At 65.1% G+C, this 57,671-nt stretch carries 51 protein-coding genes (1 of these 51 running past the window's edge); 19 read left to right on the forward strand and 32 right to left on the reverse strand.

All coding sequences use genetic code 11. The annotated features are described in order from the left end of the window. Positions 1–554: 554 nt before the first annotated feature. On the forward strand, positions 555–5,228 hold the full coding sequence (gltB, locus tag AC1DJT_RS09655) for a glutamate synthase large subunit (protein ID WP_476833983.1): 4,674 nt from the start codon (positions 555–557) through the stop codon (positions 5,226–5,228). A 23-nt stretch (positions 5,229–5,251) separates the two neighbouring features. Continuing rightward, complete coding sequence (locus AC1DJT_RS09660) at positions 5,252–6,673, forward strand: glutamate synthase subunit beta (RefSeq protein ID WP_069879097.1); 1,422 nt, start codon at positions 5,252–5,254, stop codon at positions 6,671–6,673. Between the two features lie 146 nt (positions 6,674–6,819). Here the strand turns inward: AC1DJT_RS09660 and AC1DJT_RS09665 are convergent, their stop codons facing one another. The 3 genes from AC1DJT_RS09665 to galE form a co-directional block, all read right to left on the reverse strand. Continuing rightward, positions 6,820–8,052 (reverse strand): SGNH/GDSL hydrolase family protein, encoded by a 1,233-nt coding sequence (locus AC1DJT_RS09665; protein ID WP_476833964.1) that lies wholly within the window; start codon positions 8,050–8,052, stop codon positions 6,820–6,822. A 65-nt stretch (positions 8,053–8,117) separates the two neighbouring features. Next, complete coding sequence (locus AC1DJT_RS09670; protein ID WP_476833965.1) at positions 8,118–9,359, reverse strand: lytic murein transglycosylase; 1,242 nt, start codon at positions 9,357–9,359, stop codon at positions 8,118–8,120. A gap of 88 nt (positions 9,360–9,447) precedes the next feature. Continuing rightward, the gene (gene galE, locus AC1DJT_RS09675; protein ID WP_441487908.1) at positions 9,448–10,437 is read right to left on the reverse strand and encodes a UDP-glucose 4-epimerase GalE; all 990 of its coding nucleotides are present in this window, start codon (positions 10,435–10,437) and stop codon (positions 9,448–9,450) included. Between the two features lie 219 nt (positions 10,438–10,656). Between galE and galU the strand changes: the two genes are divergently transcribed. Further along, positions 10,657–11,535 carry a UTP--glucose-1-phosphate uridylyltransferase GalU gene (galU, locus tag AC1DJT_RS09680; RefSeq protein ID WP_441504334.1) on the forward strand — a complete coding sequence of 293 codons (879 nt, stop codon included), beginning with the start codon at positions 10,657–10,659 and terminating at the stop codon, positions 11,533–11,535. Between the two features lie 98 nt (positions 11,536–11,633). Here galU and AC1DJT_RS09685 read toward each other — a convergent pair whose 3' ends face one another. Continuing rightward, positions 11,634–13,178 (reverse strand): outer membrane beta-barrel protein, encoded by a 1,545-nt coding sequence (locus AC1DJT_RS09685; protein WP_476833966.1) that lies wholly within the window; start codon positions 13,176–13,178, stop codon positions 11,634–11,636. 196 nt (positions 13,179–13,374) lie between these two features. Here AC1DJT_RS09685 and AC1DJT_RS09690 point away from each other — a divergent pair, with 196 nt between their 5' ends. After that, entirely contained in the window at positions 13,375–14,349 is a 975-nt protein-coding gene (locus AC1DJT_RS09690; RefSeq protein ID WP_113511054.1) for a KpsF/GutQ family sugar-phosphate isomerase, read from the forward strand. A 4-nt stretch (positions 14,350–14,353) separates the two neighbouring features. On the opposite strand, the gene AC1DJT_RS09695 is transcribed toward AC1DJT_RS09690, so the two are convergent. Next, positions 14,354–15,160 (reverse strand): LysR family transcriptional regulator, encoded by an 807-nt coding sequence (locus AC1DJT_RS09695; protein WP_476833967.1) that lies wholly within the window; start codon positions 15,158–15,160, stop codon positions 14,354–14,356. Between AC1DJT_RS09695 and AC1DJT_RS09700 the strand changes: the two genes are divergently transcribed. Together AC1DJT_RS09700 and AC1DJT_RS09705 are read left to right on the forward strand one after the other, a co-directional pair. Then, complete coding sequence (locus tag AC1DJT_RS09700) at positions 15,154–15,828, forward strand: FMN-dependent NADH-azoreductase (RefSeq protein ID WP_441504331.1); 675 nt, start codon at positions 15,154–15,156, stop codon at positions 15,826–15,828. The two genes, AC1DJT_RS09695 and AC1DJT_RS09700, sit on opposite strands and share 7 nt — an antisense overlap. Next, positions 15,825–16,151, forward strand: coding sequence for a DMT family transporter (locus AC1DJT_RS09705; RefSeq protein WP_441504330.1), 327 nt, complete (start codon positions 15,825–15,827; stop codon positions 16,149–16,151). The genes AC1DJT_RS09700 and AC1DJT_RS09705 overlap by 4 nt, the downstream gene beginning before the upstream one ends. 13 nt (positions 16,152–16,164) lie before the next feature. Here AC1DJT_RS09705 and serA read toward each other — a convergent pair whose 3' ends face one another. The 4 genes from serA to AC1DJT_RS09725 form a co-directional block, all read right to left on the reverse strand. Next, positions 16,165–17,421 carry a phosphoglycerate dehydrogenase gene (serA, locus tag AC1DJT_RS09710; RefSeq protein WP_476833968.1) on the reverse strand — a complete coding sequence of 419 codons (1,257 nt, stop codon included), beginning with the start codon at positions 17,419–17,421 and terminating at the stop codon, positions 16,165–16,167. Between the two features lie 97 nt (positions 17,422–17,518). After that, positions 17,519–17,965: an NfeD family protein gene (locus AC1DJT_RS09715; RefSeq protein ID WP_441487900.1), complete on the reverse strand. Its 447-nt coding sequence runs from the start codon at positions 17,963–17,965 to the stop codon at positions 17,519–17,521. 10 nt (positions 17,966–17,975) lie between these two features. Further along, positions 17,976–18,956 carry an SPFH domain-containing protein gene (locus AC1DJT_RS09720; RefSeq protein WP_476833969.1) on the reverse strand — a complete coding sequence of 327 codons (981 nt, stop codon included), beginning with the start codon at positions 18,954–18,956 and terminating at the stop codon, positions 17,976–17,978. A gap of 124 nt (positions 18,957–19,080) precedes the next feature. Further along, positions 19,081–19,539: a MarR family winged helix-turn-helix transcriptional regulator gene (locus AC1DJT_RS09725; protein ID WP_441487898.1), complete on the reverse strand. Its 459-nt coding sequence runs from the start codon at positions 19,537–19,539 to the stop codon at positions 19,081–19,083. An 84-nt stretch (positions 19,540–19,623) separates the two neighbouring features. Here AC1DJT_RS09725 and AC1DJT_RS09730 point away from each other — a divergent pair, with 84 nt between their 5' ends. Next, positions 19,624–20,520 carry an alpha/beta fold hydrolase gene (locus AC1DJT_RS09730; RefSeq protein WP_476833970.1) on the forward strand — a complete coding sequence of 299 codons (897 nt, stop codon included), beginning with the start codon at positions 19,624–19,626 and terminating at the stop codon, positions 20,518–20,520. 49 nt (positions 20,521–20,569) lie between these two features. On the opposite strand, the gene hemH is transcribed toward AC1DJT_RS09730, so the two are convergent. Next, the gene (hemH, locus tag AC1DJT_RS09735; protein WP_441487896.1) at positions 20,570–21,634 is read right to left on the reverse strand and encodes a ferrochelatase; all 1,065 of its coding nucleotides are present in this window, start codon (positions 21,632–21,634) and stop codon (positions 20,570–20,572) included. Between the two features lie 168 nt (positions 21,635–21,802). Here hemH and AC1DJT_RS09740 point away from each other — a divergent pair, with 168 nt between their 5' ends. Further along, positions 21,803–23,323 carry a bifunctional metallophosphatase/5'-nucleotidase gene (locus AC1DJT_RS09740; protein WP_441487895.1) on the forward strand — a complete coding sequence of 507 codons (1,521 nt, stop codon included), beginning with the start codon at positions 21,803–21,805 and terminating at the stop codon, positions 23,321–23,323. Further along, complete coding sequence (gene ung, locus AC1DJT_RS09745) at positions 23,320–24,021, forward strand: uracil-DNA glycosylase (protein ID WP_441504327.1); 702 nt, start codon at positions 23,320–23,322, stop codon at positions 24,019–24,021. Before AC1DJT_RS09740 ends, ung begins: the two co-directional genes overlap by 4 nt. Before the next feature lie 143 nt (positions 24,022–24,164). Here the strand turns inward: ung and AC1DJT_RS09750 are convergent, their stop codons facing one another. The 8 genes from AC1DJT_RS09750 to AC1DJT_RS09785 all read right to left on the reverse strand — a co-directional run bounded on the left by AC1DJT_RS09750 (position 24,165) and on the right by AC1DJT_RS09785 (position 33,673). Continuing rightward, complete coding sequence (locus tag AC1DJT_RS09750; RefSeq protein WP_476833971.1) at positions 24,165–25,397, reverse strand: phenylacetate--CoA ligase family protein; 1,233 nt, start codon at positions 25,395–25,397, stop codon at positions 24,165–24,167. Positions 25,398–25,423: 26 nt separating this feature from the next. After that, positions 25,424–26,104: a zinc metallopeptidase gene (locus AC1DJT_RS09755; RefSeq protein ID WP_441504325.1), complete on the reverse strand. Its 681-nt coding sequence runs from the start codon at positions 26,102–26,104 to the stop codon at positions 25,424–25,426. Between the two features lie 24 nt (positions 26,105–26,128). Beyond that, on the reverse strand, positions 26,129–26,974 hold the full coding sequence (locus AC1DJT_RS09760) for an ABC transporter ATP-binding protein (RefSeq protein ID WP_069879081.1): 846 nt from the start codon (positions 26,972–26,974) through the stop codon (positions 26,129–26,131). A 150-nt stretch (positions 26,975–27,124) separates the two neighbouring features. Continuing rightward, a complete protein-coding gene (locus AC1DJT_RS09765; protein WP_441487891.1) occupies positions 27,125–28,456 on the reverse strand; it encodes an ABC transporter substrate-binding protein in 1,332 nt (443 codons plus the stop codon). A gap of 118 nt (positions 28,457–28,574) precedes the next feature. Next, positions 28,575–29,654, reverse strand: coding sequence for a branched-chain amino acid ABC transporter permease (locus tag AC1DJT_RS09770; protein ID WP_441504324.1), 1,080 nt, complete (start codon positions 29,652–29,654; stop codon positions 28,575–28,577). A gap of 12 nt (positions 29,655–29,666) precedes the next feature. Continuing rightward, on the reverse strand, positions 29,667–30,581 hold the full coding sequence (locus tag AC1DJT_RS09775) for a branched-chain amino acid ABC transporter permease (RefSeq protein WP_441488332.1): 915 nt from the start codon (positions 30,579–30,581) through the stop codon (positions 29,667–29,669). A 339-nt stretch (positions 30,582–30,920) separates the two neighbouring features. Further along, the gene (locus AC1DJT_RS09780) at positions 30,921–31,739 is read right to left on the reverse strand and encodes an ABC transporter ATP-binding protein (RefSeq protein ID WP_441504323.1); all 819 of its coding nucleotides are present in this window, start codon (positions 31,737–31,739) and stop codon (positions 30,921–30,923) included. Continuing rightward, positions 31,736–33,673: an AMP-dependent synthetase/ligase gene (locus tag AC1DJT_RS09785; protein ID WP_476833984.1), complete on the reverse strand. Its 1,938-nt coding sequence runs from the start codon at positions 33,671–33,673 to the stop codon at positions 31,736–31,738. Before AC1DJT_RS09785 ends, AC1DJT_RS09780 begins: the two co-directional genes overlap by 4 nt. A gap of 381 nt (positions 33,674–34,054) precedes the next feature. Between AC1DJT_RS09785 and AC1DJT_RS09790 the strand changes: the two genes are divergently transcribed. Next, positions 34,055–34,795, forward strand: coding sequence for a bestrophin-like domain (locus tag AC1DJT_RS09790; RefSeq protein ID WP_441504322.1), 741 nt, complete (start codon positions 34,055–34,057; stop codon positions 34,793–34,795). Positions 34,796–34,822: 27 nt separating this feature from the next. Here AC1DJT_RS09790 and AC1DJT_RS09795 read toward each other — a convergent pair whose 3' ends face one another. Together AC1DJT_RS09795 and AC1DJT_RS09800 are read right to left on the reverse strand one after the other, a co-directional pair. Next, positions 34,823–35,497, reverse strand: coding sequence for a Crp/Fnr family transcriptional regulator (locus tag AC1DJT_RS09795; RefSeq protein WP_441504321.1), 675 nt, complete (start codon positions 35,495–35,497; stop codon positions 34,823–34,825). Between the two features lie 119 nt (positions 35,498–35,616). Continuing rightward, positions 35,617–36,894 carry an MFS transporter gene (locus tag AC1DJT_RS09800; protein ID WP_476833972.1) on the reverse strand — a complete coding sequence of 426 codons (1,278 nt, stop codon included), beginning with the start codon at positions 36,892–36,894 and terminating at the stop codon, positions 35,617–35,619. Here AC1DJT_RS09800 and AC1DJT_RS09805 point away from each other — a divergent pair. Then, positions 36,863–37,321, forward strand: a complete 459-nt coding sequence (locus AC1DJT_RS09805) for a winged helix-turn-helix transcriptional regulator (protein WP_476833973.1) — start codon at positions 36,863–36,865, stop codon at positions 37,319–37,321. The two genes, AC1DJT_RS09800 and AC1DJT_RS09805, sit on opposite strands and share 32 nt — an antisense overlap. Before the next feature lie 39 nt (positions 37,322–37,360). Here AC1DJT_RS09805 and AC1DJT_RS09810 read toward each other — a convergent pair whose 3' ends face one another. Both AC1DJT_RS09810 and AC1DJT_RS09815 read right to left on the reverse strand, forming a co-directional pair. Beyond that, positions 37,361–37,954: a LysE family translocator gene (locus tag AC1DJT_RS09810; RefSeq protein WP_441504318.1), complete on the reverse strand. Its 594-nt coding sequence runs from the start codon at positions 37,952–37,954 to the stop codon at positions 37,361–37,363. A 126-nt stretch (positions 37,955–38,080) separates the two neighbouring features. Continuing rightward, a complete protein-coding gene (locus tag AC1DJT_RS09815) occupies positions 38,081–41,638 on the reverse strand; it encodes an indolepyruvate ferredoxin oxidoreductase family protein (RefSeq protein ID WP_476833974.1) in 3,558 nt (1,185 codons plus the stop codon). A 255-nt stretch (positions 41,639–41,893) separates the two neighbouring features. Between AC1DJT_RS09815 and AC1DJT_RS09820 the strand changes: the two genes are divergently transcribed. Then, entirely contained in the window at positions 41,894–42,544 is a 651-nt protein-coding gene (locus tag AC1DJT_RS09820; protein ID WP_476833975.1) for a DUF1007 family protein, read from the forward strand. Further along, a complete protein-coding gene (locus tag AC1DJT_RS09825) occupies positions 42,535–43,554 on the forward strand; it encodes a nickel/cobalt transporter (protein ID WP_476833976.1) in 1,020 nt (339 codons plus the stop codon). The genes AC1DJT_RS09820 and AC1DJT_RS09825 overlap by 10 nt, the downstream gene beginning before the upstream one ends. Positions 43,555–43,598: 44 nt before the next feature. Here AC1DJT_RS09825 and AC1DJT_RS09830 read toward each other — a convergent pair whose 3' ends face one another. From AC1DJT_RS09830 to AC1DJT_RS09855, 6 genes are all read right to left on the reverse strand, one after another. Next, a complete protein-coding gene (locus AC1DJT_RS09830; protein WP_441504314.1) occupies positions 43,599–44,540 on the reverse strand; it encodes a DUF6454 family protein in 942 nt (313 codons plus the stop codon). 130 nt (positions 44,541–44,670) lie between these two features. Then, the gene (locus tag AC1DJT_RS09835) at positions 44,671–45,060 is read right to left on the reverse strand and encodes a nitrile hydratase accessory protein (RefSeq protein ID WP_441504313.1); all 390 of its coding nucleotides are present in this window, start codon (positions 45,058–45,060) and stop codon (positions 44,671–44,673) included. Then, positions 45,047–45,706, reverse strand: a complete 660-nt coding sequence (nthB, locus tag AC1DJT_RS09840; protein ID WP_441504312.1) for a nitrile hydratase subunit beta — start codon at positions 45,704–45,706, stop codon at positions 45,047–45,049. The genes AC1DJT_RS09835 and nthB overlap by 14 nt, the downstream gene beginning before the upstream one ends. Then, complete coding sequence (gene nthA / locus AC1DJT_RS09845; RefSeq protein ID WP_441487877.1) at positions 45,703–46,332, reverse strand: nitrile hydratase subunit alpha; 630 nt, start codon at positions 46,330–46,332, stop codon at positions 45,703–45,705. The genes nthB and nthA overlap by 4 nt, the downstream gene beginning before the upstream one ends. Before the next feature lie 10 nt (positions 46,333–46,342). Next, on the reverse strand, positions 46,343–47,539 hold the full coding sequence (locus tag AC1DJT_RS09850; protein ID WP_441504311.1) for an amidase: 1,197 nt from the start codon (positions 47,537–47,539) through the stop codon (positions 46,343–46,345). 5 nt (positions 47,540–47,544) lie between these two features. Continuing rightward, complete coding sequence (locus AC1DJT_RS09855; RefSeq protein WP_476833977.1) at positions 47,545–49,134, reverse strand: gamma-glutamyltransferase family protein; 1,590 nt, start codon at positions 49,132–49,134, stop codon at positions 47,545–47,547. Between the two features lie 113 nt (positions 49,135–49,247). On the opposite strand from AC1DJT_RS09855, the gene AC1DJT_RS09860 reads away from it, so the two are divergent. After that, complete coding sequence (locus AC1DJT_RS09860; protein ID WP_441487874.1) at positions 49,248–49,487, forward strand: hypothetical protein; 240 nt, start codon at positions 49,248–49,250, stop codon at positions 49,485–49,487. A 16-nt stretch (positions 49,488–49,503) separates the two neighbouring features. Here AC1DJT_RS09860 and AC1DJT_RS09865 read toward each other — a convergent pair whose 3' ends face one another. The 3 genes from AC1DJT_RS09865 to AC1DJT_RS09875 all read right to left on the reverse strand — a co-directional run bounded on the left by AC1DJT_RS09865 (position 49,504) and on the right by AC1DJT_RS09875 (position 53,059). Next, positions 49,504–49,869 carry a DUF1850 domain-containing protein gene (locus AC1DJT_RS09865; RefSeq protein WP_441487873.1) on the reverse strand — a complete coding sequence of 122 codons (366 nt, stop codon included), beginning with the start codon at positions 49,867–49,869 and terminating at the stop codon, positions 49,504–49,506. Further along, on the reverse strand, positions 49,866–52,004 hold the full coding sequence (locus AC1DJT_RS09870; protein ID WP_441487872.1) for a TRAP transporter permease: 2,139 nt from the start codon (positions 52,002–52,004) through the stop codon (positions 49,866–49,868). Before AC1DJT_RS09870 ends, AC1DJT_RS09865 begins: the two co-directional genes overlap by 4 nt. 86 nt (positions 52,005–52,090) lie before the next feature. After that, entirely contained in the window at positions 52,091–53,059 is a 969-nt protein-coding gene (locus AC1DJT_RS09875) for a TAXI family TRAP transporter solute-binding subunit (protein WP_441504310.1), read from the reverse strand. A 240-nt stretch (positions 53,060–53,299) separates the two neighbouring features. Here AC1DJT_RS09875 and AC1DJT_RS09880 point away from each other — a divergent pair, with 240 nt between their 5' ends. Continuing rightward, positions 53,300–54,919, forward strand: coding sequence for an OpgD/OpgG family glucan biosynthesis protein (locus tag AC1DJT_RS09880; protein WP_476833978.1), 1,620 nt, complete (start codon positions 53,300–53,302; stop codon positions 54,917–54,919). A 12-nt stretch (positions 54,920–54,931) separates the two neighbouring features. Here AC1DJT_RS09880 and AC1DJT_RS09885 read toward each other — a convergent pair whose 3' ends face one another. Then, positions 54,932–55,195, reverse strand: coding sequence for a hypothetical protein (locus tag AC1DJT_RS09885; protein ID WP_141740062.1), 264 nt, complete (start codon positions 55,193–55,195; stop codon positions 54,932–54,934). A 115-nt stretch (positions 55,196–55,310) separates the two neighbouring features. Between AC1DJT_RS09885 and AC1DJT_RS09890 the strand changes: the two genes are divergently transcribed. The 4 genes in view from AC1DJT_RS09890 to AC1DJT_RS09905 are tightly spaced (at most 37 nt apart) and all read left to right on the forward strand, a layout consistent with a single transcriptional unit that may run on beyond the window. Further along, positions 55,311–55,457, forward strand: a complete 147-nt coding sequence (locus AC1DJT_RS09890) for a hypothetical protein (RefSeq protein WP_441504308.1) — start codon at positions 55,311–55,313, stop codon at positions 55,455–55,457. Positions 55,458–55,472: 15 nt separating this feature from the next. Next, positions 55,473–56,207 carry a zinc ABC transporter ATP-binding protein AztA gene (gene aztA, locus AC1DJT_RS09895; protein WP_441504307.1) on the forward strand — a complete coding sequence of 245 codons (735 nt, stop codon included), beginning with the start codon at positions 55,473–55,475 and terminating at the stop codon, positions 56,205–56,207. Positions 56,208–56,231: 24 nt separating this feature from the next. Beyond that, positions 56,232–57,107 (forward strand): metal ABC transporter permease, encoded by an 876-nt coding sequence (locus tag AC1DJT_RS09900; RefSeq protein WP_441487868.1) that lies wholly within the window; start codon positions 56,232–56,234, stop codon positions 57,105–57,107. 37 nt (positions 57,108–57,144) lie between these two features. After that, positions 57,145–57,671: the 5' portion of a metal ABC transporter substrate-binding protein gene (locus tag AC1DJT_RS09905; protein WP_441504306.1), read on the forward strand. Its footprint extends 415 nt past the window's final position; 527 of the gene's 942 nt are visible here — the first part of the coding sequence; its start codon is at positions 57,145–57,147; its stop codon lies beyond the right edge, outside the window.

A 57,671-nucleotide genomic window follows, 5' to 3' on the forward strand; every position in this document is an offset into this window, starting at 1 on the left:
GACAAGAAGCGTGCGACCCAACTGTGCCTTTCATCCCGGAAATGTCGCCATCGAAACGCATATCGCAACAATATTTCCAATCCGCCCAAAATTCACGCTTGTGCCGACATTAGAATTCTGGCAAATTCGTCTCAATAGGACAGTGTTACTGTCCCATTTTTCACCGCGCTGACATGAGGCCGCGAGCCTGATGTCGGACGATCGCAACGGAGCGGAGCAATGACGAGGGGCCCGGCCACGACCGCCACAGCCAACCGTAAACGCGCCGCCCGTAAAACGGCGGCGTAAACAGGCGCGACAGGGCTCTGGGAAGCCCGAGGCGCCTGCGGAGGACGCGGGCGCGGGATTAAAACAGCGCAAGCCCCCCTCTGACAGACGAACCTGGCCGGACTGGCTCCATCCTTGCTGCCTTGAAGGCTAGCAGGGGCCGGTGCGGACGGCGATGTAGACTGATGCGGGTCTCTCGGCGGAAGCGCGAGGGGTATGGCAAGCGGGGTTTGACGATGAGCGGAACCAGCAAGTCGGGTGTCTTCAGCAGCAAAGCTGTGACGACCATGACGGCCACCGAGCCGGTCCTGACKGTGCGCGATCCGGCCATGCCCGAGCGCCAGGGCCTCTACGATCCGTCCTTCGAGAAGGATTCCTGCGGCGTCGGCTTCATCGCCGACATGAAGAACCGCAAGACCCATGCGATCGTCGAGCAGGGCCTGCAGATCCTGCACAATATCGACCATCGCGGCGCTGTCGGCGCCGACCCCAAGCTAGGCGATGGTTGCGGTATCCTCACCCAGATTCCGCATCGCTTCTTCCAAGAGGAATGCGCGAAGCTCGGCATCGCCCTGCCCGAGCCCGGCCACTACGCCATCGGCCAGTTCTTCATGCCGCAGGATGCCGGCGACCGCGCCGTCTGCGAGGAGATCGTCGCACAGACGGTCGAGGAGGAAGGCCTGGTCTTCCTCGGCTGGCGCGACGTACCGGTCGATAACAGCGACCTCGGCGAAGCGGTGAAGGAAACCGAGCCGACCCATCGCCAGCTTTTCGTTGGCCGTCCGGTCGAGATCACCGACGAGGATGATTTCGAGCGCAAGGTCTATGTCCTGCGCAAGTCTGTTTCGAATAAGGTCTACAAGCGCCAGGACCGCGCCACCGCGACCTATTACCCGGTCTCGATGTCGGCCCGCACCATCGTCTACAAGGGCATGGTGCTCGTCACGCAGCTCGGCTCCTATTTCAAGGACCTGACCGATCCGCGCTTCGAGAGCGCGATTGCGCTCGTCCACCAGCGCTTCGCCACCAACACGTTCCCGTCCTGGCGCCTTGCCCACCCCTACCGGATGGTGGCGCATAATGGCGAGATCAACACGCTGCGCGGCAACGTCAACTGGATGGCTGCTCGTCAGGCCTCGGTCGATTCCGAGCTGTTTGGCGCGGATATCTCGAAGCTCTGGCCGATTTCCTACGAGGGCCAGTCCGACACCGCCTGCTTCGACAACGCCCTCGAATTCCTGGTCCAGGGCGGCTATTCGCTCGCCCATGCCATGATGATGCTCGTGCCCGAGGCCTGGGCCGGCAACCCGCTMATGGATGAAGAGCGCCGCGCCTTCTACGAATATCACGCCGCCTTGATGGAGCCCTGGGACGGCCCTGCCGCCATCGCCTTCACCGACGGCAAGCAGATCGGCGCGACGCTTGACCGCAACGGCCTGCGGCCCGCGCGCTATCTCGTCACCGATGACGGTCTCGTCGTGCTCGCTTCGGAATATGGCGTGCTGCCGATCCCGGAAGAGAAGATCGTCCAGAAGTGGCGTCTCCAGCCCGGCAAGATGCTGCTCATCGATCTCGATCAAGGCCGCATCATCGGCGATGACGAGATCAAGACCTCGCTCTGCCTCGCCAATCCCTACAAGGACTGGCTGAAGCGGACCCAGATCGTGCTGGAGGAGCTGCCGCCGGTCGAGGCGCGCGCCTCGCGCACCGATGTCGCCCTGCTCGATCGTCAGCAGGCCTTCGGGTACACCCAGGAAGACACCAAGATCCTGATGGCGCCCATGGCCGTGACCGGCCAGGAGGCCGTCGGCTCGATGGGCACCGACACGCCGATCTCGGCGCTCTCCTCGAAGTCGAAGCTGCTCTACACCTATTTCAAGCAGAACTTCGCACAGGTCACGAACCCGCCGATCGACCCGATCCGCGAAGAGCTGGTGATGAGCCTGCTCTCCTTCATCGGGCCGCGGCCGAACATCCTCGACCTGGAGGGCACCTCGCGCCGCAAGCGCCTTGAAGTGCGCCAGCCGATCCTGACCAATGACGATCTCGAGAAGATCCGTTGCATCGGTCACTACGAGGACCGCTTCGACACCAAGACGATCGACATCACCTATCCCGCGCGCGAAGGCGCAGCCGGCATRGAAGGCGCTATCGCACGGCTCTGCGAACGGGCCGAGGCGGCCGTGCATGGCGGCTACAACATCATCATCCTCTCCGACCGGCAGGTGGGGCCGGACCGCATTCCGATCCCGGCTCTGCTGGCGACGGCCGCTGTCCATCACCACCTGATCCGCAAGGGCCTGCGCACCTCGGTCGGTCTCGTTGTGGAATCCGGCGAGCCGCGCGAAATTCATCACTTCGCCTGTCTTGCCGGCTTCGGCGCCGAGGCGATCAACCCCTATCTCGCCTTCGAAACGCTCGAGGCGCTCTACGAGGCCGGCGAGTTCCCGCCGGAGGTCGACCGCTACGAGGTCGTCAAGCGCTTCATCAAGTCTGTCGGCAAGGGCCTGCTCAAGGTCATGTCCAAGATGGGCATCTCGACCTATCAGTCCTATTGCGGCGCGCAGATCTTCGACGCGATCGGCCTGAAGACCGAGACGATCAACAAGTACTTTGCCGGCACCGTGTCCTCGATCGAGGGCGTCGGCCTGCCGGAGCTCGCGGAAGAAACCGTGCGCCGGCATCGCGATGCTTTCGGCGACTCGCCGGTCTATCGCGATGCGCTCGATATCGGCGGCGAATACGCCTTCCGTATCCGCGGCGAGGACCATGCCTGGACGCCGGAGAACATCTCGCTGCTCCAGCATGCCGTCCGCGGCAATGCGCAGGACAAGTACAAGGCCTATGCCGAGCTGGTGAACGACCAGAGCCAGCGTTTCTCGACGATCCGTGGGCTGTTTCAGATCAAGGATGCCGACGCGCTCGGCACCAAGCCGATCCCGCTCGATCAGGTCGAGTCGGCGGCCTCGATCGTGCGCCGTTTCTCGACCGGCGCCATGTCCTTCGGTTCGATCAGCCATGAGGCGCATTCGACGCTCGCCATCGCCATGAACACGATCGGCGGCAAGTCGAACACCGGCGAAGGCGGCGAGGAGCCAGAGCGCTTCGTCAAGCTGCCCGACGGCCGCTCGATGCGCTCGGCGATCAAGCAGGTCGCCTCCGGCCGCTTCGGCGTCACGGTCGAATACCTCGCCAATTCCGACATGATGCAGATCAAGATCTCGCAGGGCGCCAAGCCCGGCGAGGGCGGCCAGCTGCCCGGCCACAAGGTCGACGCGCGCATCGCCAAGGTCCGGCATTCGACCCCGGGCGTCGGCCTGATCTCGCCGCCGCCGCATCACGACATCTACTCGATCGAGGATCTGGCCCAGCTGATCTTCGACCTGAAGAACGTCAACCCGGCGGCCGATGTCTCGGTCAAGCTCGTCTCGGAGCTCGGCGTCGGCACGGTTGCGGCCGGCGTCGCCAAGGCACGCGCCGACCACATCACCATATCGGGCTATGAGGGCGGCACCGGCGCATCGCCGCTGACCTCGATCAAGCATGCCGGATCACCCTGGGAGATCGGCCTCGCCGAGACCCATCAGGTCCTGGTGCTGAACAAGCTGCGCGGGCGTATCGCGCTGCAAGTCGATGGCGGCCTTCGCACCGGCCGCGACATCGTCATCGGTGCCCTGCTCGGCGCCGACGAGTTCGGCTTTGCCACCGCTCCGCTGATTGCGGCCGGCTGCATCATGATGCGCAAGTGCCACCTCAACACCTGCCCGGTCGGCGTCGCGACCCAGGATCCGGTGCTGCGCAAGCGCTTCAAGGGCGCGCCCGAGCACGTCATCAACTTCTTCTTCTTCCTCGCCGAGGACGTGCGCGAGATCATGGCGAGCCTCGGCGTCGCCAGGTTCGACGATCTCGTCGGCCGCTCCGACTGGCTCGACAAGAAGCAGGCGATCGACCACTGGAAGGCAAAGGGACTCGACTTCACCCGGATTTTCCACAAGCCGGAGGTGAAGGGCGAAGTCGCCATCCGCCATGTCGAGCGCCAGAAGCACCCGATCGACACCGTGCTCGACCGGACGCTGCTCGCCGAGGCTGCATCCGCCCTCGACAAGGGCGAGGCTGTGGTCATCACGAGCCCGATCCGCAACGTCGACCGCTCGACCGGTGCGATGCTCTCGGGCGAAGTCGCCAAGCGCTACGGCTATGCCGGCCTGCCGGCGGACACGATCACGGTGAAGCTCACCGGCACGGCCGGCCAGAGCTTTGGCGCCTGGGTCGCCAATGGCGTCACACTCGATCTCACGGGCCAGGCCAATGACTATGTCGGCAAGGGTCTCTCAGGCGGCAAGCTGATCATCCGGCCGTCGCCGGATGCGCAAACCATCGCCGAGAATTCGATCATCGTCGGCAACACCGTGCTCTACGGCGCAATCTCGGGCGAATGCTACTTCCGCGGCGTCGCCGGCGAGCGCTTCGCCGTGCGCAATTCCGGCGCGATCGCCGTGGTCGAGGGCACCGGCGATCATGGCTGCGAATACATGACCGGCGGCGTCGTCGTCGTGCTCGGCCAGACCGGCCGCAACTTCGCGGCCGGCATGTCCGGCGGTGTCGCCTATGTGCTCGACGAGGACAAGAGCTTCGCCAAGCGCTGCAACCTCTCCATGGTCGATCTCGAGCCGGTCACCGAGGAGGAGGAGCTGATGCAGCGCATCCACCACCATGGCGGCGACCTCGAGTTCAAGGGCCGGATCGACGTGATGGCCAACATGTCCGGATACGACGCCGAGCGCCTGCACCAGCTCGTCGCCGATCATCACCGCTACACGGGCTCGCAGCGGGCCAAGGACATTCTCGAGAACTGGACGGAATACCTGCCCAAATTCGTCAAGGTCATGCCGGTCGAATACCGGCGTGCCCTCCTCGAAATCGAGCGGGCGCAAGCCGGCATGTCGGTCGCGGCCGAGTAACCCAATCAGGCGGATGTGAGACGATGGGCAAGGTAACCGGCTTCCTCGAGATCGACCGTCGCGACCGGAAGTACCTTCCGGCTTCGGACCGGATCAGGAACTACAAGGAATTCGTCATTCCGCTCGGCGCGGAGGCAACCCGCGACCAGGCGGCGCGCTGCATGAATTGCGGCATCCCGTATTGTCACAACGGCTGTCCGGTCAACAACCAGATCCCGGACTGGAACGACCTCGTCTACAACGACAAGTGGCGCGAGGCGCTGGACAACCTGCACTCGACCAACAACTTCCCGGAGTTCACCGGCCGCGTCTGCCCTGCCCCCTGCGAGGCGTCCTGCACGCTGAATCTCGAGGACACGCCGGTCACCATCAAATCGATCGAATGTGCGATCGTCGACAAGGGCTGGCAGGAGGGCTGGATCATCCCCCAACTGCCGCGTGCCAAGACCGGCAGGAAGATCGCCATCATCGGCTCCGGTCCGGCGGGCCTCGCTGCGGCCCAGCAGCTCGCCCGTGTCGGCCACGAGGTGCATCTCTATGAGCGCCAGGCGCGCGCCGGCGGCCTGCTGCGCTACGGCATTCCGGACTTCAAGATGGAGAAGTCCCATGTCGAGCGCCGTGTCCGCCAGATGGAGGCCGAAGGCGTCGTCTTCCACTACAATGCCAATGTCGGCGTCGATATCGACCCGGCCGAGTTGCTGGCGCGCTATGACGCCGTCGGCCTGACCGGTGGCGCCGAGAAGCCGCGTGATCTGCCGATCGAGGGTCGCGAGCTCGCTGGCATCCAGTTCGCCATGGATTTTCTGCCGCAGCAGAACCGTCGCGTCGGCGGCGAGGCAGCCAACGGCAATGGTGCCGAGATCCTGGCGACGGGCAAGCATGTCGTGGTCATCGGCGGCGGCGATACCGGGTCTGACTGCATCGGCACCTCGGTGCGCCAGGGTGCGCTCTCGGTGACTCAGATCGAGATCATGCCGCAGCCGCCGGAGAAGGAAAACAAGGCGCTGACCTGGCCGAACTGGCCGCTCAAGCTCCGAACCTCCTCCAGTCACGAGGAGGGGGCCGAGCGCGACTTCGCCATCACCACGCTGAAGTTCACCGGCGAGAATGGCCAGGTCCGCCGGCTGAACTGCGCCCGCGTCGACAATGCGCTGAAGCCGATCCCGGGCACCGAGTTCGACCTCAGGGCCGATCTCGTCCTGCTCGCCATGGGCTTCGTCTCGCCGGTCCGTGAAGGCTTGATCGAGAAGCTCGGCGTCACGCTCGACAAGCGCGGCAATGTCGAGGCGAACACGCTCGCCTACAAGACTTCGGTCGAGAAGGTGTTTGTCGCCGGCGACATGCGCCGCGGCCAGTCGCTGGTCGTCTGGGCGATCCGCGAAGGTCGCCAGATGGCCCATTCCATCGACAAGCACCTGATGGGCGAGACCATCCTGCCGCGATAGGGAGATCCCTTCTCCCGCTCGGGGAGGACATGTCGCAGCCGGCGGCGCATGAGGGGAGCAGGTGGCCCGAGTTGCCCCTTGCCCGTCTCGGCGCTGCGGGGCTCCCCTTCTCCCGAAGGGAAGCGGGATATTCGTGTCGGTTCCGGTCAGTTCCGGCGCGGCCAGCGGTAATCGTCGATGCGACCCGGCTTCGGTTCGCTCGCGACCCCCTCGCCGAACACGCGGTCGAGCTGGGTGGCGAGGTCGCCCCGTCCTCTCGCCTCCTGGATCGAGGCGAGCAGCGCCCGGTCCCCATTGGACGACACCCCTGTCAGCGGCATGATCGGACCTGCGAGCGGCTTTGCCTGCAGCAAGGGGCCAAGGCCGCCGAGGTCGGGCAATCCCTGGACCATACGGTCGATCAGGCGTTCGATGCCGCCGGCCTGCAGTTCCGGATTGCTTGGAGCCCCGGTCTCGGGCGCGACCGGAAGCGCGATCACGCCTTGTTCCGGACGCCCCTCGATCAGACGGCGGATCACCACATCGATGAAGTGAGCGGCCTTGCGTGCCCCCGCCTTGGTGAAATGAATGCCATCGGCGGTGCGCAATCGCGTCGTCTGCCCGGATACATCGGGCCCCATCGCCCTATAGCGGTTCTCGGCATCGACATAACCGCCCCAGAGATCGATGTACTGGCCGCMGGCCCGCTCGACACGCTGCCGATAGACGTCGTTGAGAATGACATAGTCGGCGGTAAGGCGTGAATTCTGGACGGGCGGGAGACCGACCCAGAGCAAGGGAATGCGTTTCGCCGCAAAAGCCCCGGCGATGCCGTCGACCCGATCCCGATAGAGTTCCAGCCAACGCTCGCTCAGCGGCTCATGAAGGGTCTCGCCTTCACGGATCGCTTGCCGATCATTGAGCCCGAGCAGCATCACGGCGACGGTGATCTTCTGGTCGCTCGCCAGCAGATCGGTGACCGCCTTGGGCCAATCGTAGAAATCGGCGCGGACAAGACCGGATTCGAGTTTCGTCTTGCGCATCACCGCGACGTCGGGACGATCATTCAAGGCCTCGACGAGCCCGCCGACCACGAGATCGCCAAGCGAATCCCCCAGCACGACGATATGGTGGCTGACATCGACCTTGGGGATGACCGGATCGTCGCGTACGACCACCGGCGACGTCCTGCGTGCCTGGGCTGGCGCCACGCGCTGGCGCTGTGGCGCGGGCTGGGGCTGCGGCTGAAGTCGGCTGAAGGGAAAAACGAACCCGCGGCCACGCTGCAGCGTGGGATCACGCGTCAGCATCGTGTCGTTCTCGGCAAAGGAGGACGGCCCGCCGGTCAGCAGCAGGAGCAGGGCAGCCCCCAGAACCATCAGAAGTGAACGCAAACGCATGGCGCTCTCGGTCCTACGCCGGCCGACGGAGTTCGCCGGCATCATACCGCGGTCGGAGGCTGGAGTCAGCGCGCCCCACGCATGCGCGCGAGAAGCGCCGGCGTCGGGTAGCCATCGGCGATCTGGCCAGCGCTCAGCTGGTATTGGCGCACCGCCTCGCGTGTGCCGGTGCCGATGCGCCCGTCGGCATCATGATCATAGAAGCCAAGCACCTTCAGCCGCCGCTGCAGATCCTTGGTTCCTGCCATGTCCAGCCGCGGCGCCGAGACCGGCCATTCAGCCTGGATTGCCGGACGCCCTGCGATCCGGTCGCCGAGATGGCCGACCGCAAGCGCATAGGCGTCAGAGGAGTTGTATTTCTTGATGRCGTCGAAATTCGCGGTCAGCAGCATGACGGGGCCGCGATAGCCGGCAGGAAAGAACAGCCGCGCCTCACCCGAGGATGGCAGCGCCCGCCCATCGGCCCGCCGCACCCCTGCCGCGTTGAAGGCAGAGAAACTTGCCTTGTTGATGCGGTGATCGAAATTCTCCGGGAGCCTCACTTCCATGCCCCAAGGCAGGCCCGGCACCCAGCCGTAGCCCTTGAGGTARTTGGCGGTCGAGGCCAGTGCGTCGCTGGTCGAAGCCCAGATATCGGCATGCCCGTCTCCGGTGAAGTCGACGGCGTATTTCATGTAGCTCGACGGCATGAACTGGGTGTGCCCCATCGCTCCCGCCCAGGAGCCGCGCAGCTCGCTGCGCTCGACATAGCCCTTTTCGATCAGCTCGAGCGCCGTCAGCAGTTCATCGCGGAAGAAGTCGCCGCGATAGCGGATATGGGCGAGCGTCGCGAGCGAGCGGATCGTGTCCTTGTCGCCCTTGAACGAACCGTAATTGGTTTCCATGCCCCAGACGCCGAGCACGACCTCCTTGGGCACGCCATAGCGGGCTTCGACCTGGGCGAGCGTATTTGCATTGTCGGCGGCAGCGTCACGCCCGCGTGCGACGCGCGTGCCACCGACAGCGTTGTTGAGATAGGTCCAGATCGGCGCCGAAAACTCCGATTGCTTCTTCGTCAGCGCGACGATCGAGGCATCCGGCGTCACCCCGCGAAAGGCCAGATCGAAGGTCTTGCGCGAGATGCCGCGCGCCTGCGCCTGCGGCCAGAGCCGCTGCAGGAAGGCATCGAAGGACGCCTGGCCCTGCCCGGCGGTCGCAGCATTCGTGCTGTGCGAGCGCGCCGAGGCGTTGATCGAGCCTGTCGTCTGAGCCAGCGCCGGGACGAGGCTGGCTGTGGCCACGGCGAGGACGAGGGACAGGCGGCGCATGGGCAAAAACCTTGCTAGGACAGGCTGGGCGTAAACGACTTCAGCAACAGCGCCCGAACAAGATTAACCATGGGTTAACGTAGCGCAATCACCGCGCGTTTCGGGTCCGCAGAACCTCTTCCCAGGCCAGGGCTTGCGTCACGATCTGCGTCAGATCGTCATGTTCGGGCTGCCACCCGAGTTCGGCGCGGATGCGGTCGGCCTTGGCAACCAGGGACGCCGGATCGCCGGCCCGGCGCGGCGAGAGCTTGACCGGGAAATCCGTCCCCGACACCTGCTTCACCACCTCGACCACCTCCTTCACCGAATAGCCACGACCATAGCCGCAGTTCAGTGTCAGGCTGGCGCCATCATCGCGCAAATGATCGAGCGCCGCCAGATGCGCCCGCGCCAGATCGGTGACGTGGATATAGTCGCGCACGCAGGTGCCATCCGGCGTCGGATAGTCCGTGCCGAAGATCTCGAGCCCGGCGCGCTGGCCGAGCGCCGCCTGGCTCGCGACCTTGATCAGATGGGTGGCGTTCGCCGCGGACTGCCCGGAACGGCCGCGCGGATCGGCCCCGGCCACGTTGAAATAGCGCAGTGCCACATAGGTCAGGCCGTGGGCACGCGCGACATCGCCGAGCATCCACTCGCTCATCAGCTTCGAGCGGCCATAGGGGTTGATCGGCGCAAGTCCGATCTCCTCGGGCACGGGGCTGACGGCCGGCTCACCATAGACTGCTGCCGTCGAGGAGAAGATCACGTGCTTGACGCCACCGCGCACCGCGCTCTCGAGCAGGGCGCGCGTCTTCACGGTGTTATTGAGATAGTAACCAAGCGGATCGGAAACCGAATCGGGCACCACGATCTTGGCTGCGAAATGCGCAATCTCGGTGATGCCATGCTCGGCGATGACGCGCTCGACCAGAGCCTGATCGCCCATATCGCCTTGTACGAATGTCGCTTCCGGGGGCACGGCCCACCAGAAGCCGGTCGAGAGATCGTCGAGCACGACGACCTTTTCGCCGCGATCGAGCAGCTCCAGCACCATATGGCTGCCGATATAGCCGGCGCCGCCCGAGACCAGAATCGTCATGTATCGTCTCCGATTGTCATCGCTCTGGCATAGGCCTTAAGCAAAAAGGATTGACGACGCATCAAGCGACGATTGGTATCAGGAACAGGCTGGCCCGCCTTTCGCCAGAATTGCGCGACAGCCTTGGCAACAGCTGGCATTGATCGGGGCACGCCGGCTTCCTACGCTTTGCCCTTCCGACGCAGGCGCACCACGCTCGGTGCGCGAAATGGGTTTTTCATGACGAAACGCATCCGCAAGGCCGTCCTTCCCGTCGCGGGCCTTGGTACCCGCTTCCTTCCCGCCACCAAGGCGGTCCCCAAGGAAATGCTGACCATCGTCGACCGTCCGGTCGTCCAGCATGTCGTCGACGAGGCCAGGGCAGCCGGCATCGAGCATTTCGTCTTCGTCACCGGCCGCAACAAGGGCGTGATCGAAGACCATTTTGATATCGCCTATGAGCTCGATGACACATTGGCCAAGCGCGGCAAGATGAAGGAACTGGAGGCGCTCAGGGCGGATCTGCCGCCGGCGGGCGCCGCGAGCTTCCTCCGTCAGCAGGCTCCGCTTGGCCTTGGCCACGCCGTCTGGTGCGCACGCGATGTCATCGGTGACGAGCCCTTCGCCTTGCTGCTGCCGGATATGCTCCATCACAGCCTCGGCAAGGGCTGCCTCGCCGAGATGATCGACGCCTTCGAGAAGCACGGCGGCAACCACATCGGCGTGGCGCCGGTGCCGGACGACCAGACCCATCAATACGGGATCGTCGGCGTCGAGGACGTGAAGGCCAAGGTCTCGAAGATCACGAAGATGGTCGAGAAGCCGGCAAAGGGAACGGCCCCCTCGAATCTGCACATCACCGGCCGCTACATCCTGCAGCCGACGATCTTCAATCTGCTGGCGAACCAGGAAACAGGCGCCGGCGGCGAAATCCAGCTCACCGATTCGATGATCGCACTATCCCGGCAGGAGCCCTTCTACGCCGTGCGCTTCGATGGGGACATCTACGACACCGGTTCGAAACTCGGCTTCCTGACCGCCAACATCGCCTATGCGCTCCAGCGCGGCGACCTTGGCCCGCAACTGCGCGCGGAAATCGAGCGGCTGCTCGAGGCGTAACCGTCGCACCGTCGTTCCCGGGCCAGGCCCGATGCGGGCCCGGGAACCCGAGGTGATGAGGGGGCCGGCGCCGCGCCGGCCATCATGCCAAGCCTGGCTTAGAACTGCAGCCGCAGGCCGACCTGCGCGACATTGGCCGTGTAATCCGAGTTCGGCGCAGTCGAGTTCAGGCGTTCGTGGGTGAAGCTCGCCCGCACGGCGAAGGTCCGCGTCAGCTTGTATTCGAGCCGGGCGCCGATCGCCGTATAATCTTCACGCAGCCCCTGCCCCTCATAGGCGGTGYGGCCGAAGGTGGTGAAGCCGGTCACAGTCAGATTGCGGCGCAAGGCATGAGCCACCTCGAGGGTGGCTCGTCGCGCCCAGGTGCCGCTGCTGCCCGAGATCGTCGTATCGCCAAGCTCGGAGGTGCCGCGCAGCGTCACCGTCGTCAAAGGGGTCGGCGTCCACAGGATCGCGGCATCGCCAACCATGCCGCGCAGGTTCCTCAGCCGGGGATCCTCATAGGCCCGGTCCTGATAGCCCACGGACACTTCGCCCGTGACCAGCCGGCTGATTTCGAAAGTGGAGCCGACACTGACGGTGTACCCGTTCGAAGAGCGCTCAAACCCATTGGAATCCACCCGCTGGTCATACTGGCGCGTGTCAATATCGCCCTGGATGAAAGGCCTGAGGCCCGGCGTCAGCTCATAGCCGGCTCGTAGCCGCAAGCCATAGTCCGTCTGGTTGCGGTCGGCCTGGCTCAGGGTTGCGCCGCTGATCAGCTTCGCGTTCTCGAAGTCCTGGCGGTCGACTGAACCCCGTAGCGTCAGCTGCAGACGGTTGATGTCATGCGTGACACCGGCCGAGCCGCCATAGAAATAGGTCAGCGGCCGGCCGACGACCGGCGCATTGAGGTCCGGCGAACCGGGACGCTGCGTATCGAGCCTGAGGCGGCTTTCCAGCAGGATGCGGGTATCGCGGGTGGCATCGAGCCGAAGATCAAGCGCCCCCTCGCCATCCGGGCGCGAGGCTTCGCCATCGCGAAAATACTCGGAATAGGCGCCGCGCAGCCTGCCCCTCAACTGATGCACGTTCCAGTCCGACTGGATGCCAAGCTCGCCCTCGTAACGAGCGAAGCCTGAGCCCTTGTTCGGGCCGGAGACGCGCTGCGGATTGCTGTCATAGCCAACGGAATTCGTCGTCGCCGGGGTCAGAATGACATTGCCAAGCCTGAGCCCCAGCGGCGCGTAGGGGTCTTCCTCGACGATCGAACGCCGCCGCAGCGGCGGCGGCGCCGCCGGGCCTGGTTGCGGCAATGTCGAAACGGCCGGTTGGGGCGCGCGGAACTGGCGCTGCGTGACGCCGCGAAGGCCGGGCGCCAGGACCTGGCGGCTGGCGCGCGGCGGCGCGCGGTTGGAAATCGTCGAAGGCTGGTTCTGGATCAAGGCAGCCGGATCGCGCACCGCCTCGGGAATCGGCGAGGTCGCGTTCTGCTGTGCCTGATCCGGCGTCGCCTGGGCCTGGGCGACATAGGCGGGTACGGTGCTGCGCAGGCTCGGGGCCCGCGCCTGCTGCGCCCATGCCGTATCGATCGCTGGCCATGCCGCCGCAAGGCCTGCTGCTGCAGCGCCTGTCAAAAGCACGGTCGTGACGCGACGGGACACGAGGAGAGCGAACTCCGGAACAAGCCAAGGCGCGCCCGGATGGCGCGCATGGTTAACGGAGTTAGAACGAAGAGGGTTAACGTGCCGTCAATGCACCCTGCTGCGAGGCTTGGCAGCCCTGCTGCGAGGCTTGGCAGTCCTGCTGCAAGGCTTGACGGTGGAAGTCCCCGCCCGGACTGTGCTAGACGCCCCAGCCATGACAGCCGATATCCGCGCCTCGGCGCTCCGCACCATCGCGACCGAGCGCACCGGGCTCGATACGCTTCACACCGCGCTCGCCAACGGCCTGGGCGAACCCTTTGCAGCCGCTGTGGAGTTGATCCGCGCTGCCGCCGGCCGTGTCGTCGTCACCGGCATGGGCAAATCGGGCCATGTCGGGCGTAAGCTCGCAGCGACCTTGGCTTCGACYGGGACCCCTGCCCTCTTCGTGCATCCGGCCGAAGCGAGCCATGGCGATCTCGGCATGGTCCAGCCGGAGGATGTCGTCATCGCCCTCTCCTGGTCCGGAGAGGCGGCGGAGCTGTCCGCCATCGTCGCCTATACCCGCCGTTTCCGCGTCGGCCTGATCGCGCTGACCGCCAATGCCGAGAGCGCGCTTGGCCGCGAGGCCGACATTGCCCTCGTGATCCCGAAGGCGGAAGAGGCCTGCCCGAACGGGCTCGCCCCCACGACCTCGACGACCATGCAGATCGCGCTCGGCGACGCGCTCGCGATTGCGCTGCTCGAGGCCCGTGGCTTTTCGCGCCAGGATTTCTTCGTCTACCACCCMGGCGGCAAGCTCGGCGCGCAGCTCAAGACGGTCGAGAGCATCATGCATCGTGGCGAGGGCCTGCCCCGCGTCGGCCTCGACACTGCGCTGCCGGATGTGATCGCGATGATCTCGGCCAAGGGTTTTGGCTGCGCAATTGTCACCGATCTCGACGGGCGCCTCGCCGGCATCGTCACCGATGGCGACCTGCGCCGCAAGCTCGGCTCCGGCGGGCCGAGCGCTTTGCGCGCCCGCGATGTGATGACCCCATCCCCGCGCCGCATCGCCCCCGATGCGCTGGCCGTCGAGGCACTCGAGATGGTCAACCGGTTGCGCATCACGGCATTGGTCGTCGCGGACGCTGAGGAACGTCCGGTCGGCCTCGTGCATGTGCATGACCTGCTGACGCTCGGCGTCGCCTGAACCGTCAGGCCAATCGCTCGCGCAATGCCTTCGCCGCGTGCCGGGTGAAGGCCCGGACCCGGGCGGCATGACGCAGATCGGGATGGGTCAAAACCCAGATCTCGGATGCAAGCTCAGGAACCGGCTCGCTCAGGCGAGCCAGTCCGAGCGATGGCTCGTCGCCGAGATAGCTCGGCAAAAGCGCATGAGCCCCTGATCGCGCCGCAACGGCCGCCGCGAAGAATGAATCCACGCTTGCACCGACACGCTCCGTCGGAACGTGATCACGCAGCCAGCGCGCCGCCGGGGCATGCATCAGGGCCGGCGCAAGGCCGATCCATCGCCGAGTCGCCAGAAGCTGGGTCATGTCTCGCACACCTCCGTCGTCATTCGCCGAATAGGCTGCAAAGCCGAAGCGCGCGGCCCGCTGCCCGACCAGGGCTTCCGGCGGAGCATGCGTCGGCCTGATGGCAACATCGGCCTCGTTGCGCGCCATATCGGCCATCGCATTGGAGAATTGCAGCTCAACCGACATCTGCGGATGCGCGTCCGCKAAGCTGAGCACGATCGGCGCGACGATATAGGCCAGCGTATCGACCGTCGTGACCTTCAGCGTGCCGCGGAGGCGGTTGTCCCGGCCCGCGACCGCCCGGTTCAGTTCATCCAGCCGCTGCTCGATATCGCCCGCGCGCTGGATGATCTCCTCCGCGAGCACCGTCGGGACATAGCCGTCCACCCCGCGTTCGAAGAGCGGATTGCCAAGCCGACGCTCCAGCGCCTCGAGCCTGCGATAGGCCGTCGCCGGATGGGTCTGGAGTGCGTCACATGACACGGCTGCTCTTCATCCAGGCTTCCCCGCGCAAGGCGGATTCGGCCTCGTCTTCCAGCGCGCAGCACTTCCTTGCCGCCCTCCAGGCAAGGCTGCCCACACTCTCGGTCGAGACGCTCGACCTCTGGGCCGCGGAGCTGCCGCAATTCGACGGCGCCATGCTGGCGGCGAAATATGCCCGCCTCGCCAGGCGCGATCTCAACGCCCCGGAACAGGCGGCCTGGCGGGTCATCGAGGGAATGATCGCCCGTCTCGCCGGAGCCGATCTCGTGCTGATCGCGACGCCGATGTGGAATTTCGGTATCCCCTACAAGCTCAAGCACTGGATCGACCTCGTCACCCAGCCGGGGCTGAGCTTCTCCTTCGATCCTGCGACGGGATACACGCCGCTGCTGAGGTCGCGCCCGACGCTCGCCATCCTCGCAAGCGCTGGCGACTATAGCGAAGGGCCGAGCCGGGGTCGGCCCGATCTTGCGACGCCCTATCTCAAGGCAGCACTCGGCTTCATTGGCCTCAGCGACGCCATCGTGGTCTGCCAGGGGCCCACGATCGGTCCGGATCAGGAGGTCGCTGAAGGCCGCACGCATGTGCATGCCCGTCTTGAAGAGATCGCCGCCAGCTTTGCAGTCACGGTGGGAATTGGCACGGAACGGCTCAGGAGCGCGTCATGACAACGGGCTGGGCCTGGATCGCCCTCGTCGTCTCCGGCATCGTCGATGTCGCCTGGGCGCTCAGCATGAAGAAGGCCAACGGCTTTCGCGACCTGCACTGGGCGCTTGTCTCGGTGCTGCTTCTGGTCGTCTTCGTCGTGCTTCTGATCAAGGCGCTGGACGTGCTGCCGCTCGGCACGGCCTATGCGGTCTGGACAGGCATCGGCGCGCTCGGCTCGGTGCTCGTCGGCATCCTCGTCTTCGGCGAGCCGGCCACGATCGCCCGTCTCTTCTGGATCGCGCTGGTGCTCGTCGGCATCGTCGGGCTGAAGACGACGGCGTGAGCGGGTTACCCGCTCACTGCCTCTCGTAGAGCAACCGCGCCCGGATCGTGCCGTCGAGCGCCCTGATCTCGGCCAGGATGGCGTCCGCATCGGCACCGATGCGGTCGGCCTCCATCACGACATAGCCGATCTCGCCATCGGTCTGGTAGTTCTGGGCGGAGATATTGACCTCGCGCCGGGCGAAGATGTCGTTCAGCCGCCGCAGCATGCCGGGCTCGTTGCGCTGGACATGGATGAAGCGCGTCCCGATCGGACGCGGCGCCAGTTGCACCTGCGGGAAGTTCACCGCGCCGACAGTCGAACCGATATCCGAATAATCGACCAGCTTGCGCGCCACCTCGGCACCGATGCGCTCCTGTGCCTCCTCCGTCGAGCCTCCGACATGCGGCGTCAGGATGACATTGGGCAGGCCCTGCAGCGGCGAGACGAAGCGCTCGCTGTTCGAGGCAGGCTCCTTTGGGAACACATCGACGGCGGCCCCCGCAAGATGGCCGCTGCCCAGCGCCTCGGYCAGCGCATCGAGATCGACGACGGTGCCGCGCGAATTGTTGATGAGATAGCTGCCCTTGCGCATCGCGGCGATCTCGGCCTTGCCGATCATGCCATGGGTCGCGGGCGTCTCCGGCACATGCAGCGAGATCACGTCGCAGGAGCCGAGCAAGTGCTTCAKGCTGTCGACGGGTTCGGTATTGCCATGACGCAGCCGGTCGGTGTGGTCGAAATAGAGCACCCGCATGCCCATCGCCTCGGCCAGTGTCGAGAGCTGGCTGCCGATATTGCCGTAGCCGATGATCCCGAGCGTCTTGCCGCGCACCTCGAAGCTGCCATTGGCCGACTTGTCCCAGCCGCCGTCATGCGCAGAACGCGACCGGTCGGGGATGCGCCGCAGCAGCATGACGATCTCGCCAATGGTGAGCTCGGCGACGCTGCGGGTATTCGAGAACGGCGCATTGAAAACGGGGACGCCACGCGCGCGGGCGGCCTGCAGGTCGACCTGATTGGTTCCAACCGAGAAGCAGCCGACGGCAAAGAGGCGGCTTGCGCGCTCGAAAACGTCGGCCGTGAGCTGCGAACGCGAACGGATGCCGAGCACATGCACCTTCTCGACAGCCTTGAGCAGCTCATCGTGATCGAGTGCCTTGGGCAGGCGGATCATGTTGGTATAGCCGGCCTGGACCATCAGATCGGCAGCGGAATCATTGATGCCTTCGAGCAGCAGGACACGGATCCGGTCCTTTGGCAGCGACAGGCGTTCGGTCTGGTCTGGCATGGTGCGCTTCGCTTGCGGCGGGAGTTCCCTATAGACCCCGCGCATCGATATGGGCAGCCCGATTTCGCATCAGCGAGATGAACTGGCGGCGCAACGTTCAGGCTTTCTCGACCACCAGCGTCGCACCGTCGACGCGCACGACCCGCACTTCGGAGCCAGCCAGCAGCTCGGGCCCGGTGATTCGCCAGGAGGAATCGCCGACGCGGATGCGGCCCTCGCCACCGGTCATGGTGGCATCGAGCCTGAAGACCTTGCCGATCAGCTGCCGCCCGCGGTCGTTCAGACCCTGCGCCGCATCCGGTTCATCCGACTTGCGCCGGGTCAGGGCCCGGCCCGCAAGGACACTGGCGACCGACAAAGCCGCGAAGATCAGCGCCGCGCCTTGCCAGCCCACCCCGGTCAGGCCAACCACGAGCCCAGTCAGCAGCGCAGCAAGGCCGAGCCAGATCAGGAAGACACCGGGTGCCAGCAACTCGCCGCCAATCAGGACGAGGCCGATCACGACCCAGCCCCAGCCCCCGATCGATCCAAACCAGTCCAGCATCGTCGTACCCTCAGGCGCTCGTCCGGCCGGAGGCGGGAACCGAGCCGGTGCGGCGCGCCTCGATCGCGTCCTCGCCAAAAACCGCGCGCGTGAGCTGTGCGATGCCGCCGACCGTGCCGGCCAGCGCCGCTGCTTCGATCGGCACGATCACCACCTTGCTGTTTGGCGCGCTGGCGATGGCCTTGAGCGCATCGGTATAGCGCTCGGCGATCAGGAAATTCGCGGCCTGGATATCACCACGGCTGATCGCCTCGCTGACCATGGCTGTCGCTGCCGCTTCGGCCTGGGCCAGCCGTTCGCGTGCCTCGGCATCGCGCAACGCCGCTTCCTTGCGGCCCTCGGCTGCAAGGATCTGCGATTGCTTCTGCCCTTCCGCCTTGAGGATCTCGGCCTGCCGCAGGCCTTCCGCCTCCAGCACCGCCGCGCGCTTCTCACGCTCGGCCTTCATCTGCCGGTTCATCGCGCCGGCGATATCCGCGGGCGGCAGGATGTCCCGGATCTCGATGCGGGTGACCTTGACGCCCCAGGGCGAAGCCGCGGCATCCATGACCCGCAGCAACCGCTCGTTGATCTCGTCGCGATGCGACAGCAACTGGTCGAGATCCATCGAGCCGACGACGGTGCGGATATTGGTCATGGTCAGCACCATCAGGGCCTGATCGAGCGACGAAACCTCATAGCAGGCCTTGGCTGCGTCGAGCACCTGATAGAAGGCGGCAGCGTCGATCCGGACGCCGGCATTGTCCTTGGTGATCGCCTCCTGGCTCGGAATGTCGAGCACCTGCTCCATGACATTCACCTTGTGGCCGACCCGGTCGATATAGGGCACGATCAGGCCGAGGCCCGCCCCGAGCGTACGCRAATAGCGGCCGAAGCGTTCGATCGTATAATTATAGCCCTGCGGAACAGTGCGAACCCCCAGCGCGATCGTCAGGATGACGAGCAGCACCAGAATCACGACAACGATGTCGAAACTGAAGATCTGATTCATTTGGCTCCGCCAGTCCGCCAGTCACGCTCTGGAGTTTCATGCTCCAGCGTTCAAAGGGGCCCGAGGCCCCGATGCACGCAACCTGACGATTGCGACGACCATGTGCAAGCGGGGGCTGCATCGCTCAGCCTTCCAAGGCCTTTGAGACCCGCCGCATCAACTCGCCGACCATCGCGCATTCATCGTCGCTGAGCACGAGCATCATCGCCTCGATGCGCTGGACATGGATCGCCATCGCCTTGCGCGTCAGCACCTCGCCTTCCGGCGTCAGCCAGAGCCGGCGCACGCGGCGGTCAGCCTCGTCGCCACGACGCTCGATCAGCTCGCGCCGCTCCAGCTCCGGCAGCAGCATGCTCATCGCGCTGCGGCCGACGAGCAGCTTCTCCGCCAGCGCCTGCTGGGTCAGGCCCGGCACATGGAAGACATTCGCAAGAACGTCATAATGCGCGAGCTGAATGCCGAGCGGCGCAAGCGCCTCGCTGAACACCTTCTTCCAGAGCGCGTGCACGCGCGCGACCGCGATCCAGTTATGGAAGCGCGGCAGTTCCCAGGGCAGCACCTGCCTGTCCTCAGGCTGAGCCATGTCGGAGTTCGCCGAAATCGGCTCTTGCTTTTTGTTCATGGTTGAACATATTTGTTCAGCATTGAACGAACTAGAGGTCGCACCATGGCCGGTTCAGCACTCCGTATCATTCGACCGCTCATCCGCCTCTCCAGCTTCGTTGCACCGAAGACGKCCGGGCATCTTGCCTTCAAGGCCTTTTGTACGCCGCCACGGCGGCAACAGGGAACCGCGAAACGAAAGGCGGCCACAAAAGCCGCATCCGAACGGCTGGCCGGCGCGACACGCCACGCCATTCCCTACCCCTGTGGCTCGGTCACCGCCTATCTCTTCGAGCCGAACGGGCAGAAGCCGTCCGGTTCCCCTTCGCCGTCCGTGATCCTCCTGCATGGCTGGATCAGCGAGGCGGCCTTCATGACCGCCTTCGTCGCGCCGCTGACCGCGGCCGGCTTCCGTGTCGTCGCCTATGATCTGCCCGCCCATGGCGACTCGACGGGCAGCGAGCTCAATATTCCGCTCGGTGTCGCCAGCCTCGCTGCCGTCGCGCGCGCCTTCGCACCGGTCCACGCCATCGTGACTCATTCCTTCGGTGGAGCGATCGCCATGGCTGCGCTCGCCCGCACCGTACCGGGGCAGCCGGCCGTCACGGCGAACCGGCTGGCGCTGATCGCCGCCCCCTCCTCGATCACCGAGATCACCCGCCAGTTCGGCACGACGATCGGTCTCGGCCGGCGCGGCCAGGCGGCGCTGGAACGACGCATCCATGTCGTAGCTGGCAACCCGGTCGAGGCCTTCGAGGGTCGTAACCAGCTCGCAGCGATCGCCAAGCCGACGCTGGTGATCCATTGCCGCGACGATCGGGAACTGGGTTTTCACCATGCCGAGGCCTTGGCCGCAGCCGGGCCCGGCGTCACGCTCGAGCCCGTGAAGGGGCTCGGCCACCGCCGCATCCTGCAGGCGAAGGCAGTGGTCGAAAGCGTCAGCCGGTTCGTGGCCGGTTAGGCTTCTGCGCTGCGGCCGCAACGGCTGCCGCAGCCGGTGCGCGAAAGCGCTACACCCAGCCCATCAGCTCGCGGCGCACGACGGCCTCGAGCACCCTGATCCCCTCGTCGGAATCGTTCAGGCACGGTAAATAGGCGAACTGCTTGCCGCCATTGTGCAGGAAGATCTCGCGGTTCTCGACATCGAGCTCTTCCAGGGTTTCCAGGCAGTCCGCCGAGAAGCCCGGCGCAACGATGGCGAGCGATTTCGTTCCTGCTTCGGCCAGCGCCTTCACGGTCTCGTCGGTATAGGGCTGCAGCCACTCATCCGGCCCGAAGCGTGACTGGAAGGTCAGGCGGAAGCGCTCTTCCGGCAGGCCGAGTTCGTCGCGCAGCAGCCGCCAGGTCTTGACGCACTGGCAGTAATAAGGATCGCCCTTGAGCAGATATTCCTTCGGCATGCCGTGGAACGAACAGAGGATCACGTCCGGGTCGAAATCGAGCTTGGCGAGCGAGGCGCGCATCGAGGTTGCGAGCGCCGCGATATAGACGGGATCGTCATGGTAGGGCGGCGCGACCCTGACCGCGGGCTGCCAGCGCATCTGCATCAGCGCCCTAAAAGCCTGATCGCAGGCGGTTGCCGAGGTCGGCGCCGCATATTGCGGATAGAGCGGCACCATCAGGATGCGGTCGCAACCCTGGTCCTGCAGCGCCTTCAACCGGCTTTTCACATCGGGAAAGCCGTAACGCATCGCCCAGTCGAAGACGATGCGCTCGCCGGCATAGGATTTCAGCCGCTCCGCGAGCTGCTCGGTCTGCGAGCGCGTGATCGTCTTCAGCGGCCCCTCATCGCGCTCCTTGTTCCAGATCGAGGCATAGTCCTTGCCCTTCCGGCCCGGCCGCGTCGTCAGGATGATGAGGTTGAGTAGCGGCCACCAGACCCAGCGCGAGGTCTCGATCACCCTGCGGTCGGACAGGAATTCCTTGAGATAGGCCCGCATCGGCCAGTAACCCGTGCCTTCCGGGGTACCGAGATTCATCAGCAGCACGCCGATGCGCGAGCCACGCAACGGCCGATGGTCGGAGGGCAGCTTCACGGGGAGTGGGCCGGCGGCGGGCTTGGTCTTGACTGTCATCGATCCCGGACTTTCGTTTCTTCGTGATTTAGACGAGTTAGAGCATTCGTCCAGCCGCGAAGGCCCGGGGTGCGACATCGGCACCCCTGCATAATCGGCTAACCGTTTCCGCTGGTCAGCGGCACGCGGTTTGCTAATCTGGATTTCTTCTCAACAGGGCCTTGCTCCATGACCAAGCTGACCCGTCGCCGCGCTCTCGGCGTCCTTGCCGCCCCGGCCGCGCTTGCCGCCACCGCGCCGGTTGCCAGGGCGCAAGCTCCGGCCCCTGCCTTCACGCTGCTGCTGCTCAACGACATCTACAAGATGAGCGACGACAAGGGCCGCGGCGGCTTCGCCCGCGCCTCGGGCATCGCCAAGGCCGAACGGGCTCGCGGCATACCCGTGCTCTTCTGCCACGCGGGCGACTGCTACTCCCCCTCCCTGATGTCGGGCTTCGACCAGGGCGCCCATATCGTCACGATGCAGAACAAGATGGGCATCGACGTCTTCGTGCCCGGCAACCACGAGTTCGACTTCGGCAAGGACAATTACCTCAAGCTCACCGCCGCCCAGACCTACCCGACCTTTGCCGCGAACCTGCGTGACGCCGCCGGCAACGCGCTGCCCGGCCACAAGGACTCGCAGATCTTCGAGCTTGGCGGCATCAAGGTCGGCGTCATAGGCACCACCTATGATCCGACGCCGCAGCTCTCCAATCCCGGCGACCTGAAATTCTCCTCGACCATGGAGGCCTTGCGGCGCGAGGCGCGGGCGTTGAAGTCGCAGGGCGCCGATATCCTCGTCGGTGTCGTCCATGCCGACCGCGCCACGGATTTGACGATCGTGCGCTCGCGCGTCGTCGACATCCTGCTCACCGGGCACGACCATGATCTCGCCATCGCCTATGACGGCAAGGTCGTGATGGTGGAATCGAACGAGGAGGGCAATTACGTCACCGCCATCGATATCGCCGCGAAGGTGACCGGCGAGGGCGCCAATCGCCGTGTCGAGTGGACGCCGACATTTCGCGTCAACGATTCCCGCGCTGCGACGCCCGATCCGGAGGTTGCCGCGATCGTCAAGGGCTACGAGAGCGAGCTGTCGAAGGAACTCGACATCGAAATCGCGACGCTCGCCGCCCCGCTCGATTCCCGCACCAGCATGATCCGCACGCAGGAAACCGCGATCGGCAACCTGATCGCCGATGCGATCCGCGCTGCAACCGGCGCCCAACTCGCCATCACCAATGCCGGCGGCATCCGAGCCAACAAGCAATACGCCGCTGGCCACAAGGTCACCCGGCGCGACGTGCTGAGCGAGCTGCCCTTCGGCAACGCCACCGTGATGGTCGAGATTACCGGCAAGGACGTGAAGGACGCGATCGAGAACGGGCTGAGGGACGCACCGCAAGGCGCGGGGCGTTTCCCTGTGGTCTCGGGTCTCAGCTTCGAGGCCGATCTCAAGCAGCCGCAGGGCTCGCGCGTCACAGCTGTCACCGTCGACGGCAAACCGATCGAGCCCACCGGCAAGTACACGGTCGCCTCCAACAATTTCATGCTGGAAGGCGGCGATGGCTACACTGCGCTCGGCCGCGGCCGGACGTTGCTCGGCCTGACCGACGGCAAGCTCATGGCGAACGAGGTCATGGTCTATCTGCGCCGACTCGGCACCGTCGACGCAAAGGTCGAGGGACGGGCCGTCCTGAAGTGAGCGGTTATGCGGCGGCGCTGACGCGCTTTCTGGCAAGTCGGGCAAGCAAGGACTGGCGCGAACTCGCTGTCTTCCGTCCTGGAGGCGCTGCAGAGCGGGCGGCCGCGGCTGCCGATGCCGAGCGCGCGGCCGGGCATGTCGTGGCGCCCGCACCTGAACGGCTGCTCGCTGCCCTGGCGGAAACGCCATTCGAGACAGTGCGGGCATTCGTACTCGGCCAGGACCCCTATCCGACACCCGGCCATGCCAATGGCCTTGCCTTCTCCTATGTCGGCCCGCCGCCTCTGCCGCGTTCGCTGGTCAATATCTACAAGGAGCGGACGGAGGATCTCGGACAGGCCGCACCGGTGAGCGGCGACCTGTCATCCTGGGCCTCGCAGGGTGTGCTGTTGCTCAACACGGCCCTGACGGTGCGCGAAGGCGCGAGCAAGGCGGGCTCGCATCTCTCGCTCGGATGGGGGGCGGTCACGGACGCGATCATCACCGCTGTCTCGACCTCGCGTCCGCATGTCGTTTTCCTGCTCTGGGGCGCTCCGGCGCAGGCCAAGCGCGGCCTGATCGATGAGCGCCGGCATCACGTGATCGCCAGCGCGCATCCATCGCCGCTTTCGGCGCGGCGGGGCTTCTTCGGGTCGAAACCGTTCAGCCGGGCGAATGAGTGGTTGGTGGCAAAGGGCGAAGCGCCGATCGCCTGGTGACGGGCGCGACGCCGTTGGATCGCTTCAACCTCCCGCGCCGACCGGCATGGCTACCGGAAGCGGAGCACAGCCTATCCTGCACGCAGACACTGGAAGCACGGACCGTCGCGTCGGCGACGGGGATCGTGGACCCGGCGCCATTCCTATCCCACCGGCCGCTCGTCGGCGATGACCTTTCCGTCATTGGGCAATGCCCCGAGCGGCAGGATCTCCACCGCTCCCTTGAGCTTTGTCACCTGCTGCAGGGTCGAGGACATCGCATCGACAAGTCCGGCGGGCTCGGCATAGATCTCGGCCTTGAGCGTCATCGTGTCGAGCTCGTCGGCGCGGCCGATGACCAGCCTGAGCTTGGCGATCTCCACGTGCCRCCTGGCGATCTCGGCGACCTGCTCTGGCCGCACGAACATGCCCTTGATCTTGGCGGTCTGGTCGGCGCGCCCCATCCAGCCCTTGATGCGCGTATTGCTCCGGCCGCACGCGCTCGCGCCCGGCAGCACAGCCGTGAGATCCCCGACGGCCAGCCTGATCTGCGGGTGATGCGGATCGAGATTGGTGACGACGATCTCGCCAACCTCGCCTTCGGCCACAGGATCGCCCGTACCCGGCCGCACGATCTCGATGATCAGGTTCTCGTTCAGAAGCATGCCTTCGCGCGCCGACGTCTCATAGGCGATGACGCCGATATCCGCAGTGGCATAGAGCTGATAGGCATCAATGCCGCGCTCCTTGACCCAAGCTTGCAGCGAGGGCGGGAAGGCAGCCCCCGACACCACCGCGCGCTTGATGCAGGAGATATCGACGCCACGCGCCTCGGCGGCCTCGATCAGGATCTTCAGGAAATCCGGCGTGCCGGCATAGGCTTGCGGCCGATAGGCCGAGATCACCTCCATCTGCTGCTCGGTATTGCCCGGACCGGCCGGTATCACAGCGCATCCAAGCGCACGTGCGGCCGAATCCATGATGAACCCGCCCGGCGTCAGGTGGTAGCTGAAGGTATTGATGACGATATCGCCGTGACGGAAGCCCGCCGCAAAGAGCCCGCGCGCCGCGCCCCAGGGATCAACTCCCGTGCCCTCGGGCTCGAAGATCGGGCCGGGCGAGGTGAACAACCGGCCAAAGGACCCTGGCGATGCCGGCACGAAACCGCCGAAGGGCGGAGTGCCCCTGTGCAGTGCCGGCAGGTCGGCCTTGCGGAGCACCGGCAGCCGCGACAGCGCATTGCGATCGGTGATCGCTGCCGTGTTGAGCCCCTTCAGCCGCTCGGCATAGGCAGGCGCGGATAAGGCAGCCTCGAGCACGGGCCTCAGCCTCGCGAAGAGATCGGCCTCGCGCGCGTCGGAAGTGCGGATTTCGAGATCGTCGAGATGATCGCTCATCGCTTTTGTCCTTGCGGAGCTTTGGCTCAGCGGATGATGCGCAGGATGCGCAGGAAATTGAGGAGGCCGACGAGAGCGCCGGCCACATAGGTAAAGGCGGCCGCCCTCAGCACGCCGCGCGCTGCCGGTAGGTCGCGCCCGTCGAGATAGCCGTCTCTGGACAGGATCGGCAGCGCCTTGCCGAAGCTCGCGTCGAACTCCAGCGGCAGCGTCACGAGATGCACGACAAGACCGACGCCGAGCATTGCGATGGCGATGCCGGCCTGCATCAGTCCGATCGCAGGAACATGGGTGACGGCCATCACCAGAGGCGCAGTGAGCAGGATCGCCATCGCGACCTTGTCGAAGATGCCGAGGAAGCGCGCGAGCGCCGTACGCCAGGTAAAGAGCGAGCTGCCTTGCGCGTGCTGGATGGCATGCCCGACCTCATGCGCCGCCACTGCGACGGCCGTGATCGAGCGCCCATCGTGATTGTCAGGCGAGAGCCTGACCGCACGCGCATCGGGGTCATAGTGATCGCCCGCCGCGGAGGCCTCGACCGTGACGGCATCAAGCGAGAATCGATCAAGCAGGTGCCGGGCGAGTTCGCCTCCGGTTCCCGGCAGATCCGGCCGGGCGGCCGCATGCTTGCGCATCTGGCCGCGCACCCAGGACTGCGGCCCGAAGATGAGCACGATCAGCAGCACTGCGAGCACGAGATAGAGCATCCGACCGCTTCCGCCTTGTCCGGATCACGAAAGCCAGCGCTTGCGGCGCTTGTAGCTCTTGACGTCGCGGAACGATTTCTTGTCGCCCTCGGCCACGCCCAGATAGAACTCCTTCACGTCCTCGTTTTCGCGCAACATCTGCGCCTCGCCGTCCATGACGACACGGCCCGTCTCCATGATGTAGCCATAGGTTGCGTAGCGCAGCGCCATGTTGGTGTTCTGCTCGGCGACGAGGAAGGAAACGCCGTCCTCCGCATTGAGGCGACGGACGATCTCGAAGATCTCCTCGACGATCTGGGGCGCGAGCCCCATCGACGGCTCATCGAGCAGGATCATCTTGGGCTTCGACATCATGGCGCGGCCGACMGCGCACATCTGCTGCTCGCCACCCGAGGTATAGCCGGCCTGCGAGTTGCGCCGCTGCTTCAGGCGCGGGAACAGCTCATAGATCTTCTCGAGGTCGCGCTTGATCGCGGCATTGCCGTCGCGCCGGGTGAAGGCGCCGGTCAGCAGGTTCTCCTCGATCGAGAGATGGCCGAAGCAATGGCGGCCTTCCATGACCTGGATGCAGCCGCGCCGGACGAGTTCGTTCGGCGACATCCGATCGACCCGCTCGCCATCGAACACGATCGAGCCCTTGGTGACCTCGCCGCGCTCGGCCTTGAGCAGGTTCGAGATCGCCTTCAGCGTCGTCGTCTTGCCCGCGCCATTGGCGCCGAGGATTGCGACAATGCCCTTGCGCGGCACCTGCAGGGAGACGCCCTTGAGCACCAGGATGACGTGATCATAGATCACCTCGATATTGTTCAGCGACAGGATGGTGTCCGTCGCAGCGGCGGGGGCGGGCTTCTCGAGGGTGGCGGTCGACATTGCGTGCTCCTTCCCTCTCCTTGTGGGGAGAAGGTGATCCGGCACAGCCGGATCGGATGAGTGAAGGACGGACGAGGTCAGGCGCTGCCGCACTCGTCCGTCTGCTTCGCAGGTGCCTCCTCCCCCGGAGGGGAGAAGGCTGAGCTCACATCAGGACGACTTCTCGCAGGACTCGGTCCGCTTCGGCCAGCCGGCGTTCTTCTCGGCATAGTCCTTGGCGGCGGCCTCGATCAGCGGACGCACCTCGTCCTTCAGCGGCTCGATCCAGTCCGAACCCTTGGTCCACTTGGTGCCGTCCCATTCGGCGACATACATCTTGCTATGGCCGGAATGGTCGCTGCAGGAGATCGTCGACGGGGTGCCGAAACCCTCCATGCCGATTTCCTTCAGGCGGGCCTCGGTGATGTTGAGGCCCTCGAGACCACGGCGCATGTCCTCGGCATTGACCACCTTCTTGCCGGTGAGCTTCTGCGCGTTGCGGATCGCCTCGACCACGAGCATCGAGTTGTAGACGCCGCGGTTATAGAGGTTCTCGCCGACCTTCTCCTTCGGCGCCAGGCTCTTACCCTTCTCCACGACATGTTTGATGATGTCCTGGATGACCGGGAAATTGGTGCCCGCCGCATTGAAGTTGAGCGACTTGTAGCCCTTTGCCTCGGCCCCGCCGGCCCGCGCATCATCGTCGCCGCCGGCCCACCAGACGCCGACCAGCTTGTTGATCGGGAAGCCGTTCTTGATGGCCTCCTTCACGGCCGTCGGGTTCATCGCGCCCCAGCCCTGGTTGTAGAGGTAGTCCGGGCGGTCACGCCGGATCGAGAGCCAGAGCGAGCCCTGGTTCTGCATGTCGGCTGCAGCGACCGGATACAGCTTGAGCTCGAAGCCGTATTTCTTGGCGAGGTTCTCAAGAACCGGGATCGGCTCCTTGCCGAAGGGCGCATCCAGATGGATCAGGCCGAGCTTCTTGCCCTTGAGCTTGTCCATGCCGCCGAACTCATTGGCCATGTGCTTGACCATGACCGAGGCGCCATCCCAATAGGTGAAGGGCGGGATGAAAACCCAGGGGAAGGTCGAGCCTTCGGCCGAAGCAGACAGGCCATAGGCCATCGACAGGATCGGGATCTTGTCGATATGGGCACGCGGGATCGCAGCCAGCGTCGCGCCGGTCGACCACGGGCTGTAGACGATCGTGTTCTTCGACTTCGCCTGCTCGTAGCACTCGATCGACTTCTTGGTGTCGTAGCCGGTCTCGCATTCCTCATAGATGACCTTGACGCCGTTCACGCCGCCGTCGCGCTCGTTGATCATCGCGATATAGTCGCGCATGCCGTCGCCGATCGGGATGCCGGAGCCCGAGAACGGTCCGGTGCGATAGGCATTGTTGGCGAAATAGACGCTGTCCTGCGCCGCCACCGGAGCGATCACCGCTCCCGCCGCGAGCAGCGCGCCGAGCGCCGCGCCCTTCATCAAACCAGTCTTCTTCATCTGTTCCCTCCGTGGTTGCATCGGGCGACCTTTTCGCGGCCTGCCCGTTGTCTCCTGCCCTCCGCTTGACGATGGCGGCGGGTCGTATTCTTGGGCCCTCCCGGCCGAGGCACGCGCCTCAATAGGGGAAGGGCCACGTCCGCAACTTCTGCTTCGTGATCTGCCAGAGCCGCGCCAGGCCATGCGGCTCGACGATCAGGAAGATGATGATCAGGGCGCCGACCAGCATGAAGGTGACATGCTCGGCCGCCGCGCCCGAGAGCGGCACGCCGAGCGCCGGCAGGCCGAATTTGAGGATGGTCGGCAGGCTCGCGATGAAAGCCGCGCCGAAGAAGGAGCCGATCAGCGAGCCCAGGCCCCCGATGATCACCATGAACAGAATGTTGAACGACAGGCGGATGTTGAAGACGTCCGCGGCTTCGCCGCCGCCATACCAGAGGAAGATCATCATCGCGCCGGCGACGCCGGCATAGAAGGACGACACTGCGAAGGCGAGCAGCTTGGCGTTCAGCAGCTTGATGCCCATCAGTTCGGCCGCGATATCCATGTCGCGCACCGCCATCCAGGAGCGGCCGAGTCTGCCGTGCACGAGGTTAGAGGCAAACCAGGTCAGGACGACGACAAGACCGAGGCAGACGAAGTAGCGCGTTTCCGCCGAGGCCGACGCACCCGTGACCGGGACGCCGAACAGGCTGCGCAGCGGCACCTCGATGGCCCCAGACGCATTGTAGTTGAACAGCCAGGGCACACGCACGAAGGCCCATTGCAGGAAGAACTGCGCGGCAAGCGTCGCGACCGCGAGATAGAAGCCCTTGATGCGCAGTGAGGGCAGCCCGAACAGCACGCCGATCGCGGCCGAGAACAGGCCGGAGACCAGGATCAGGACGATGATGTTCACGCCTGGAAAGAGGGTCGTCAGCTTGTAGCAGGCATAGGCGCCCACACCCATGAAGGCAGCCGTGCCGAGCGAGATCAGCCCGGTATAGCCCGTGAGGATGTTGAGCCCGATCGCAGCCAGTGAGAAGACCAGGAACGGGATCATCACCGTCGCGATGAAGAAGTCGTTGCCGATCAACGGGATGCCGATGAAGGCGATGGCGAGGATGACCGCAATGCCGATCCGGTCCTGTCGGAGGGGGAACACGGCCATGTCGGCGGCGTAGGTGCTCTTGTATTGGCCGGCTTCGCGATAGAACACGGTTTCAGCCCTTCAGATTCGTTCGATGATCTTGTCGCCGAACAGGCCCTGCGGCCGGAACAGCAGGAAGCCGAGCGCGATGAAATAGGCGAGCCAGCTCTCGATGCCGCCGCCGATCAGCGGGCCCCAGTAGAACTCGCCGAGCTTCTCGCCGATGCCGATGATCAGCCCGCCGACAATCGCGCCCGGGATCGAGGTGAAGCCGCCGAGGATCAGCACCGGCAACGCCTTCAGCGCGACGATCTCGAGCGCGAAGGATACGTCCGAACGCGCACCCCACATGATGCCGGTGATCAGYGCGACGATGCCGGCGGTGAACCAGACGATGACCCAGATCTGGTTCAGCGAGATGCCGACCGAGAGCGCCGCCTTGTGGCTGTCGGCGACCGCGCGCAGCGCCCGGCCGATGCGGGTGTATTGGAAGAACACGGCCAGCGCAGCGATCATGATCGAGGCGATGATCGCGGCCGCGATATCGATCTTCTGGAAGGAGACGAAGCCGCCGAGGATCTTCGCGTCGATCGCCCCCTTCGGCAGATAGAGTTCGCTCGTGATCATCTGCTTCGGGTTGCCGCCGAAGACGGCCTCGCCAAAACCGATCAGGAAATAGGTGATGCCGAAAGTCGCCATGAACAGGATGATGTCGGGCTGGTTGACCAGCGGACGCAGCACCACCCGCTCGATGGTGAAGGCGAGCAGGAACATCACGCCGAGCGTCAGGATGACGGCCAGGAACGCCGGTACGCCCTTCTCATGCAGGCCGACCAGCGTCAGCGCCGCAAAGACGACCATGATGCCCTGGGCGAAATTGAAGACGCCCGATGCCTTGAAGATCAGCACGAAGCCGAGCGCGATCAGCGCATAGAGCACGCCCGAAACGAGCCCTTCCCATATCGTCTGAACCAGCAGGTCCGGAGCCGAAACCATTTGCTGGAACGGGTCGATCAACACCTTGTGCAGCGTGCCGGAGGAATCGAGCTGTGCACCGACGATCGCGGCAAGGATGATGCCCACAAGAATAAGGCCGGTCTTGATCCAGCCATTGCTGAGCAGGTTGGGCGCAGGCCGCGCAGCGACTTCGCTCATGGCAGGATGTCCTTGGTTGGCGATCGCATCATGGCCGTCTCCAGATCCGGGTAAGGCCGAGAGGCCCCGCGCACAGGACGGCGACGCTCGCGGTCGCAAGTGGAAGCTTCGATGATCCCGACATCAGCCGGCATACCCTCGAACTCCGCAGATCGGATCCGTGCAGCATTGATGCCTCCCTCAATGCGCCACGCCGAGATAGGCATCGATCACCTTCTGATCCTGCTTGACCTCGTCGGGCGTGCCGTCTGCGATCTTGCGGCCGTATTCGAGCACCACGACACGGTCGGACAGGTCCATGACCACACCCATGTCGTGCTCGATCAGCGCGATCGTCGTGCCGAACTGGTTGTTCACGTCGAGGATGAAGCGGCACATGTCCTCCTTCTCCTCGAGGTTCATGCCGGCCATCGGCTCGTCGAGCAGCAGGAGTTCCGGTTCCATCGCCAGCGCGCGGCCCAGCTCGACACGCTTCTGCAGCCCGTAGGGCAGCTTGCCGACCGGCAGCTTGCGGATGTGCTCGATCTGCAGGAAGTCGATGATGTCCTCGACCACCTTGCGGTGCTCGATCTCCTCGGCCATCGCCGGCCCCTGCCGCAAGGCCTGCCAGAAGAAGCCGCGCCGCATCTTCAGCGTGCGCCCGGTCATGATGTTGTCGAGCGTCGACATGCCCTTGAACAGCGCGACGTTCTGGAAGGTCCGCGCGATGCCGGCCGCAGCCGCCTGATGCGGCTTCATCCTGGCGCGGCGCACGCCCTTGTAGGTGATCTGGCCTTCCTGCGGATGATAGAAACCATTGATGCAATTCAGCATCGAGGTCTTGCCGGCCCCGTTGGGGCCGATGATGGCGCGCACCTCGCCCTTGCGGATGTCGAAGGAGACGCCGGAGATCGCCTTCACGCCGCCGAAGCGCAGCGAGACATTCTCGACCGAGAGCAGGATCTCGCCCTTCTTGGCGGGGATCGGCGTGCCGGTGACGTTCATGGGTTCCGCATTCATGCTGCCCTCGCCGCGCCAGGTCGCTCGGGCGCCGTTGCCGGGTAGGTCTTGGCGTCACGCACCTTGACCCTTGCGGAAATCACGCCCTTGCGGCCATCCTCGAAGGTGACTTCGGTAGAGATGTCGGCCTCACTCGAGCCGTCATAGAGCGCGTTCACCAGGGGCGCGTAGCGTTCGGCGATGAAGCCGCGCCGGACCTTCTGGGTCCGCGTCAGCTCGCCATCGTCGGCGTCGAGTTCCTTGTGCAGGATCAGGAAGCGCTTGACCTGGGCTCCGCCCATCGCCGGCTCGGACGCCAGCGACTTGTTCACCTCGCCGATATGTTTGGCGATCATGCCGTAGACGAGATCGTGGCCGGCCAGTTCCTGATAGGAGGCATAGACGACATTGTTGCGCTCGGCCCAGTTGCCGACGGCCGTCAGGTCGATATTGAGCGCAACCGTCGCGTAGTCGCGGCCTTGGCCGAAAGCGACCGCCTCCTTGATGTTCGGATAGAACTTGAGCTTGTTCTCGATGTATTTCGGCGGGAACAGCTCGCCGGAATTGAGTTTCCCGACATCCTTGGCCCGGTCGATGATTTTGAGATGGCCGGTCTCGTCGAAGAAACCGGCATCGCCGGAACGGACATAACCATCCGCGGTCATCGTCTCTGCCGTCTTCTCCGGATCCTTGTAATAGCCGCCGAAGATGGAGGGCGACCGGTAGAGGACCTCGCCATTCTCATCGAGTTTGATCTCGACCAGCGGCGCCGGGCGGCCGACGGTGTCGGCCCGGATTTCGCCATTGGGCTGCATGGTGATGTAGACCCCGGCCTCGGTCTGGCCGTAGAGCTGCTTCAGGTTGACGCCGATCGACCGGTAGAAGCGGAAGATCTCGGGGCCGATCGCCTCGCCGGCGGTGTAGCCGACCTTGATGCTGGTCAGGCCGAAACGATTGCGCAGCGGAGCGTAGATCAACGCGTCGCCGAGCTTGTAGAGCAGCCGCGCTCCGRGCGGGACCGGCTCGCCGTTCAGGATCTTCTCACCATGCTTCTTCGCCACGCCGAGGAAGAAATGGAACATCTTGCGCATCAACGGCCCGGCATCCTCCATGCGCACCATGGTGATGGTCAGCATGTTCTCGAAGACCCGCGGCGGCGCGAAAGCGTAGGTCGTGCCGACCTCGCGGCGATCATCGATCACCGTCTCCGGCCCTTCAGGGCAGTTGACGCAGAAGCCGGCGACGATCGCCTGCGCATAGGAGAAGACGTGGTCGCCKACCCAGGCGATCGGCAGATAGGCGATGACCTCGTCTTCCTCGTTCAGCCCGTCGAACTGGCAGCCGATCTCGGCCGCCGTGATGACATTGTAATGGCTGAGCATCACGCCCTTGGGGCGGCCGGTGGTACCCGAGGTGTAGAGGATGACAGCGAGGTCCGAGCCGGTCCCGGCCTCCATCTCGCGGTCGAGCCCGGCCGACGCTGCTGAATTCGCCTTCAGGGCCTTGGCCCCGGCCTCGATCACGCGACCAATGTCGTGCAGCTTGGCATGGTCGTAATCACGCAGGCCACGCGACTCGTCGTAGAGCATGTTCCTCAGGCGCGGCAGGCGGTCGGCGATCGAGAGCACCTTGTCGACCTGCTCCTGGTCCTGGACGCAGGCAAAGACCGCCTCGGCATGGTCGAGCACATAGGCCATCTCGTCAGCGACGGAATCGGCATAGACCGGCACCGGAATGGCGCCGAGCCACTGCGCCGCGCACATCGACCAGTAGAGGCGTGGCCGGTTGTAGCCGATGATCGCGACCTTCTCGCCGCGCTTGAGACCGAGTTCCTGCAATCCCTTGGCATAGGCACGAACCTGCTCGGCCATCTCGGCCCAGTTCCAGGATTGCCAGATGCCGAGATCCTTGTGCCGGTATGCCGTGCGGCTGCCGCGCTCACGCGCATTGCGCATCAGCAATTTCGGAAAGGTATCCGCCTGGCCGGCGGTTGCGCTTGCCACGGTTGCGTTCTCCCTGTCCGGCCGCCGTACATTGCAGCAGCCTTCTTTCCGGGCCGGTTCCGACCTCTTTGTTCATGCAAGCCTTGCAGGCCCGACACATCTTCGCAAGGAGGCACTTGACAGACAACTTGTTATTTGGTCGCTATTGTCCCGCCGAAGTGTGCGAGAGCGTGAATCCTTGCCATTCTGGAGACTTCGGCAAGCCTGAATTCGGGACCTGCCAGATCCAGCCGGCCACTCCTATCCCTAGGAGTTGCGCGAATTGACTGAGCTGTCTTCTTCGATGTTCTGAAAAACGACACCGCAAGGCAGCCACCAACCAGGCGCCGCTCCATGGATCCTTACGTCATCGGCTGCATAGCCTTTCTGTGCGTGTTCGGCGCGGCCTTGATCGGGATGTTTTTGCGCGCACGCCTGCCGGAACATCACCTGAGTCCGGAGTCCCGGGACGCCATCAAGCTTGCAACGGCAGTCGTTGGAACGCTCTCGGCGCTCGCGCTTGGCCTCTTGATCGCCTCAGCGAAACGATCATTCGACGAGGCCGGGACGGGCTTGAGAACAACGGCGGCGCGCGTGCTCCTGCTCGACCGCGTCATGGCGCAGTACGGCCAGGAGACGAGGGAAACGCGGGAAACGCTCCACAAGCTTCTCGAGATCAGGTTGAGCGATGCCGGCAGCGAACGGTCGCTCGACGACGGTCTGGATATCGAAATGGTCCAGGGGGCGCTGCGAAACCTGTCGCCACAAACCGACTCCCAGCGCTGGCTCCAGGCGCGCGCCCTTCAACTCAGCGGACAGATTGCGGAGGCGCGATGGATGCGCGCCGAAACGGAAGTGGGAGGATTTCCCGGCGCATTCCTGGCCATCCTCGTGTTCTGGCTCGCCTTGCTCTTCGCCTCGTTCGGTCTGTTGGCCCCGGGCAATGGAACGGTTATGGCGACTTTGTTCGTCTGCGCCTTGTCGGTGACCGGAGCGCTGGTGCTGATCATCGACATGGACCATCCCTATCTCGGCTTCATCCGGATCTCGGACGCTCCCTTGAAACAGGCATTCGAACGCCTCGGCCGAGAGTGATCAGGCACACTGGAGTGTCTGCGTTCCCTAGCCGTCGTAACGCGCGAGCCGATCCAGATCGAGGACAGTCACCGCGCCGTGGCCGACCTCGAGCAGACCTAGGTCTGCAAGCCTCGCAAGCCCCTGATTGGCCATCTGCCGCGACATGCCGGCGAGCAGGCCGAGCTCTTCCTGCGAAATCGCGAGTGTCAGGCTCTGGCCGGGATACAGGATCGGGTTGAACAGCCAGGCAAGATTGCGGGCGAGACGGGCGGTCGAGTCCAGCATCCGCTCGGTCTCCGCCAGTGCGATGAACTGGCCGAGCCGCTCATTGAACTGATGGACGAGGAAGCGATTGAACGCCGCGCTGTGTTCGAACAGCCAGAGGAAGGTCGAGCGCCGCATCAGCGCGAGCTGGGTGTCGCGTAGCGCCACCAGATCATAGCGGCGCAGCTCAGCCTTGATCACCGTGCCTTCCCCGAACCAGGCCCCGGCACGCAGGCCCGCCAGCGTCGCGGATTTGCCCTCCTTCGAGGTGGTGCTCATCTTCACCAGCCCCTCGGCGACACCGGTCCAGGATTCGAGCCGGTCGCCGACATGACAGATGTAGTTGCCCTTCCCGTAGGATTTCAGGCTGATCCCGCGTCGCGCTTCCTCAAACTCTTCCGGCTTCAGGTCGCGGGACCAGGCAGCGATGCGGCGCAGGTCTTCGGGGGAGATCAAGGCATGTTCACCGCGCGTTAGAACGGGCACGAGCCCGCAATGCCGAACCAGTATGCGGCGTCATGGACGGCCAACTCAAGCCCGGCACACCAAGCGGGGTTTGGTACGGGCTCTTCGGTTCATTCGGCCCGGATCTCTGCGGGCTGGTACCGGCGGGTCGCCGCCCAGAACAGCAGCGCCAACAGGCTGATCGAGGCTCCCAGCACGCAGACGCCAGTCCAGCCTGCGCGGTCATGGACCATGGTTGAGGCGATCGAGCCTAGCGCGCTGCCGATCGAATAGAACACCATATAGCCGCCGACGAGCCGGCTTCGGGCATCGGACCGCACCGCGAAGATCATGGTCTGGTTCGTGATATGCACGGCCTGGATCGCGAGATCGAGCAGGACAATGCCGATGATCAGGTTCCAGAGCGATGCACTCATCGAGGCGATCGGGATCCAGGACAGCACCAGCAGGCCCAGCGAAAGACCGGTGACGCGCTGACCAAAGCCACGGTCGGCGAGCGTCCCGGCGCGGGCGGCGGCGAGTGCCCCCGCCAGCCCGACGAGACCGAACATCCCGATCTCGGTATGGGACAGGGAGAAAGGCGCGGTGGTGAGCGGCAGGACCAGCGACGTCCAGAACACGCTGAAACTGGCGAAGATCAACAAGGCGAGCACGGCTCGTACCCGCAGAACCGGCTCCTTGACGAACAGGCCGACGACGGACGCGAGCAGCTCCGGATAGGAGATCCTCGCCGCGGCGCGCTCATGCTTCGGCAGCACCCGGAACAGCAGGAAGGCCATCAGCACGGAGAGCACGGCCGACGCCAGATAGACCAGGCGCCAGCCCCCGATATCGGCGAGCACTCCCGAAACGAACCGCGCCAGGAGAATGCCGATCACGATCCCGCTCGTGATCCTGCCCACGGTCCGCCCGCGCTCCTCGTCTGCCGCCATGCTGGCCGCAAAGGCAACGAGCACCTGCACGACGACTGCGAGCAGGCCAACTGCCACCATCCCCGCCAGCAGGACGGCTGCGCTCGGGGCCAAGCCGACGACAAGCAGTGCCAGGCCTGAGAGCAGCGCTTGCGTGCCGATCAACCGCCGACGATCGAGCAGATCGCCAAGCGGCACGATGAAGACCAGCCCGAGCGCGTAGCCAATTTGCGTCACCGTCACCACGCCGCCGATCGCGGCCGGACTGATCGCGAGATCGCGCGCCATCACATCGAGCAGCGGCTGGGCATAATAAATATTTGCCACGCTGAGGCCGCAGGCGACGGCGAAGAGCAGCGTTACCGCGTGGGAGAGGCCCTGGCGCGCGCTGGCTCCGTCTTCCTGTCCCGGGGCATTGCGGCCGCTGGGAGGCTCGACCCGGGATATGGCGGGGGTGRCTGAATTCAKAGGCTTCATTAGGTTATCCCGTGCAACATGGTTCTATAATAGGATCATTCGCGATGCGTTCAGCGACGTGCGGCGCTTCGGTGAATTCCAAAAGAGCCTCGGCGTCGCCAAGGGCATCCTCGCCGCACGGCTGCGCAATCTTGTCGAACTCGGCATTCTTGAGATCGCGCCCGCTTCGGATGGCAGCGCTTATCAGGAATATGTGCTGACGCAGAAGGGCCGCGGCCTGTTCGTCGTCGTTGCTGGATTGCGGCAATGGGGGGAGGACCAGTGCTACGAGCCGGGCGAGCCCCATTCCGCACTCATCGACAACGAAACCGGGCAGCCCGTCGGGCGCCTCGAACTGCATTCCGCCGACGGGCGGGTCCTTGGCCCGCTCAACACGACCGTGCGCTTGGCCGCACCACCGTCCACACGGCCCCATGGCGGGGCCTAAACCTGCAGTCGACCGGCCGCATTTACCTATGGGCGAGCCTCAACGCACCAGCGCAAATGCGACCGACGCAATCAGCAGGACCGCGAAGACGATATTGATGGCCCGATTCAGCCGCGGCCGACGAAAACAGCGGGTCAGCGCCGCTCCCGTGGCGAGCCAGAGCAGATTGACCGCGGCGATGATCACCATCAGCACCGCCGCCTTCGCCAGCGCATCGGCGGCAACCCGCTCGCGCAACAGGACGAAACCGGAGAACAGCGCAGCCATCGCCGCATAGCCCTTCGGGTTGACGAGCGACAGCAGGGCACCTGCTGCGAAGGACGGTCGCTCACCGCGTTCGCTCGCCTCGCTCAAGGGTGGTGCAGTGGCGATGCGATAGGCCAGATAGAGAAAATACCCGGCCGCAGCGACCGTCACCACCGGCGCTACGCCAGGCAGCGCCATCAGCACCCCGACCATGCCGCTGGCGGTGATCGCGATGACCGCGGCCATGCCGCTGGTGATGCCGGCAGCATAGACGAGCCCCTCGCGGGCCCCGAAGGCAGCACCGGTTGCAGCCAGGCTCAAAGTGGCAGGTCCGGGACTGCCCGCGAGTGCGAGCCCGGCAAGGACGAAACCGAACAACCCCTCCATGCTGCGCCTCCACTGGTGGATGAGCAGCATGTTGTCAGGCCCGGGCGGCTGAATGTCTTGAACGATCGTGCGGACCAAACCGGACGGCGGAGGTCATCCCCCTGGGACGACCCCGGTCAGGTCCGTCTACTCGGCCGCTCTCGGCATGGCCAATGCCGCAGCCGAGCCGTCACGCAGCCGGGCCAGGAGATCGGTCTCCTCGGCCTTAGCCTGCTTGAGGTGGCGTTCCTTGACATGGCCAAAACCACGGATCTTCTCCGGAATTGCCGTCAGTGCCACGCAGAGCGCATGGTTCTCCGGTGTCAGCCGGTTCACCAGCTCGCCGATCAGCGCGTCGTATTCAGCGATCAGCCGGCGCTCCGTTCTGCGCTCCTCGGTACGGCCGAAGATGTCGAAGGCCGTGCCGCGCAGGCCCTTCAGTTTCGCCAGCAGGCCGAAGGCCTTCATCATCCAGGGGCCGAAGCTCATCTTCCGCGGCAGGCCGGTATGGGGATCGACCTTGGCGAGCAGAGGCGGCGCGAGATGAAACTCGTAGCGCAGCCTCTCACCCGAAGCGCTGTCCTTCTCGAAGGTGGCGGCCACCTGCTTCTGGAACGAGCCATCGGCATAGAGCCGCGCAACCTCATACTCGTCCTTGTAGGCCATCAGCTTGAAGAGATAGCGCGCCACGCTTTCGGCAAGCGCGCTCTGCCCCGGCATGACCTGCACTTCCTTGACCTGGATGCGCGCGACAAGATGGCGATAGCGCGCCGCATAGGCCGCATTCTGGTAGGCAGTGAGATAATCGACGCGACGCGCGATGATCTCTTCCAGCGTCTCGGAGAGATGCCGCGCCCGTGTCGGCGCCTTGGCCTCCGCAAGGGCAGAGATCAGAGCGTCCGGATCATGCGCCGCACGCCGGCCGAGCTCGAAGGCCTGCTTGTTCATGGCGACCGCTTCGCCGTTGAGCTCGATCGCTCGGAGCAGCGAGGCGCGCGCCAGCGGCACGCCGCCGAACTGCCACGCATAACCGAGCATGAACATGTTGGCGGCAATGGCGTTGCCGAGGAAAGCGTTCGCAGCCGCCGTCGCATCGACGAGATGCGTCCGCTCACGCCCTGATGCCGAGATGATCGCCCGTTTCAGCCGCTCGATCGGCAGCGAGAAATCGGCATTGCGGGTGAAATCCCCCGGCATGCTCTCGGCCGTATTGACCACGACGATCGCGCCGTCCGGTCGTATCGCGCCAAGGACCTTCTTCGAGCCAGTGACGGTGAGATCGCAACCGAGCACCAGATCCGCCTGACCGGCGGCGACGCGAATGGCGTGAATGTCTTCGGGCCGCGGCGCGAGCTTGACATGGCTGAAGACCGCCCCGCCCTTCTGGGCAAGACCGGCCATGTCGATCATGCCGCAGCCCTTGCCCTCGAGATGCGCCGCCATGCCGAGAATGGCGCCGATCGTCACCACGCCGGTGCCGCCGACACCGGTGACAACGACCGCGAAACTGCGATCGAGGGCCGGAACCTGYGGCTCTGGAAGCTCGCCTGCGCTGAGCGCGCCGGCATCGAGCCGGCGCGGCGCCGCCTTCTTCGGCCGGGCGCCATGCACGGTAACGAAGGAGGGGCAGAAGCCCTTCACGCAGGAAAAGTCCTTGTTGCAGTTCGACTGGTCGATCTGGCGCTTGCGGCCGAACTCGGTCTCMAGCGGCTGCACCGAGACGCAGTTCGACTGCACGCCGCAATCGCCGCAGCCTTCGCAGACGAGTTCGTTGACGATCACCCGCTTGTCGGGATCGGGATAGGCGCCACGCTTGCGCCGGCGGCGCTTCTCGGTGGCGCAGGTCTGGTCGTAGAGCAGCAACGACACGCCCGGAACCTGCGCAAGCTCGCGCTGCACGGCATCGAGGTCATCGCGATGATGGATCGTCGTGCCGGCGGGCCATTGCGTGCCCGGCGGGTATTTGTCCGGTTCGTCGCTGACCACCGCGACGCGATGCACGCCTTCCGCTGCGATCTGGCGGGCCATCTGGTCGGGCGTCAGATGCCCTTCCGCCTGCTGGCCGCCGGTCATGGCGACCGCATCGTTATAGAGCAGCTTGTAGGTGACGTTGACGCCAGCAGCGACCGCCCAGCGGATCGCGAGCGAGCCGGAATGAGTATAGGTGCCGTCGCCGAGATTCTGGAAAACGTGCTGGCGCGTCGAGAACGGCGCTTCGCCGATCCAGTTCGCGCCTTCTCCGCCCATCTGGGTGAAGCCTGCAGTGCTCCGGTCCATCCACTGCACCATGTAATGGCAGCCGATGCCCGCATAGGCGCGCGAGCCTTCGGGCACCACGGTGGAACTGTTATGCGGGCAGCCCGAGCAGTAATAGGGCGTGCGCTTGGCGATATCCTGCGCCTCGGCGAGGCGCCCCTGCGCCTGGGCGATCTCCTCGAGCCGGCCCCGTAGCACAGGGTCGTCCTTGTATTGCAGCAGCCRCGCGCCAAGCGCGATCGCGACGTCGTTGGGATCGAGCGCGCCATGGACCGGAAAGAGCCATTCGCCSTTYTCGTCCTTCTTGCCGATCACCATCGGCTGGTGCTTGGAGCCATAGAGCTCCTCGCGGACCTGCACCTCGATCAGCGAGCGCTTTTCCTCGACCACCATGACGAGATCGAGCTTTGAGGCAAAATCCTTCAACTCGTTCGGATCGATCGGCCAGGGACAGGCGACCTTGAACAGCCGGATGCCGAGGTCATTGGCGCGAACCTCATCGATGCCGAGGTCTTCCATCGCCTGGCGGACATCGAGATAGGATTTTCCGACGGTGATGATGCCGATGCGCGGCTTCTTCCCCCCGGATGTGATGGTCTGGTTGAGCTTGTTGGCACGCAGATAGGCAAGCATCGCGGCGCGCTTGTGGATATGCAGCCGCTTCTCCTGATCGACGAAATCCAGCTCGCGGCGGATGCTCAACCCGCCCGGCGGCATGACGAAATCGTCCGGCGTCACGATCTTGACCCGGTCGACCGAGCCATCGACGGAGGCCGTCGACTCGATATTGTCCTTCACGCATTTGATGCCGACCCAGACCGAGGCAAAGCGCGAGAGCGCGATGCCGTGCAGGGAATAATCCATGATCTCCTGAACACCGGCCGGGTTCAGGATCGGCATCATCCGGTCGACGAAGACGAACTCGGTCTGATGCGCATTGGTGGACGATTCAGCGGTGTGGTCGTCGCCCATCAGGCAGATGACGCCGCCATGGGGCGAGGTGCCGGCCATGTTGCCATGGCGGAAGACGTCGCCGCTGCGGTCTACGCCCGGGCCCTTGCCGTACCAGAGCGCGAAGACGCCGTCATGCTTGCCTTCGCCCTGCAGCTCGGCCTGCTGCGTGCCCCAGACCGCGGTCGCGGCCAGATCCTCGTTCAGCCCCGGCTGGAAGACGATATCGGAGGCCTTGAGCTGTTTGCCGGCCCGTAGCAATTGCTGGTCGAGCCCTCCCAGCGGCGAGCCGCGATAGCCCGAAACGAAGCCCGCCGTGTTCAGGCCGGCGCGGCGGTCGCGCTCGCGCTGGACCATCAGCATGCGGGCGATCGCCTGCGTTCCGGTCAGGAATATCTGCTGTTTCGAAAGGTCGTATTTGTCGTCCAGCGCGACCTCGCGCAACAGGCCGGCCTCGGCCAGGTMTGCGGTGCCGGATTTCTGTTCCATCTCGGCCATGGCCGACCTCCCCGATCGTCCCGTTACGGCAGAATGGGGCCAGTTGGTCCGGCCTCCAACTTGATATTATGTCAGTAATGCTGACATATCACCTCGTTACGGTCAATCACCCTGGGATCGTTCCAGAATGCGCCGCGATTTGGCCCCCTTTGCGAGTGATGGGTGGGCTTGAACCGGCCTTGGCATCGGCCGCCATTTACGGTTGGTTAACCATGTCGGGCCAGCTTCGCCGCTGAAATCGAGGGATTCCCTGTCGTGACCCGATGCCGCCGCGGCCTTCTCATTCTCGCCGGACTTGCGGCCTGGTTCGGGTTCACCGGCCTCGCGGCCGCGCATCCCCATGTCTTCGTCAGTGCGCGCACCGAGATCATCTACGCCCCCGACGGCAGCGTGAAGGCTCTGAAGCATATCTGGAGTTTTGACGAGGCCTATTCCGCCTTCATCACGCAGGGGCTCGACAAGAATGGCGACGGCAAGCTCACGCCCGACGAGCTGACGGAGCTCGCCAAGGTCAACATGGAATCCCTGCCCGATGTCGGCTTCTTCACCATCGCCAAGGCGAACGGCAAGGTGCAGGCCTTCGGCGAGCCAAGCGAGGCTGCGCTCGCCTTCGAGAACAAGATCCTGACCTTGACCTATGTCCTGCCCCTCAAGCAGCCAGCCACCGCCAATMGGTCCTTCGGCATCGAGATCGGTGACCCGACCTATTTCGTCGCCTTCGACATCGCCGAGGCCGCTGACGCCGTGATCGCGCGCGATGCACCCAAGGGCTGCGTCGTCCGCATCGCTMGTCCGCCCAAACTCGACGCTGCCGTCCAGCAGAAGCTCGCGCAGGAAGACATCACAGCCCAGCCCGACATGAGCGGATACCAGGTCACGACGCGCGCGCTGGTCGCATGTCCCTGAGTTTCGCGCGTTCGACATCGCTACGCCTGCCGATCGTCTCGCGTCGGCTCGCCCTGATGGCCCTCGCGCTTCTGGCCGTTGCCGGCACCCTTGCCGTGCTGGCCTATGTGATTGCCAGCGTAAGCCCACCACCGCCCCCGCCACCGCGCAACCCCTTCGGGACTGCCCTGCCCCGCGAGGCCCTGCCTTCGACGACGGGCATCGGCGCGCTGCTCCTGTCCTGGCAATCGGCCTTCTATCGCGAACTCACCGCGACGCTGAAGGCGATCCACGCCAGCGGCGCAGCCCTGCCCGGCTTGCTTGCTCTGGCCTTCGGCTATGGCGTCTTTCATGCAGCCGGCCCCGGCCACGGCAAGGCAGTGATCTCCGGCTATATCGTCGCCGATAATCGCAGCCTCAGGCGTGGCCTCGCCTTGAGCTTTGCCGCCGCGATCCTCCAGGCGCTGGTCGCCATTGCACYGGTCCTGACCCTGACGATCGCCTTGAGAACGACCGCTGCGACCATGAGCGCGACGACGACGCTGATCGAGCAGGCGAGTTTCGCGCTGGTCGGGCTGGTCGGACTATGGGTGCTTTGGCGCAAGGCCGGGGCGCTGCTCGCCCTGTCGGGCGATGCCGCCGCCCATGATCCGGCCTGCGACCATGTTCACATGCCCGGTCCCGACGAGATCGCCCGATTGCGCGGCTGGCGAGAGATGGCCGGCGTGGTTTTCGCGGCCGGCCTGCGTCCTTGCGCCGGCGCTCTCATTATTCTCGTCTTCGCCTTCTCGCAGGGGCTGCTCTGGGCCGGCATCGCCGCGACCTTCGCCATGGCGCTCGGCACGGCCCTGACCACGGGAGCGCTTGCTGCGCTCGCGGTCTTCTTCAAGTTCGCAGCCCTGAAACTGGCCGGAGGCAGCAGCCTGCGCGGAGCAAGAGTGATCGCAGGGCTCGAACTGCTCGCCGCCGCTTTCGTCGCCGTGCTGGGCGCAGCACTCTTCCTCGGACTCTGGGCGACCCAGGGAAGCTGAGCCCCCGATGCCGCCGCGCTTGCGTCCGTTTTGCTTCGTCGCCCTTACTTGGCCGTCGCCTCGTAGGTGAAGAGCACCGACTTGTCGTCATCCGGGATGAAATGGGCCCGCACGCCGTCAGCAGTCGGCTCGACCCAGAACGGGTTCTGCGTCATCGGCAATCCAGACGGCGACCAGAGCTCGATCGGTACCTGATAGACGGGCCGATTATCCCTGAGGTCGACGATCTCGAACCCGCCGAGGCGAAAGATCGGTCCGTCTTTCGTCGCGCGATAGGCGTTGAGGCCGGAGCAGAGCATCCGGCTCATGCCGATATAGTGGCAGTCCTGATAGTCGATATAGAGCGCGGGATTGATGACCCGCAGTTGTTCAGGCGCCACGTCTGGATTGGTCACCCGGCCCTCGCCGTCCAGGGTCCATTTGTAGAAGCGGCGCGAACCCCAGCTTACCCCATGCAGCGATTTGTCGTCGGTATTGTGGACGATGCCGCCGATATGGTCCTTGAAGCGCAGCACCTCGGTCGCCTTCAGCGTCTCCGGATCGACCTTGTAGACGATCGACTGACTATTCGGCCGATACTCGGCAACCGTCACCCAGATATGCTTGCCATCGAAGTCGATCCCGCCGGGGTGGTACATCGAGCCCTCGCCGAGCGTGATGCTGGCCAGGAGCTTCCCTTCGGCATCGACCTTGAAGAGATGGCCGACGCCCTCGCCGGTATCACGATCATAGCCATCGCGGGGTTCGGAGAAGCGGGTCGTCGGCTTCGTGATCTCGACCGAGGAGACGAAGAAGGCATCGCCGATCTTCAGCATGCCTTGCGGGTGATGTGTCGGGAATTGCAGCGGAACGGCAGCTTTCTGCGTCCATTGCGTGTTGCGGGTGAGCTTTTCGATACGCCCGTTGAGGGCCGGATCGGCCGCATGTGCAGGCGCGGTCAGCAACAAACCGGCAAGGCCGACCAGGCAAGTCATCGTCTTTTTCATCAGGGCCTCCCAGACCGCATGTTTCTCCGAAAGCAGAGCCGATGCCGATCGCGATGTCGTCCCCTATCCAGCGCCCGACAAACTCATGTGACAAGTCCACGCCGCAGTGATGCCGAAGCGTTGCGCGCCCTCAGCTCACGCGCTGCGGGTCGTTCTCCAGCAGGATCGGCTTGCCATGCGGCGTCGCCTCGGCCGCGCGCTCCCAGGACGCCGCGAGCGCTTCGACGCCCTCATGCGAGGCCAGCCCCTTGGCGATCAGGAGATGCTCCAGCGCCTCGCACCAGCGTTCGTAATAATCGGAACCGTCGCGGCAGCCGCCGGCCGCGACCGCCTCCCGGATTTCGGCCCCGAGGGCTTGCGCCCATTCCTGCGCGGAAAAGATGCCCCGGTTCTGCAGCGCAACGACCAGCGCAAAGGCCTGGGCCTGCCAGGGTTCCGCAAAGACCGGCCCTTCCGCATCGCGCGGGATCGGCGTGCCCGCTGCGAGCGCATCGGCAAGGGCTGCGTCAGGCCGGTTCAAGATAGCTCTCCCACGCCTCGACGCTGACGCTGGACGTCGGGTCCGCATCGCGGCCCCAGAGTTCGGGGCCACTGAAGACCACGGTATAGAGCCATTGCGCTGTTTCCGGTGCACCATGGGCGCCGGTATCGGGGAAGACGTGGTTGCCGCGGATTGCCTCGATCCGGCCGAGCTTGCCGCGGGCATAGCGTGGCAGGCGAGTATGGCCGGCCGGGTGCATCACGATGGCGCGCACACGATCGCCGACAGCAAACAGCGCCGACGCCGAAGCCTCGCGCTCATAGGGAAAGCCACGCCGCAACACGGCTGGGACATCTGCGCCGTTCAGCACCCGTTTAGGCGTCGTCCCTGCCCCTGCGGATGTCCCGCTGTCCATCTCGGCCGGCGTCGCAAAGCCGTGCCGCTGCAGCACCGTCCGCAACCCTTCGTACCAGATCTCGTAATAGGAGAAGGAAAGGTAATCTGCCGGCGGGATGCTCTCGCGCGCATGCCGGATCTCGTCGATGGTCCAGTGCCCCATGGCGCCTGCCGCGACGTTCAGCGCGAGCATGCGGCTCTCCCATCCGCCATGGAAGACCGGCTCGTTCGGCTCCGGCATAACGGGCCCGAAGCCCATTTGGCCGCCGAGATCCTGCCCGCCATTCATGCTGACGCTCCCGCCTTCGGCAACCCGACGCCGATCATCGAATCCCGCGTGACGATGCCGGCAAGCCTCTCCTCGTCCCAGCCCTCGGTACCGGCAGGGCGCTGCGGGATGACGAGGAAGCGCGTCTCGGCGGTTGAATCCCAAACCCGGATGCGCTGGCCCGCGGGCAGCGTCACGCCAAAATCGGCCAGCACGCCGCGCGGATCGATGACGGCGCGCGAGCGATAGGGCGGCGACTTGTACCAGACCGGCGGCAGGCCGAGCACCGGCCACGGATAGCAGGAGCACAGCGTGCAGACGATCAGATTGTGCTCGTCGGGAGTGTTGAACACCGCAACGATATGCTCCCCGCCACGGCCGCCATAGCCGAGCTCGGCGACGGCCGCCGTRCCGTCCTGCCTGAGCCGTTCTGCGAAAGCGGGGTCCGTCCAGGCCTTCGCCACGACCAGCGCGCCATTRCGCGGGCCGACCTTGGTCTCRTAGGTCTCGACAATGGCATCGAGCGCCGCCGGGTCGACATAGCCCTTGGCGACGAGGAGCGTTTCCAGCGCCTTCACCCGCGCCTCGATCGGCGTGAAGTGATTGTCATGGTCGTGATGATGGTGGTGGTGATCGTGCCCGCTCATGGCAGCCTCCTCACGCAATCCTGATCCGTGCCGCCCGCTCGAACTTGACGGCGAAATGCACAAGCGACTTGTCCGAGCCCTTCGGCCCGATCAGAGACAGGCCGAGCGGCGCCTCGTCGCGCTGGGCCGCCGGAATCGTCACCTGCGGAAAGCCGGAGAGCCCGGACAGGCAGAGTAGCCGCAGTGCCCGGTTGCGGAAATCCTCCAGCTCGCCTTCGGTCGCGCTGACCAGCGGCGCGATATCCGGCACCGTCGGCAGGATCAAGACACCGTCCGAGCCCAGCAGCCGCGCAAGCTTGGCCCGGAAGGCCTTGCGCAGACTTTCGCCCTTGGCGTAGTCCTCGTCACTCACTGATTTCGCAAAGGCGAAGCGCTCGGCGACGCCCGGTCCGAGCGGCGGATGGAACCGCTCGATCATCACGCCGTCGGCGTTCCAGGCATCGCGCCCTTGCACCCAGCGGAACGCCCAATAGAGCGCATCGATATCGCGGGCGACCTTGACGGTCTCGGGCTGACCCATCAGCGGCATCGCGCGCTGCACGACATTGCGCAGCACATTCTCGGCATCCGGCGTCGCTTGCGCAAACATGTCCTGTGCCAGCAGGAGACGCGGGATCTCCGGTAGGACCGACCGATCCTTGCCGAGCACGACATCGGCGACGCGGGCAAAGGTCTTGCCGTCGCGCGCGAACCAGCCCGGTGTATCCAGGCTCTCGGCCAGCGGCCAGGTCCGCTTCAGTGAAAGTCGGCCATGTGTCGGCCTGATGCCGAACAGCCCACCATAGCTCGCCGGCGCGCGGACAGAGCCGCCCGTGTCGGAGCCAAGCGCGATATCGGCAAGCTTGCCGGCAACGGCCGCCATCGAGCCCGAGGACGAGCCGCCGGTGATGCGGTCGGGCGCAGCCGGATTGATCGGCGCGCCGAAATGCGCGTTCTTGCCATTCATCGAAAAGGCGAGTTCGTCGGTGATCGTCTTGCCGACGAAGCGAGCCCCGGCATCCAGCAGCGCCTTCACGATCGGCGCCGTCTTGGTCTTGATCCCCGACTGCGCCAGCACCGTCGGCGAACCCGCCCCCGTGGGGTAGCCCTTAACGTCGAACAGGTCCTTGACCGCGAGCGTCAGTCCGGCGAGCGGGCCATCCGGCGCGTTCTTAACCGGCGCGTCCGGATAGGGCATGAAACAGCGGAAGGGATCGTCCTTGACCATCAAGCTCAAACTCCCCTCGCATCGCCATCGGAGCGCGGATCATGCGTCGCTTCGACATGGCCCTTCTGATGTTTCACCAGCATGCCGGCATGGCCGAAGCTGTCGGCATAGGCTTCGCTGTACTCCTCGACCGGGTGGCCGGCGGCAGTGAGCCTCGCGAGCAGCATCGGATCGAACCGGCTTTCCAGCTTGAGCGAAAGCGAACCGGCACCCCAGGTCTTGCCGAAGAGCCAGCGCGGCGCATCGACTGCGGTCGCGGGATTCTGGCCGAACCGATAGCGCGTCAGGATCTGCGCCTGGAACTGCGGCTGGCCGTCGCCGCCCATCGCGCCATAGGATACCACGCGCCCGTCATCGAAGCGGGCGAGCGGCGGATTCAACGTGTGGAAGGGCTTGCGGCCCGGCGCCAGCGGATTCAGCGCGGCCTTGTCGAGCGAGAAGGAGACGCCGCGATTCTGCCAGTGGATGCCGGTCTTGGGCAGGACGCATCCCGAGCCATATTCCCAATAGATCGATTGGATATAGGAGACGGCGAGCCCGTTGCCGTCGATCGCGCCCATCCAGACCGTGTCGCCCTCGCGCGGCGCGAAGGGCCAGCTCGCGGCCCGCTTGCGATCGATCGCCGCCGCCTCGCGGGCGAGGACCGGATCCGTGAGGAAGCTCGCAGGATCCGCCTTCATGTGGGCCGGATCGGTGATCTGCCGATCGCGGATGGCAAAGGCTCGCTTGGTCGCTTCGACCAGCCCGTGATGATGGTCAAAACCCTCCGCCCGCGTCACGCCGAGCTTCTCGAAGATGCCGAGGATCAACAGCGAGGCGAGCCCCTGGGTCGGAGGCGGGAAGTTATAGACGGTCAGACCCGGCAGCTTCAGCGACAGCGGCTGCACCATGCGCGCCTTGAAGCCCGCGAGATCCGCCCGCGTAACCGGCGCGCCGATCGCATCGAGATCGGCGCCGATCTCCCTACCGATATCGCCGCGGTAGAAATCATCGRGCCCGGCATCGGCAAGCTGCTTGAAGGTCCCGCCGAGCGCGTCCGGCTTCCGGCGCGCACCGGCTGTCGGCCGTTCGCCGCCCGGCCAGAAGAAACTCGAGAAACCCGGTGCAAGCTTGGTGGCCTCGGCCTCCTGCGGCCAGGTCCGCAACTCCGAATCCGAGACGGCATAACCGGCGTCGCAATGAGTGATCGCATCGGCGAGCAGATCGCGCACCGGCATTTTCCCGCCGAGTGCCTTCGCCAGCTCCAGAGCGGCCTGCCAACCGCCGACCGCACCGGCAACCGTCACCGCCGCATCGGCGCCGCGCGAGGGGATGCTGTCATGTCCCTTCTCGCGATAGCGTTCGATTGTCGCCAATGCGCCCGCCGGGCCGCAGGCCTCGATCGCATGCACCTTGCCGCCAGGCTCGTGCACCAGCCAGAATCCGTCGCCGCCGATGGCGTTCATATGCGGGTAGACCACGGCAATGGTCGCCGCCATCGCCACCATGGCCTCGATCGCATTGCCCCCCTCGGCGAGAACAGCGCGTCCGGCTTCCGAAGCAAGACGATGCGGCGMAGCAGCGGCCCCGGTCGAGAAAACAGGCGTATCGATCATCGAGGGGTTTTCAATCCAGCGGGGAGCAACCATTTGCCGAGTGGCGCGATTTTGTTGCATGCCGGCAGCGCGTCGGCTAGGTCGTAGCGCGCATGAATTCTCAAGGAACGAACATGGCTGAAGAGCGTGGCACCTGGCGTACCCTGATCATGGTGATCTCGCTGGGCATCCTGATCGCTGTCGAACTCTTCGGCGTCGCGCTGGCATCGGGCTGGGCCCTCGCCGGGCTTTTCGAGCTCGGCCATATCGTCGGCTATATTCTGATGGCTCTGTTCTCGGGCTTCGCGGCCTACGGGATGCTCGCCTTCATGCGTCGCGTGTTCAAGTTCGAGCATATCGGCGAGCGCCACTGAACTCAGCCACACGGCCTCAGCCGCAGGGTTTGAGAACGACCGGATCGGCCTCTTCGGGCAGATAGCTGCCCATTGGCCGGCAAGCTGCCCCGACACAGATCGTCCAGTCCGCCGTCGCGCCCGAGCGCCGCATCACGACCTCGGGGAGTGCCGGCAAGGCCGGTGTCCAGCGCCAGAAGCCGTCGCGCAATCTCGCGCCGTCGGGCGGGTCCATGCCGGCTCCTGATCCTTCGATGCGGGCCTCGACGAGCCGCAGACCGTCTGGCGTCTCCCTCCAGACCTCTTCCCACAGCGTCTTCTGTACCGAATGCCGCCAGCCGAGCGTGATCTCGTCGGCGCCGAGCGCGACGACGAGTGCGCCGGCCGCCAGGCACAGGCTCACGCTGTGCTGCTCGCCCGCTGGCCGCGCGTCTCCCTCCAGTGGCGTGCAACCAACGCGGCAGCGAGCAGATAGCCGAGCGCGTCGCTATAGGCGAACTCTCCGAACAGGAACACCGCAGCCACGAAGGCGAGGATGCGTTCCGTCACGTTGAGACGGTCGAACAGATAGCCGATGGCAACGATCCCGAAGAGACCGATGGCGACGCTGGCCTTGAAAACGGCGTAGATCACCGAAGGCCAGAAGCCGATCACGGCCGACATCGGATCGCCCTGTTGCAGCATCAGTGCCGGCGAATAGACCGCGATGAAGGGGATGACGTAGCCCGCAAGCGCCACCCGCATCGCCTCCCAGCCAATCTTGTCCGGATTTTCCTTCGCAATCGGCGCTGCCGCGAGCGCCGCCAGGGCCACGGGCGGCGAGAGATCGGCCATGATGCCGTAATAGAACGCGAACATGTGGCTCACGATCAGCGGTACGCCGAGTTGCTCCAGCGCAGGGGCCGCCAAGGCTGCCACGATGATGTAGGTCGGGATCGTCGGGATCCCGGTGCCGAGCAGGATCGACAGGATCATCGTCAGGACCAATGCCAGGAACAGGCTGGTCTTGCCGAGCCCGATGACCCAGGCGCCGAAGGTCGTGCCGATGCCCGTCTGCGTCATCAGGCCGATGATGGTTCCAACGATCGCGCACGCGATGCCAACAGGCAGCGCGGTCTTGGCCGCATCGGCCAGCGCATTGCGGCAGATCACCAGCGTGGCGCGACCGCCGATGGTGAGGGCGTTCAGGGCGATCAAACCGGCGATCAGCCCTGCGACAACCCTGACGTCCATCCCGTTGCGCAGCAGCGCACCCGCAATCAGGCCGAGGCCCACCCAGAAGATCACCCGCAGCGTCATCGTCTTGAACCCGAGCGCGACACCGGTGCCCAGCAGCAGGCCAACGGTCAGCGCTAGACCGATCGTGCCGGCGAAGAGCGGGGTGAAGCCGTGGAACAGCATGAAGACCAGCACGGCGAGCGGCAGCGCCAGATACCAGCGCTCGCGCAGGGCCTTGAGCGGGCTGGGCAGCAAGCGCCGCTCGATGCCTTTGAGGCCGTGTTTGCCTGCCTCGAGATGCACCATCCAGAACGCCGAGGCGAAATAGAGCACTGCCGGGATTGCTGCGGCCTTGACGATCTCCGAATAATCCACGCCCAGCGTCTCGGCCATGATGAAGGCGGCCGCCCCCATCACGGGCGGCATGATCTGCCCGCCCATCGAGGCAGTGGCTTCGACTCCGGCGGCGAAGGCGCGCCGATAGCCGAACTTGATCATGAGCGGGATCGTGAACTGCCCGACCGTGACGACATTCGCKACACCCGAGCCCGAGATCATGCCCATCAGGCCGGAGGAGAACACCGCGACCTTGGCGGGGCCCCCACGCGCGCTGCCGAAGAGCCCAAGCGAAACGTCATTGAAGAGGTGGATCATCCCGGCCTTCTCCAGGAAGGAGCCGAAGACGATGAAGAGGAAGATATAGGTCGCCGACACATAGGTCGGCACGCCGTAGAACCCCTCAGTGCCGAAGGACAGATGGCCGATGATCTGATCGAAACCGTAGCCGCGATGATTGAGCGGCGACGGCAGGTACTGGCCGAAGAACCAGTAAAGCAGGCACACACCGCACATGATCGGCAGGGCATTGCCCATCAGCCGCCGCGCGGCCTCGAAGATGAGAACGATCAGCAGCGTTCCAACCACGAGATCGGCGGTCGAGGGATCGCCATCGCGCAGGATCAGATCGGCGTAGAAGACGAGCTGATAGAGGCCGACACCGAAACCGATGACACCCAGCGCCCAGCCAGCCCAGCGCCCTGCATTGGTCTTCGCCTTGAAATTGGCGACGAGGCCGAAACTGAGCAGCAGAAGGAAGCCGACATGGACGCCGCGCACCGCCTGGCTCGGCAGCACATGCCAGGCTGAGATCGCGATCTGGAAACAGGCGAATGCGAGCGCGACGGCATAGGCTAGCAAGCCCCAGCGGCCGGGCCCGAAACCCGGCGGAAAGCCGTGCTCGAAATTGTCGAGCGCCGCATTCTCGACCGGCGTTTCGCTCGCGCCCGAAAGCGCGTGCAGTTGGTCCGTCTGACTCGTCATCGCGTCGCATATCCCCAATGGCGTGCGCATGCGCCGGCGCCGCCTGCCCGAAGGCCAGCGCCGGGAGAGTTAAATGCGAGAGCTGATCAGGACCCGACCTTGAGGCCCTGTTCCTTCAGATAGCGCGCCGCGCCCGGATGCAGCGGCACCGGCATGCCCTCGAGCGCGCTCTCGAGCTTGATCGCCTTGCCGGCCGAGTGCGCTGCGCCAAGTTCCCCGAGATTATCGAAGATATTCTTCGTCATCTGGTAGACGAGCTCCTCCTTCACCCCCTCATGAGTGACGAGGTAGTTCACCACTGCCGCCGTGTTCACCGCGGCCGCCTGGCCGCCATAGGTGTTGGCGGGAATGGTCGCGCTGACGAAAGGCGCTCCGGCCTTGTCGATGACCGCCTTCGGCACTTCGACGACGACGATCTCGACCGAGGATGCGAGATCGCGGATGGAGGCCACGCCGAGGCCCGCCGACTGAAGCGTCGCGTCGAGCTGGCGGTTCTTCATCAGCTCGACCGATTCGGCGAAGGGCAGATACTCGATCTTGCCAAGGTCCTTGTAGGCCAGGCCTGCCGCCGCGAGGATCGCGCGCGCATTCAGCTCGGTGCCGGATTTCGGGGCTCCCACCGAAAGCCGCTTGCCCTTGAGATCGGCGAGCGTCTTGATGCCGCTTTCCTTGGACGCGACGATCTGCACGAAATTCGGATAGATCGCGGTGATGCCGCGCAATTTCTTCAGAGGGCTCTTGAAGCCGGCATCTTCATCGCCCTTCCAGGCCGCATCGAGGGAATCGCCGAGCGTGAAGGCGAGTTCGCCACGCCCCTGCTGCAGGAGCACGAGGTTCTCGACTGATGCCTTGGTCGCCTGCACCGTCGGGCGGGTGCCCGGAATCTTCTCGCCGTAGATCTTCGAGAGGGCAACGCCCATCGGATAATAGACGCCGGAGGTGCCTCCGGTCAGCACGTTGACGAACTCTTGCGCGCGAGCGCCCGCAGGAGCAGCGGCGATCAGCAAGGCGGTAGCGATACCGGCCAGAGACCGGCCGCGAAACAGCGTCTTCATGGATCCTCCCAGAACCTTAGTTCCCAGCACGAGCGGCCGGGCTTTAACCCTTGTAGAACGGCCCGTTGAGACAAGGAAAGCCCAGGAAATGCATTGCCGGGGCAGCTCCGCCGCGCGCCCGTGACGCTTTCGCCATTTTTCCGGTGCATCCGGCAGGCTCCCGAGCCTGGTTGCCCTTGCCCTTTGGACAGGTTAGCCCGGACAATATTCCCTCAGAAGCGTTCCGAGATCCGTCCAACCATGCAAGCCCGCACGAAATCGCTTTCCCTGGACCGCCGCACGCTGCTCGCCGGCGCAAGCGCCACGGCGGCGCTCGCCGCGCTCGGCTTCGCACCGGCAGCCCTGGCGCAGCAGGGGCTGAAGCTCGGCGAGGCTGAGGCGTTCAGCTTCGAAGGGCTGAAGGCGCGCGCCCGCGACCTCGCGAACAAGCCTTATGMGCCGCCCCCGCCGCCGCGCGCCGATATCCTGGAGCGGATCGATTACGACGCCCATGGCAAGATCAAATTCAAGCCGGAGATGGCCTTGTGGGCGAACGGTCCCTCGCCCTGGCCGGTGACCTTCTTCCATCTCGGCCGCTACTTCCAGAAGCCGGTGCGCATGCATGTCCTGGACAGCGGCAAGGCGCGCGAGATCGTCTATGACGAGAGCTATTTCGAGATGCCGGCGGATTCACCGGCGCGCCAATTGCCGGCGGGAGCGGGTTTCGCGGGTTTCCGCTTCCAGGAGAGCCGCTCCGGACATCCCGGCCGCAAGGGCGAGAAGCTCGACTGGCAGAAGAATGACTGGGTCGCCTTCCTCGGCGCCTCCTATTTCCGCGCCATCGGCGAACTCTATCAATATGGCCTGTCTGCCCGCGGCCTTGCCATCGATCCGGCCGTCGGCGGCAAGCCTGAAGAGTTTCCGGATTTCACCCATATCTGGCTGGAGACGCCGCAGGCCTCGGCCGAGTACGTCGTTGTCTATGCCCTGCTCTCCGGCCCCAGCGTCGCCGGCGCCTATCGCTTCCGGATGCATAGAGGCAAGGGCGTCGACATGGAGATCGAGAAGGCGATCTTCCTGCGCAATGACGTCGCCCGGCTCGGCATCGCGCCCCTGACCTCGATGTACTGGTATTCGGAGACCGCGAAATCGACCGCCGTCGACTGGCGCCCCGAAGTGCATGATTCCGACGGCCTCGCGCTCTGGACCGGCTCCGGAGAGCGCGCCTGGCGCCCCCTCAACAACCCCAGCCGCACCACAGCCTCGTCCTTCGTCGACAACAATCCGCGCGGTTTCGGCCTGATGCAGCGCGACCGCGAGGTCGGTCATTATCTCGACGGCGTCTTCTACGAGCGCCGCCCCAGCCTCTGGATCGAGACGATCGGCCAATGGGGCAAAGGCGCCGTTCAGCTCATCGAGATCCCGACCGACGACGAGATTCACGACAATATCGTCGCGATGTGGGTGCCCGAGGGTCCCGCCAAGGCCGGGGCCGCCTACGAGTTCCACTACAAGCTGCATTGGCTCGCGGACGAGCCCTTCCCCTCGCCGCTCGGCCGCGTCRTCGCGACACGGCTCGGCAATGGCGGCCAGCCCGGGACCACCCGGCCGAAGGGCGTGCGCAAATTCATGGTCGAGTTCAAAGGCCCGGTGCTGGAGAACATTCCCTTCGGCGTGAAGCCCGAGGTCGTGCTCTCGGCCTCGCGCGGCGCGTTCTCCTATGTCTTCGCCGAGGCCGTGCCGAACGACGTGCCCGGCCATTGGCGCGCGCAATTCGACCTGACGGTCGAGGGAGCGGATCCGGTCGAGATGCGCTGCTTCCTGCGCGGCGGCGACACCGTCCTGACCGAAACCTGGCTGTACCAGTATCTGCCGTTCTGAGCGGGAACTGGTTCAGCCCTCCATCTGGCGTTTGCGCACCCGCTCCACTGACACGAACAGGGTATTGGCGGCGCCGGGCTCGACGTTGAACACGTCGAAACTCGGCGCATCCGGATGATCGGCCGGCATGTGCAGCGCCGCGGCCCCCTTGCGGCCGGCAAAGGCCATGATGCGGAAACTCAGCCCGTCAGGCAGGCCGATCTCGATCGCATCGGCCGGAATTTCCGTGACGACGCCGTCACGGACGGCTCTGAAGGTCACTCGGTCACCACTCACGCGCGCGCTCCGGTTCTGCTGCCATTGACCATGGTGGATAACGCCACGGCCGGAAGCCGACAACAATCGCGATCTCGCTTGCTCCGGAGATCGCGTAACATTATATCATTCACCCATGAGCCATTCGCACCGCCCCGCAGCCGCTGCCCTCTCGGAAGATCCGGGCTGGTCGCTGCTGCGCCTTTCGGCGGCGGGTCGGCTCGGGCTCGCGCTCGGCATCATCGCCTTGCTCTGGCTTGCCACATTTGCAGTCATCTCCTGACGAAAGCTGCCCTTCGTGCCCGCCATTCGCCTCGATGACCTCACGCTCGGGTATGACCGTCACCCGGCGGTTCATCACCTCTCCGGCGAAATCGCCGCCGGAAGCCTGACTGCGATCGTCGGACCGAATGGCGCCGGAAAATCGACGCTGCTGAAGGCCATTGCCGGTGCCTTGACCCCGCTCGACGGGCACCTGACTCTCGCCCGCGGCAAGCGCCTCGCCTATCTCCCGCAATCGGCGGAGCTCGATCGTTCCTTCCCAATCCATGTCTACGATCTCGTTGCCATGGGGCTGTGGGGCAAGGCCGGCATCTTCGGCCGCATCGGCTTTGGAGCGAGGACCAGGATCGAGGAAGCGATCGCCGCCGTCGGCCTGACCGGCTTCGAGCGCCGCCCCATCGGCAATCTCTCCGGCGGCCAGATGCAGCGCGCGCTCTTCGCCCGCCTGCTGCTGCAGGACGCCGATATCATTCTGCTCGACGAACCCTTCACCGCCATCGATGCTCGGACCACGGCCGATCTGCTCGCCTTGGTTCGACGCTGGCATGGCGAGGCGCGCACCGTGGTTGCCGTCCTCCACGATATCGAGACGGTGAAACGCGCCTTCCCCGAGACGCTGCTGCTGGCCCGGGAGGCTGTCGCCTGGGGCGCGACCAACGACGTCCTGACGCCTGAAAACCAGCTCAAGGCCCGGCGCATGGTCGAGGCTTTCGACAGCCATGCGCCCGCCTGCGACCGCGACGCGGCCTGAACCYTCCGCAAACCTGGCACGCCGATGCTCCACGATATTTTCATCGGCCCCTTCGCCGAATTCGACTTCATGCGCCGGGCCCTTGTCGGCGTCTTCGCGCTCGCCGTCTCCGGCGCGCCGATCGGCGTCTTCCTGATGCTGCGACGCATGAGCCTGACCGGCGACGCCATGGCACATGCGATCCTGCCCGGCGCTGCCATCGGCTATCTCGTCGCCGGGTTCTCGCTGCCAGCCATGACGATTGGCGGCCTCGTCGCCGGCTTTGCCGTCGCGCTGGCGGCCGGCGCGGTCGCCCGGCTGACCGTGATGAAGGAGGATGCCTCGCTTGCCGCCTTCTACCTGATCTCACTGGCGCTCGGCGTCACCATCGTCTCGCTGCGCGGCTCGGCGGTCGACCTTTTCCATGTCCTGTTCGGCAATGTGCTGGCGCTGGATGACGATGTGCTGGTGCTGCTTTCGAGTGTCGCGACACTGACCCTGGTCACGCTGGCCTTGGCCTATCGCCCTCTCGTGCTCGAATGCGTCGATCCGGGCTTCCTGCGCTCGGTCAGCCGCTCCGGCGGTGTCGTGCATCTCACCTTCCTTGGCCTCGTCGTGCTCAATCTGGTCGCCGGTTTCCATGCGCTCGGCACCCTGCTTGCGGTCGGCCTGATGATGCTGCCTGCTGCCGCAGCGCGCTTCTGGACAGCCGACATCACGCGACTGATCCTGCTCGCCTCCGGTTTCGGTATCCTGTCCGGCTATGCCGGGCTGGTTGTCTCATACTCGGCCGGCAGCAATCTTCCCGCGGGCCCAGCCGTCATCCTGTCCGCCGGCGCACTCTATCTCGGCTCACTCCTGTTCGGCACGCAGGGCGGGCTCGCACGCCGGCTCTTGCCTCGGTCCCATCTCCAACGTTAGTAATGTTATAGTGTTTCATTATTCGCTGGAGAGCCGCATGTTGAATCGTCGTTGCCTCATCGCCGGGCTCACCGCGGGACTGGCCCTCTCGGCCGCGCCGCTGATCGCGCGTGCCCAGGAGAAACTGCCGGTCGTTGCGAGCTTCTCGATCCTTGGCGACTTCGCCAGGGAGATCGGCGGCGAACGTGTCGCGGTGACGATTCTCGTCGGCCCTGATGGCGATGCGCATGTCTATTCGCCGACGCCGGCCGATGCGAAGAGCGTGGCGGCGGCGAAGCTGGTCCTGATCAACGGGCTCAAATTCGAAGGCTGGTTGTCCCGGCTGATCAAGTCCTCCGGCACGAGCGCAACCGTCGTGACGGCGACGCGGGCAATCTCTCCCCTGAAGCTGCAGGACGACGATCATGACCACGGCAAGTCGGGCGGCCATGATCATGCGGGCGGGGACGACCCTCATGCCTGGCAGAGCGTCGTCAACGCCAGGCTCTATGTCGCGAATATCCGCGATGCGCTGAGCGCGGCCGACCCTGCCGGCAAGGTGGCTTACGAGGCCAATGCCGCGGC

The sequence above is a fragment of the Allobosea sp. 05T422_2 genome (assembly GCF_056396265.1).

What these genes read in the sequence shown, in the direction of transcription:
- AC1DJT_RS09660 (WP_069879097.1), top strand. Translation starts at nt 5,252, where the DNA reads ATGGGCAAGGTAACCGGCTTCCTCGAGATCGACCGTCGCGACCGGAAG.
- galE (WP_441487908.1), bottom strand. Translation starts at nt 10,437, where the DNA reads ATGACGATTCTGGTCTCGGGCGGCGCCGGCTATATCGGCAGCCATATG.
- galU (WP_441504334.1), top strand. Translation starts at nt 10,657, where the DNA reads ATGACGAAACGCATCCGCAAGGCCGTCCTTCCCGTCGCGGGCCTTGGT.
- AC1DJT_RS09700 (WP_441504331.1), top strand. Translation starts at nt 15,154, where the DNA reads ATGACACGGCTGCTCTTCATCCAGGCTTCCCCGCGCAAGGCGGATTCG.
- AC1DJT_RS09705 (WP_441504330.1), top strand. Translation starts at nt 15,825, where the DNA reads ATGACAACGGGCTGGGCCTGGATCGCCCTCGTCGTCTCCGGCATCGTC.
- AC1DJT_RS09715 (WP_441487900.1), bottom strand. Translation starts at nt 17,965, where the DNA reads ATGCTGGACTGGTTTGGATCGATCGGGGGCTGGGGCTGGGTCGTGATC.
- AC1DJT_RS09725 (WP_441487898.1), bottom strand. Translation starts at nt 19,539, where the DNA reads ATGGCTCAGCCTGAGGACAGGCAGGTGCTGCCCTGGGAACTGCCGCGC.
- hemH (WP_441487896.1), bottom strand. Translation starts at nt 21,634, where the DNA reads ATGACAGTCAAGACCAAGCCCGCCGCCGGCCCACTCCCCGTGAAGCTG.
- AC1DJT_RS09740 (WP_441487895.1), top strand. Translation starts at nt 21,803, where the DNA reads ATGACCAAGCTGACCCGTCGCCGCGCTCTCGGCGTCCTTGCCGCCCCG.
- AC1DJT_RS09755 (WP_441504325.1), bottom strand. Translation starts at nt 26,104, where the DNA reads ATGCTCTATCTCGTGCTCGCAGTGCTGCTGATCGTGCTCATCTTCGGG.
- AC1DJT_RS09765 (WP_441487891.1), bottom strand. Translation starts at nt 28,456, where the DNA reads ATGAAGAAGACTGGTTTGATGAAGGGCGCGGCGCTCGGCGCGCTGCTC.
- AC1DJT_RS09780 (WP_441504323.1), bottom strand. Translation starts at nt 31,739, where the DNA reads ATGAATGCGGAACCCATGAACGTCACCGGCACGCCGATCCCCGCCAAG.
- AC1DJT_RS09790 (WP_441504322.1), top strand. Translation starts at nt 34,055, where the DNA reads ATGGATCCTTACGTCATCGGCTGCATAGCCTTTCTGTGCGTGTTCGGC.
- AC1DJT_RS09810 (WP_441504318.1), bottom strand. Translation starts at nt 37,954, where the DNA reads ATGGAGGGGTTGTTCGGTTTCGTCCTTGCCGGGCTCGCACTCGCGGGC.
- AC1DJT_RS09830 (WP_441504314.1), bottom strand. Translation starts at nt 44,540, where the DNA reads ATGAAAAAGACGATGACTTGCCTGGTCGGCCTTGCCGGTTTGTTGCTG.
- nthB (WP_441504312.1), bottom strand. Translation starts at nt 45,706, where the DNA reads ATGAATGGCGGGCAGGATCTCGGCGGCCAAATGGGCTTCGGGCCCGTT.
- AC1DJT_RS09850 (WP_441504311.1), bottom strand. Translation starts at nt 47,539, where the DNA reads ATGGTCAAGGACGATCCCTTCCGCTGTTTCATGCCCTATCCGGACGCG.
- AC1DJT_RS09860 (WP_441487874.1), top strand. Translation starts at nt 49,248, where the DNA reads ATGGCTGAAGAGCGTGGCACCTGGCGTACCCTGATCATGGTGATCTCG.
- AC1DJT_RS09875 (WP_441504310.1), bottom strand. Translation starts at nt 53,059, where the DNA reads ATGAAGACGCTGTTTCGCGGCCGGTCTCTGGCCGGTATCGCTACCGCC.
- AC1DJT_RS09890 (WP_441504308.1), top strand. Translation starts at nt 55,311, where the DNA reads ATGAGCCATTCGCACCGCCCCGCAGCCGCTGCCCTCTCGGAAGATCCG.
- AC1DJT_RS09900 (WP_441487868.1), top strand. Translation starts at nt 56,232, where the DNA reads ATGCTCCACGATATTTTCATCGGCCCCTTCGCCGAATTCGACTTCATG.